This is a genomic window from Salinisphaera orenii subsp. halophila YIM 95161 (assembly GCF_003732545.1).
GTDB lineage: Bacteria > Pseudomonadota > Gammaproteobacteria > Nevskiales > Salinisphaeraceae > Salinisphaera > Salinisphaera orenii_A.
In genome coordinates, this window is record NZ_AYKF01000070.1 from 1 (window position 1) to 54,786 (window position 54,786).

General features: G+C 68.8%; 49 protein-coding genes, 1 pseudogene and 2 riboswitches. Of the genes and pseudogenes, 29 read left to right on the forward strand and 21 right to left on the reverse strand.

Annotation, left to right across the window (positions count from 1 at the left end; translation table 11 throughout):
- From SAHL_RS06460 to SAHL_RS06490, 7 genes are all read right to left on the reverse strand, one after another.
- Window positions 1-1,492: GAF domain-containing protein (locus SAHL_RS06460; RefSeq protein WP_123590589.1), on the reverse strand; the 1,492-nt coding region annotated here is incomplete at its 3' end.
- A 701-nt stretch (window positions 1,493-2,193) separates the two neighbouring features.
- Window positions 2,194-3,708 carry a VWA domain-containing protein gene (locus tag SAHL_RS06465; RefSeq protein ID WP_123590590.1) on the reverse strand — a complete coding sequence of 505 codons (1,515 nt, stop codon included), beginning with the start codon at window positions 3,706-3,708 and terminating at the stop codon, window positions 2,194-2,196.
- Between the two features lie 6 nt (window positions 3,709-3,714).
- Window positions 3,715-4,674 carry an AAA family ATPase gene (locus SAHL_RS06470; protein ID WP_245968417.1) on the reverse strand — a complete coding sequence of 320 codons (960 nt, stop codon included), beginning with the start codon at window positions 4,672-4,674 and terminating at the stop codon, window positions 3,715-3,717.
- A 124-nt stretch (window positions 4,675-4,798) separates the two neighbouring features.
- Window positions 4,799-5,785 carry an aldo/keto reductase gene (locus SAHL_RS06475; RefSeq protein WP_123590591.1) on the reverse strand — a complete coding sequence of 329 codons (987 nt, stop codon included), beginning with the start codon at window positions 5,783-5,785 and terminating at the stop codon, window positions 4,799-4,801.
- Between the two features lie 173 nt (window positions 5,786-5,958).
- Window positions 5,959-7,434: a PepSY domain-containing protein gene (locus SAHL_RS06480; RefSeq protein WP_123590592.1), complete on the reverse strand. Its 1,476-nt coding sequence runs from the start codon at window positions 7,432-7,434 to the stop codon at window positions 5,959-5,961.
- Complete coding sequence (locus SAHL_RS06485; RefSeq protein WP_123590593.1) at window positions 7,434-9,401, reverse strand: TonB-dependent receptor plug domain-containing protein; 1,968 nt, start codon at window positions 9,399-9,401, stop codon at window positions 7,434-7,436. The genes SAHL_RS06480 and SAHL_RS06485 overlap by 1 nt, the downstream gene beginning before the upstream one ends.
- Window positions 9,402-9,534: 133 nt before the next feature.
- Window positions 9,535-9,733, reverse strand: a riboswitch (cobalamin riboswitch).
- Window positions 9,734-9,975: 242 nt separating this feature from the next.
- Window positions 9,976-10,422 carry a carboxymuconolactone decarboxylase family protein gene (locus SAHL_RS06490; RefSeq protein WP_123590594.1) on the reverse strand — a complete coding sequence of 149 codons (447 nt, stop codon included), beginning with the start codon at window positions 10,420-10,422 and terminating at the stop codon, window positions 9,976-9,978.
- Between the two features lie 89 nt (window positions 10,423-10,511).
- Here SAHL_RS06490 and SAHL_RS18510 point away from each other — a divergent pair.
- From SAHL_RS18510 to SAHL_RS06520, 6 genes and pseudogenes are all read left to right on the forward strand, one after another.
- A pseudogene (locus SAHL_RS18510) lies at window positions 10,512-10,700 on the forward strand (LysR family transcriptional regulator); the annotation flags it as partial.
- A 119-nt stretch (window positions 10,701-10,819) separates the two neighbouring features.
- Window positions 10,820-11,260: a LysR family substrate-binding domain-containing protein gene (locus SAHL_RS06500; protein WP_184947432.1), complete on the forward strand. Its 441-nt coding sequence runs from the start codon at window positions 10,820-10,822 to the stop codon at window positions 11,258-11,260.
- Window positions 11,261-11,379: 119 nt separating this feature from the next.
- The gene (locus SAHL_RS06505) at window positions 11,380-12,102 is read left to right on the forward strand and encodes an MBL fold metallo-hydrolase (protein WP_123590596.1); all 723 of its coding nucleotides are present in this window, start codon (window positions 11,380-11,382) and stop codon (window positions 12,100-12,102) included.
- On the forward strand, window positions 12,099-12,722 hold the full coding sequence (locus SAHL_RS06510) for a hypothetical protein (RefSeq protein ID WP_123590597.1): 624 nt from the start codon (window positions 12,099-12,101) through the stop codon (window positions 12,720-12,722). The genes SAHL_RS06505 and SAHL_RS06510 overlap by 4 nt, the downstream gene beginning before the upstream one ends.
- A 377-nt stretch (window positions 12,723-13,099) precedes the next feature.
- Window positions 13,100-13,894 (forward strand): class I SAM-dependent methyltransferase, encoded by a 795-nt coding sequence (locus SAHL_RS06515; RefSeq protein WP_184947434.1) that lies wholly within the window; start codon window positions 13,100-13,102, stop codon window positions 13,892-13,894.
- Window positions 13,895-14,458: 564 nt separating this feature from the next.
- Window positions 14,459-15,187 (forward strand): PEP-CTERM sorting domain-containing protein, encoded by a 729-nt coding sequence (locus tag SAHL_RS06520; RefSeq protein WP_123590599.1) that lies wholly within the window; start codon window positions 14,459-14,461, stop codon window positions 15,185-15,187.
- Window positions 15,188-16,109: 922 nt separating this feature from the next.
- On the opposite strand, the gene SAHL_RS06525 is transcribed toward SAHL_RS06520, so the two are convergent.
- Window positions 16,110-18,569, reverse strand: a complete 2,460-nt coding sequence (locus tag SAHL_RS06525) for a hypothetical protein (protein ID WP_148045505.1) — start codon at window positions 18,567-18,569, stop codon at window positions 16,110-16,112.
- A 94-nt stretch (window positions 18,570-18,663) separates the two neighbouring features.
- A riboswitch (cyclic di-GMP riboswitch) is annotated at window positions 18,664-18,755 on the reverse strand.
- Between the two features lie 234 nt (window positions 18,756-18,989).
- Here SAHL_RS06525 and SAHL_RS06530 point away from each other — a divergent pair.
- Window positions 18,990-19,799, forward strand: a complete 810-nt coding sequence (locus tag SAHL_RS06530; protein WP_148045506.1) for a PEP-CTERM sorting domain-containing protein — start codon at window positions 18,990-18,992, stop codon at window positions 19,797-19,799.
- Window positions 19,800-19,877: 78 nt separating this feature from the next.
- Here SAHL_RS06530 and SAHL_RS06535 read toward each other — a convergent pair whose 3' ends face one another.
- The 4 genes from SAHL_RS06535 to SAHL_RS06550 form a co-directional block, all read right to left on the reverse strand.
- Entirely contained in the window at window positions 19,878-21,077 is a 1,200-nt protein-coding gene (locus SAHL_RS06535; RefSeq protein WP_123590602.1) for a CynX/NimT family MFS transporter, read from the reverse strand.
- A gap of 131 nt (window positions 21,078-21,208) precedes the next feature.
- Window positions 21,209-22,108: a ketopantoate reductase family protein gene (locus tag SAHL_RS06540; protein WP_123590603.1), complete on the reverse strand. Its 900-nt coding sequence runs from the start codon at window positions 22,106-22,108 to the stop codon at window positions 21,209-21,211.
- 109 nt (window positions 22,109-22,217) lie between these two features.
- Complete coding sequence (locus SAHL_RS06545) at window positions 22,218-23,324, reverse strand: hypothetical protein (protein ID WP_148045507.1); 1,107 nt, start codon at window positions 23,322-23,324, stop codon at window positions 22,218-22,220.
- A 248-nt stretch (window positions 23,325-23,572) separates the two neighbouring features.
- Window positions 23,573-24,793 carry a saccharopine dehydrogenase family protein gene (locus SAHL_RS06550; protein ID WP_123590605.1) on the reverse strand — a complete coding sequence of 407 codons (1,221 nt, stop codon included), beginning with the start codon at window positions 24,791-24,793 and terminating at the stop codon, window positions 23,573-23,575.
- A gap of 121 nt (window positions 24,794-24,914) precedes the next feature.
- Between SAHL_RS06550 and ubiE the strand changes: the two genes are divergently transcribed.
- The 4 genes from ubiE to SAHL_RS17770 are packed head-to-tail and all read left to right on the forward strand — an operon-like array spanning window position 24,915 to window position 28,430.
- The gene (gene ubiE, locus SAHL_RS06555; RefSeq protein ID WP_123590606.1) at window positions 24,915-25,709 is read left to right on the forward strand and encodes a bifunctional demethylmenaquinone methyltransferase/2-methoxy-6-polyprenyl-1,4-benzoquinol methylase UbiE; all 795 of its coding nucleotides are present in this window, start codon (window positions 24,915-24,917) and stop codon (window positions 25,707-25,709) included.
- Window positions 25,706-26,323 carry a ubiquinone biosynthesis accessory factor UbiJ gene (locus tag SAHL_RS06560; RefSeq protein WP_184947436.1) on the forward strand — a complete coding sequence of 206 codons (618 nt, stop codon included), beginning with the start codon at window positions 25,706-25,708 and terminating at the stop codon, window positions 26,321-26,323. Before ubiE ends, SAHL_RS06560 begins: the two co-directional genes overlap by 4 nt.
- On the forward strand, window positions 26,320-27,942 hold the full coding sequence (ubiB, locus tag SAHL_RS06565; protein ID WP_416235845.1) for a ubiquinone biosynthesis regulatory protein kinase UbiB: 1,623 nt from the start codon (window positions 26,320-26,322) through the stop codon (window positions 27,940-27,942). The genes SAHL_RS06560 and ubiB overlap by 4 nt, the downstream gene beginning before the upstream one ends.
- Window positions 27,939-28,430 carry a GNAT family N-acetyltransferase gene (locus SAHL_RS17770; protein WP_184947438.1) on the forward strand — a complete coding sequence of 164 codons (492 nt, stop codon included), beginning with the start codon at window positions 27,939-27,941 and terminating at the stop codon, window positions 28,428-28,430. Before ubiB ends, SAHL_RS17770 begins: the two co-directional genes overlap by 4 nt.
- 11 nt (window positions 28,431-28,441) lie before the next feature.
- On the opposite strand, the gene SAHL_RS06575 is transcribed toward SAHL_RS17770, so the two are convergent.
- Entirely contained in the window at window positions 28,442-29,782 is a 1,341-nt protein-coding gene (locus SAHL_RS06575) for a S41 family peptidase (protein ID WP_123590610.1), read from the reverse strand.
- 108 nt (window positions 29,783-29,890) lie between these two features.
- A complete protein-coding gene (locus SAHL_RS06580) occupies window positions 29,891-31,045 on the reverse strand; it encodes a murein hydrolase activator EnvC family protein (protein WP_184947440.1) in 1,155 nt (384 codons plus the stop codon).
- Window positions 31,046-31,163: 118 nt separating this feature from the next.
- On the opposite strand from SAHL_RS06580, the gene SAHL_RS17775 reads away from it, so the two are divergent.
- The 5 genes from SAHL_RS17775 to SAHL_RS06605 all read left to right on the forward strand — a co-directional run bounded on the left by SAHL_RS17775 (window position 31,164) and on the right by SAHL_RS06605 (window position 34,528).
- Window positions 31,164-31,592 (forward strand): rhodanese-like domain-containing protein, encoded by a 429-nt coding sequence (locus SAHL_RS17775; protein WP_184947442.1) that lies wholly within the window; start codon window positions 31,164-31,166, stop codon window positions 31,590-31,592.
- Between the two features lie 30 nt (window positions 31,593-31,622).
- A complete protein-coding gene (secB, locus tag SAHL_RS06590) occupies window positions 31,623-32,117 on the forward strand; it encodes a protein-export chaperone SecB (RefSeq protein WP_123590613.1) in 495 nt (164 codons plus the stop codon).
- Window positions 32,118-32,161: 44 nt separating this feature from the next.
- Entirely contained in the window at window positions 32,162-33,151 is a 990-nt protein-coding gene (locus SAHL_RS06595; protein WP_123590614.1) for an NAD(P)H-dependent glycerol-3-phosphate dehydrogenase, read from the forward strand.
- Between the two features lie 98 nt (window positions 33,152-33,249).
- Window positions 33,250-33,864, forward strand: a complete 615-nt coding sequence (locus SAHL_RS06600) for a CDP-alcohol phosphatidyltransferase family protein (RefSeq protein ID WP_123590615.1) — start codon at window positions 33,250-33,252, stop codon at window positions 33,862-33,864.
- A 4-nt stretch (window positions 33,865-33,868) separates the two neighbouring features.
- The gene (locus SAHL_RS06605) at window positions 33,869-34,528 is read left to right on the forward strand and encodes an HAD family hydrolase (RefSeq protein ID WP_123590616.1); all 660 of its coding nucleotides are present in this window, start codon (window positions 33,869-33,871) and stop codon (window positions 34,526-34,528) included.
- Window positions 34,529-34,541: 13 nt separating this feature from the next.
- Here SAHL_RS06605 and SAHL_RS06610 read toward each other — a convergent pair whose 3' ends face one another.
- Together SAHL_RS06610 and SAHL_RS06615 are read right to left on the reverse strand one after the other, a co-directional pair.
- On the reverse strand, window positions 34,542-34,988 hold the full coding sequence (locus SAHL_RS06610; RefSeq protein ID WP_123590617.1) for a tRNA (cytidine(34)-2'-O)-methyltransferase: 447 nt from the start codon (window positions 34,986-34,988) through the stop codon (window positions 34,542-34,544).
- An 8-nt stretch (window positions 34,989-34,996) separates the two neighbouring features.
- Entirely contained in the window at window positions 34,997-35,317 is a 321-nt protein-coding gene (locus tag SAHL_RS06615; RefSeq protein ID WP_184947444.1) for a putative signal transducing protein, read from the reverse strand.
- 66 nt (window positions 35,318-35,383) lie between these two features.
- Here SAHL_RS06615 and SAHL_RS06620 point away from each other — a divergent pair, with 66 nt between their 5' ends.
- Entirely contained in the window at window positions 35,384-35,728 is a 345-nt protein-coding gene (locus tag SAHL_RS06620; RefSeq protein ID WP_221177867.1) for a hypothetical protein, read from the forward strand.
- 202 nt (window positions 35,729-35,930) lie between these two features.
- Here the strand turns inward: SAHL_RS06620 and SAHL_RS06625 are convergent, their stop codons facing one another.
- Together SAHL_RS06625 and SAHL_RS06630 are read right to left on the reverse strand one after the other, a co-directional pair.
- Entirely contained in the window at window positions 35,931-36,242 is a 312-nt protein-coding gene (locus tag SAHL_RS06625) for a hypothetical protein (protein ID WP_123590620.1), read from the reverse strand.
- Between the two features lie 171 nt (window positions 36,243-36,413).
- Window positions 36,414-39,425 carry a M16 family metallopeptidase gene (locus tag SAHL_RS06630; RefSeq protein ID WP_245968421.1) on the reverse strand — a complete coding sequence of 1,004 codons (3,012 nt, stop codon included), beginning with the start codon at window positions 39,423-39,425 and terminating at the stop codon, window positions 36,414-36,416.
- Window positions 39,426-39,485: 60 nt separating this feature from the next.
- On the opposite strand from SAHL_RS06630, the gene SAHL_RS06635 reads away from it, so the two are divergent.
- The 7 genes from SAHL_RS06635 (at window position 39,486) to SAHL_RS06665 (ending at window position 48,206) form a co-directional block, all read left to right on the forward strand.
- Window positions 39,486-41,354, forward strand: a complete 1,869-nt coding sequence (locus SAHL_RS06635; protein ID WP_123590621.1) for an OPT family oligopeptide transporter — start codon at window positions 39,486-39,488, stop codon at window positions 41,352-41,354.
- 188 nt (window positions 41,355-41,542) lie between these two features.
- Window positions 41,543-42,025, forward strand: a complete 483-nt coding sequence (locus SAHL_RS06640) for a DUF3015 domain-containing protein (protein WP_123590622.1) — start codon at window positions 41,543-41,545, stop codon at window positions 42,023-42,025.
- A gap of 65 nt (window positions 42,026-42,090) precedes the next feature.
- A complete protein-coding gene (locus SAHL_RS06645) occupies window positions 42,091-43,935 on the forward strand; it encodes an Lnb N-terminal periplasmic domain-containing protein (protein ID WP_148045508.1) in 1,845 nt (614 codons plus the stop codon).
- A 116-nt stretch (window positions 43,936-44,051) separates the two neighbouring features.
- Window positions 44,052-45,896, forward strand: coding sequence for an Lnb N-terminal periplasmic domain-containing protein (locus SAHL_RS06650; RefSeq protein WP_184947446.1), 1,845 nt, complete (start codon window positions 44,052-44,054; stop codon window positions 45,894-45,896).
- Window positions 45,897-45,900: 4 nt separating this feature from the next.
- On the forward strand, window positions 45,901-46,467 hold the full coding sequence (ampD, locus tag SAHL_RS06655; protein ID WP_245968423.1) for a 1,6-anhydro-N-acetylmuramyl-L-alanine amidase AmpD: 567 nt from the start codon (window positions 45,901-45,903) through the stop codon (window positions 46,465-46,467).
- Window positions 46,458-47,354, forward strand: coding sequence for a regulatory signaling modulator protein AmpE (gene ampE / locus SAHL_RS06660; protein ID WP_123590626.1), 897 nt, complete (start codon window positions 46,458-46,460; stop codon window positions 47,352-47,354). The genes ampD and ampE overlap by 10 nt, the downstream gene beginning before the upstream one ends.
- Before the next feature lie 45 nt (window positions 47,355-47,399).
- Window positions 47,400-48,206: an inositol monophosphatase family protein gene (locus tag SAHL_RS06665; RefSeq protein WP_123590627.1), complete on the forward strand. Its 807-nt coding sequence runs from the start codon at window positions 47,400-47,402 to the stop codon at window positions 48,204-48,206.
- A gap of 229 nt (window positions 48,207-48,435) precedes the next feature.
- On the opposite strand, the gene SAHL_RS06670 is transcribed toward SAHL_RS06665, so the two are convergent.
- Window positions 48,436-49,107, reverse strand: coding sequence for a histidinol-phosphatase (locus SAHL_RS06670; protein WP_123590628.1), 672 nt, complete (start codon window positions 49,105-49,107; stop codon window positions 48,436-48,438).
- Window positions 49,108-49,180: 73 nt separating this feature from the next.
- Between SAHL_RS06670 and SAHL_RS06675 the strand changes: the two genes are divergently transcribed.
- From SAHL_RS06675 to bfr, 3 genes are all read left to right on the forward strand, one after another.
- Window positions 49,181-49,657: an RNA pyrophosphohydrolase gene (locus tag SAHL_RS06675; protein ID WP_123590636.1), complete on the forward strand. Its 477-nt coding sequence runs from the start codon at window positions 49,181-49,183 to the stop codon at window positions 49,655-49,657.
- Between the two features lie 82 nt (window positions 49,658-49,739).
- Window positions 49,740-50,039 carry a bacterioferritin-associated ferredoxin gene (locus SAHL_RS06680; RefSeq protein WP_221177868.1) on the forward strand — a complete coding sequence of 100 codons (300 nt, stop codon included), beginning with the start codon at window positions 49,740-49,742 and terminating at the stop codon, window positions 50,037-50,039.
- A 141-nt stretch (window positions 50,040-50,180) separates the two neighbouring features.
- Window positions 50,181-50,681 carry a bacterioferritin gene (gene bfr / locus SAHL_RS06685; protein ID WP_123590630.1) on the forward strand — a complete coding sequence of 167 codons (501 nt, stop codon included), beginning with the start codon at window positions 50,181-50,183 and terminating at the stop codon, window positions 50,679-50,681.
- A gap of 96 nt (window positions 50,682-50,777) precedes the next feature.
- Here the strand turns inward: bfr and SAHL_RS06690 are convergent, their stop codons facing one another.
- Window positions 50,778-51,203 carry a CopD family protein gene (locus tag SAHL_RS06690; RefSeq protein WP_184947450.1) on the reverse strand — a complete coding sequence of 142 codons (426 nt, stop codon included), beginning with the start codon at window positions 51,201-51,203 and terminating at the stop codon, window positions 50,778-50,780.
- 193 nt (window positions 51,204-51,396) lie between these two features.
- Complete coding sequence (locus SAHL_RS06695; protein ID WP_184947452.1) at window positions 51,397-53,166, reverse strand: chloride channel protein; 1,770 nt, start codon at window positions 53,164-53,166, stop codon at window positions 51,397-51,399.
- A gap of 133 nt (window positions 53,167-53,299) precedes the next feature.
- On the opposite strand from SAHL_RS06695, the gene argC reads away from it, so the two are divergent.
- A complete protein-coding gene (gene argC / locus SAHL_RS06700) occupies window positions 53,300-54,337 on the forward strand; it encodes an N-acetyl-gamma-glutamyl-phosphate reductase (protein ID WP_123590638.1) in 1,038 nt (345 codons plus the stop codon).
- Window positions 54,338-54,421: 84 nt separating this feature from the next.
- On the forward strand, window positions 54,422-54,784 hold the full coding sequence (erpA, locus tag SAHL_RS06705; protein WP_123590632.1) for an iron-sulfur cluster insertion protein ErpA: 363 nt from the start codon (window positions 54,422-54,424) through the stop codon (window positions 54,782-54,784).
- The last annotated feature ends 2 nt before the right edge of the window (window positions 54,785-54,786 follow it).

Below are 54,786 nucleotides of genomic sequence, written 5' to 3' on the forward strand. Positions count from 1 at the left end.
CCTGCTGGAGCAGACAATCGCCGGCTTCATGGCCCAGCGAGTCGTTGATGGTCTTGAAGCGATCGAGGTCGATGAACATGAGCGCGAACCGCCGCTCGTGGCGCCGCGCGGTCTTGATGGCCCGTACCAGCGACCGGTTGAACAGCGTGCGGTTGGGGAGCCGGGTGAGTGCGTCGTGGGTGGCCAGGTATTCGATATCCTTCTCGCCCTGCTTGCGTTGGGCGTCGTGTTCGAAGTGCTCCAGCGCGAAGACCAGATTCGCGGCCATGCGCTGCATGAGCGCGACGCTGTCATCATCGAAGTTCTGTTTGCGCGCTGCGGCGATGAACAGAATCCCGATCGACTCCCCGTTCTTGATCAACGGCACTGCAGCCGCCGATCTGATGTCGCGCGCGCTCGCGGTCTCTCGCCAGGCCACGGTGCGGTGGTCTCTCGCGTAGTCGTGGGTGACCTGGGGTTCGCCCGCCCGAAAACAGCGTCCGACCAGACCCAGTCCCTCCGGGCGCCGGGGGTCGATCGAGATGGTGACCCGTTCGATGCGCACGGTCGGCCCGCTGGCACTGGCCGTCACCGCGAGTCGGTCGGAATGGCTCTGCGGCGTAAGCACGCACGCCAGCTTGATGCCGCCGACCGATGTCGCCGCCTCGCAGACCCGCTGGTAAAGATCGGCGGGCGTGGTCGCCCGTAGAATGGCCTCGTTCGTCGCACTCAACGTGGCATACATCCGGCTCATGCGATTGCGCGCCCGCTGCGCCTGCCTTCGCGCGCTGATGTCCTGCACAATGCTCACGATCAGCCAGCGCCCGTCGGCGAACAGCGCACGCCGGCGTACCTCGACGATCGACCGGACGCCGTCGCGTGAACGGCTGCGCATCTCCTTGGCCACATGGCCGCGGCGCACGACCTCGTCGTATTCCCGTTCGAGTTCCTCTCGGCTGAGCATCACCAGCTCGTTGGGCGGGACGTCGAGCAGCACGTCGCGCGCATAGCCGGTGAGTTCACAGGCCATGTCATTGACATAGACGAAGCGCATGGGGGCGCGATCCATGACGAAGATCATGTCCGGCGAGGCATCGATCGCCGCCTGGAACTGACGCAACTCGCGCTGCTGACGGCGCTGGGCGGTCACGTCGCGAGCGAGGCCGCGCCAGCCGTGAAATACGCCGTCGCTACCGAACAGAGGCTCCGCATGGATGCTCAGACAGCGGCGCTCATCGTCGGCCGCGCCGGAGGACCACGACACGATGCGGTCGCAGACGCTGTCGCGTGTCACGGGCTGCGCGACGGGCCAGCCGTCATCGTCGGTCGCTTCCATACCGACCTCGGCGGCGGTGCGCCCGATCCAGGCGGCGGCATCGATTGTCGCCTCGTCCACGGCACGCCCTTCGACGGATACGAAGCGCCCAGCGGCATCCTGGCGCCAGTAGAAATCCGCGATCAGCGACACCAGGCTGCTGATATCCGACAGCGCGCTATCGTCTTGTGCGGACATTGAGCATGCACCCTCTACGATCGCGTGCCGCGATTCTTGTTATAGAGCACGCGGGGATCGCGTATTGCGTGCGCTTTGCACATTATCGGCCGGCCGGTGACCTGCTTTAGTCCGAAGCATCGGCCCGTGGATTCGCCGTCGGTGTCGGACCGCTCGCCTGTGTGGTCATCGGGCGATCCCGTACCCAAGCCGTTGGGCACCGATCGTGGATGCCTTCGACACCGGGGAATCCTGCGGGACGACCGCGTTTCGATACTGCTGTCCTCGATATCGAGTCTCGCGTTCCGCAGCATGATCAGCCCGGCCTTATCCGTGGGCGCCGACAGGTTCCGTTGCATGAGCAAGCCGAGGGCGACACTCGGCGCCGGGGAAGCGCCTCCGCCGGGTTTCCGCGGGCGAGCTCGGCCTTTGACCGGCCGGCGTCGGGGCTGCGACGAAACCGCGCAGCGAAGCGCGGCCCTTCGGCTCGGGCCCTGCATGAGCAATCGACCATGGCTGTGCTGCGGCGTTGCCAGTCTTGCCGCCCACGGTGGGCGGTCTCCAACGCGGCGTTCGCATGAAGTGTTGACAGACCCTGGAGACGCGAATAGCCACAAGCCGCAGCCCGGTGCAGGCGTCGGCGGTCGAGGGGGCGACGGGGCTGTCCCCGGCTTCGCGCGGACGCGGTAGCGGCCGGCGCCTCGTGATCGCGGCGAACGGCCTCAGCCGACCCGCCGGAGCAGATCGGAGACGATGCGCTCGAGCTGGGCGAGCGAGCCGCATTCGCTGACCTGGTGGCAATGCGCGCGATAGCGGCCGATGACCGAGTCGCCGCTGTCCCAGGCCGCGCGCGGTTCCGGATTGAGCCAGATCACACGCCCGCTGCGCGCGCGGATGCGGCGCAGCCGGTCGGTGCGCGGGTCGGCGTCGTTGTTGCGGGCATCGCCGAGGATGAGAACGGTCGAGCGGCGGTCGAGATCGTCCAGGGCCAGCGTTTCGAAGTCGGCCAGGGCCCGGCCGTAGTCCGTCGCACCGTGGCCGTGTTCGGCCAGGGCATGCTGCATCGCCGTATCCGGGTCGTGCTGGCGGAACACGTCGGTGACTTCGCCGAGCCGGGCGCAGAAGACGAAGGCGCGCACTCGCGGCAGGACCGCGCCGAGGCCGTGCAGCAGCGTGAGCATGAAGCGCGCGTGGCGCGCCACCGAGCCGGAGACGTCGCAGACGACGAACAGCCGCGGGCGGTCGATGCGGCGGGATTGCCAGGCGAGCTCGATCAGGGTGCCGTCGTGGCGCATGTTGCGGCGCAGAGTGCGGGGCACGTCCAGCCGACCGCGGCGGGTGACGCGGCGCCGGCGCGAGTGTGCGGCGACGAGCCGGCGCGCCATCCGCGCGATGATCCGCCGCATGTGCGCCTCGTCGCGGCGGGGCACGCTGTCGATGCGGGTGCGGCGCAGCATCCGTTCGCGCAGTTGGCTGCCGTCGGCGTCGGCATGCAGGTTGAATCGGTCCTCGACGTGGTCGCGGACCTGGCGGCGCAGGCGATCGTAGCGGGTCCGCAGTGCCGCGCCCAGGCGGCGCTCGGGCGCGGCGATCGCGGCTTCGCGGGCGGCGATCTCGTCCAGGAGATCGGTCCGGCCCATGTGCTCCAGGATCCGGCGCGTGTACAGCCCCTGTTGGGTGAACACGCGAATGTCCTCGAGCCGCTGGGCGCGTGCCGCGCGCGTGATCGCCAGCGCCAGGGCCGGGCGGTCGTCGGCCATGAGCAGGCGACCGAGCGGCGAGACCGGCGGGGCCATCGTCGTGTTCGGGGCGCGTGCCGCGGCCGGATCGATGGTGCCCTCGCCGCCGGCACTACGCTCGCGATCCGCTTCGGCGCCGCCGGAGCCGCCACCCCCGCCTGCGCCGTTGCCCGCGCTGTCGCCGCGCCCGGCTTCACGGCCATCGCCGTCGTCCGGCGCCGGGATGGCGTCGGGCTGCCGGTCTGCATCGTCGTTGGACCTGGCACGGTCATCGGTGCTGAAGTCCTCGACCCTGAAGAAGCGGTCGAAGCAGTCGTCGAAGGCGTCGCGCTCCGCCCGGCTCTTGGCGAGCACCGCGCCGAGGGCGTCCTTGAAACGCTGCCGGTCGCGCCAGCCCACGAGTTCGGTGGCACGGAAGGCCTCGAGCGTCTCGGCGGTGGATACCCGGACCTCCGCCATGCGCAGGGCGCGCACGAAGCGGATGAGCGTGCCCTCCACCGGGCGTCAGCGGCCGCCGGCCGCTCGCCGCAGCAGGGCCGGCAGCTGCGGCTCGACGCGTTCGATGTCGTCCTGGAACTTGAGGATGACGTTGAGCGTCTCCCGGACCCAGTCGGCGTCGAGCGCGTCGACGTGCAACAGCAACAGCGTGCGCGCCCAGTCGATGGTCTCGCTGATCGCGGGCAGCTTGCGCAGGTCCATCTCGCGCAGGGCCTGGACGAAGGCGACCAGCTCGCCGCGCAGGGCGGCGGGGATCTCCGGCACCCGAGCGCGGATGATCTGCGCCTCCAGCGCGGCGTCGGGGAAGGGAATGTAGAGATGCAGGCAGCGTCGCTTGAGCGCGTCCGAGACCTCGCGCGTGTTGTTGGAGGTCAGAAACACCAGCGGCGGCGGGCCGGCGGCGGCGATGGTGCCGATCTCGGGGAGGGTGACCTGATAGTCGGCGAGCAGCTCCAGCAGAAGCGATTCGAACGCCTCGTCGGCCTTGTCGATCTCGTCGATCAGCAGCACGCTGCCGTCGGGCTCGCGCAGCGCCTGCAGCAGCGGCCGCGGTTCGACGAACGCCTCCGAGAAGAAGATGTCGTCGTGGCGGTGCAGACGCTCAACCGACTCGGCAAGGCCGCGGGCGCCGTCGAGGACGTCGTCGAGCTGTTCCCGGAGCATCTGGATGTATAGCAGCTGCTTGCCGTACTTCCACTCGTACAGCGCCTTGGCCTCGTCCAGGCCCTCGTGGCACTGCAGGCGGATCAGCGGCAGGTCGAGCATGGCCGCGGTGGTCCGGGCCAGCTCGGTCTTGCCGACCCCAGGCGGGCCCTCCACCAGGACGGGTTTTTGCAGCCGCATCGCGAGATGGACCACGGTCGCGATACGGCTGGAGCCGATGTAGGCGTGGCGCTCCAGCGCGGCGCGGACGTGCTCGACCGAGGTCGTGGGATCGGACAGCTTCGGGGCGGGGTTTTCGGTCACGTGGGCTCCGGTGAACACGGGTCGTCCTCGGCGAACCCGTGATCATAGAGGCTCCGGGCGGTCGCGAGCACGGCCGCGGGGGAACGGGCCCGGCCGCCTCGGCCGGGCCCGGGCTCGCGGGCGACTACGCCGGCGTGTGCGCGGACTCGGACAGCAGGCCCTCGCGCTTGAACTCGGCCCAGAGCTCGGCCGGGATCTCGGCGTCGAACAGGGCCCGGTTCTGCGGGATGCGTTCGGGCTTGCTGGCGCCGGGGATGATCGAGCTCACGGCCGGATGGGCGGCGGAGAACTGCATCGCGGCCGCCTTGAGATCGACCCCGTGGCGCTCGCAGATGGCGGCCATGCGATCGCGCGTGCGGGTGATCTCGTCGTCGGCCTTTTCGTACATGTAGTGGTCGCCGCCGGCCAGCAGGCCGGAGCCGAACGGGGCGCCCACGACGACGCCGACGTTGCGCTCGAGACAGCGCGGAAACAGCTCGTCGGCGCCCGCGGTGTTGAGCAGGTGGTACTGCGTCGCGAGCAGGAAGACGTCCGGATCGGCCTCGTCCAGCGCACGCAGGCAGGGCTCGACCGTGTTCACGCCCAGCCCCCAGCCGCGGATGAGGCCTTCCTCGCGCATCTCGGTGAGCGCGACCGCCGCGCCGGACATGGCGGTGTCGAAATGCTCGGTCCATTCGTCGCCCAGCGCGTCCGGCGACAGATCATGGATGTAGACGATGTCCAGATGGCCCACGCCCATGCGCTGCAGGCTGTCGTGCACGCTCTGCTTCGCGCCCTCGTAGGAATAGTCCATGCGGCGCTTGAAGTAGAGCCCGCCCACGAACGGACCGGTGGCCTCGGGTTCGCGTGCCGGTTCGAGCACGCGCCCGACCTTGGTCGAAAGGATGTACTCCGAGCGCGGCTTGCGCGCCAGGAACGAGCCGAAGCGCTGCTCCGACAGGCCGGCGCCGTAGTGCGGCGCGGTGTCGAAATAGCGGATGCCGCTATCCCAGGCGGCGGCCAGTGTCTCGCGGGCGTGGTCGTCGTCGCTGTGGGCGAACATGTCACCCAGCGGCGCGCCGCCGAAGCCCATGCGGTCGAGCGCGGGGCCGGTGTTCTTGAAGTCGCTCATCGTGGCGTTCCTTGGTGTCGATACATAACCAGAGACATGGTGGCCTGGATGCTGTCCATTCAAGAGCCGCGACCGCGCGCCGGACGGCGCCCTCGTCGCGGCCGGGCTGCCCGGCGTCGCGCTGGAGCGCGCGGCTCCCGTCCTTCGGCACCCGGCGTATCGGCATACAGGCGTCAGCCGCGGCGTCGACGTCGTCGTCGCAGCCAGGCCACGGTCAGCCATACGCCGCTGGCGCTGAGTGCGCCGCCGCCGGCCAGCGCGGCCAGCACGATCACGTACCAGCGCGTGCTGCCGGGCGCCAGGGGCGGCAGCGCGAGGCTGTGCAGCCCCTGATACAGCCAGCGCTCCAGTCGCCGGCGGCCGTCGAGGGCGTGCACGACTTCGGCCCGAGCGGGGTCGAAATAGACCCGTACGCCGTCCGCATAGTCCGCCCGATAGACCGGCAGCGGCGGGTCGCGGTCGGCGAGTCGATCACGACGCCGTGGATAGTGATAGGCGTCGTAGGCGGTCAGCCGGTCCAGTTCGGTCAGGGCATGGCCGCCGCGCCGGGCGAGCAGCGCCCGGACCCGGGGTTCGCCCAGGCGCTCGCTCAGCCCGGTGCCGTCCTCGGCCACCCAGGCCGTGGCGCCGTCGGCCGCGGACAGCCGGTAGCCGCTCTCGCCGGCGATGGGTTGCCAGGCGATCTCGCGCAGACGGGCCGGCCGCTCGTGCGCCGCCGCCAGGGCCGCGATCGGCCGCGTCGGCGGTTGCGGGCGCTCGCCGCCGGCGATCCAGCTGCGTGCGCCGTCGTCGAACAACGGCTTCGAGGCCCAGTGAAACGGGTCGAGCGACAGCAGGCCGCTGAACACCCAGGTGAAGGCGAACAGCCCGAAGACCAGGCCGAGGGCGTGGTGCCAGCCGCGCCAGCCCCGCGGACGACGACGATGCAGGCGCCGCCACTGCAGCGCGCCGAGGGCCAGGCCGGTCAGGCACAGCACCGCGCCGACGCCGGCCAGCCCCATGACGAGCTGCCGCCAGAGGCCGTCGAGATGACGCAGCCGGGTCGGGTAGAGCCAGTGAACGACCGGCCCGGCGTAGCCCCACAGCCGCGCCGCGCGGTCGGCCCGGTGCACGAGTTCGCCGGTGCGCTCGGACAGATAGACCACGCTGCCGGCCTCATCCGCGAGCGCGACGCGCCAGAGCGGTCGGAACGGCGACAGCCGGCCGGCGAAGGTCCACTGGTCCGGCCGCGTCAGCCGCGTGGCCTCGGTCGCCGCCGCGCCGGTGAGCCGCCGGGCGCGCTGTCGGGCGGAGGCCCGCTCGAGCGCGGGCACGGGCGCGCCGGTGTCGGCGTAGACGCTGCGCCACGGGCCGCCCTCGGTGCGCAGATGCAGGCGCGGGCGGTCGCCGGTCCGGGTGACGCGAATGGCGCTCGGCGGCCCGGGCAGATCCAGTGTTCGCGCCGCGCTCGCGGGCGCGGCCCGGAGTGTCTCGATCCGCAGGTCGGCCAGCGCGGCGCGACGCGGGCCGTCGCCGTAGTGCGGATAGCCGTGGAAGACCATCACCACGCCGGAGGCGAACCAGGCCAGCATCATCAGACTGAGGCCGATGCCCAGCCAGCGATGCAGGACGATCAGCACCGGCTGCCACCGGCGTGCCTGGGGCGCCATCAGAAGGTGTAGCTGTAGATCAGCTGGGCGTTTCGCGGCACGCCGAGCCAGTCGTAGCGGAACGTGTCGCCGTCGGGACGCGTGTCCTGCGCGACGCGGGTCGCGTAGCGCCGGTCGGTCAGATTCTCGAGGCGCAGCGTCACGCGGTGCGCGCCGTCATCGCCGAATCGCTGGTAGGTGCTGGCATCGAAGAGGGTGTAGTCGCCGAACGAGCGGTCGCCGTAATCGGCGAGCTGTTCGGTGTTCTCGCCGACGTGGCGCACGCTCAGGCGGGCGCCGCGCATTCGCCGGTCGCTGTCCCAGGCCAGGCTCGACTTGGCCACCCATTCGGGGATGCCGGGAATCTGGCCGTCACCGTCGAGGGTCTGCGAATCCGCATACGTGGCGCTGATGTCGAACTGCCAGCCGGTCGTGCCGCCGAGCTCGAGTGCGCCCTGGGCGCCGCGTACGCGCACGCCTTCGTCGGCGTTGCGGAAGGTGCCCTCCTCGACGGTGATGAGATGGTCGATCTCGCGGTGGAAGCCGCCGAGCTTCCAGTGCACGCCCGGCCGCGGGTCGCCGACGAGTGCCGCGCGCACGTTGCGGCTCTCCTCGGGCCCGAGATCCGGGTTGCCGGCGGGGAAGGCCGGGTCGATCACGAACAGCTGGTAGGCACTCGGCAGGATGAAGTTGGTGCCGGCGGAGGCCTTGAGGCGCAGGCCTTCGGCCAGCGGCTGGTCGAGGCTGGCGTTCCAGATCGTGTGTTCGCCGCCGAAATCCGAATGGTTGTAGCGGGCGCCGAGCGCGATCCGGGTCTCGGGCGAGAAGGCCAGGACCGGCCGGAACTGGGCGAAGCCGGCGTGCACGGTCTCCTCTTGCTCGTCGATTCGGAGGACATAGTCCCGGCCGGCGTATGACTGGAGGTCGTAGCCCAGCAGAAGCTCGCTGCCGCCCGGTGCGATGTAGCGTCCGGCCAGGTTGGCGCCGTAGTCGTCGTAGCCCCACTCCTCGCGGTCGTTGATGACGTTCCGCGAGCCGTCGTCGTCGAGGCCGATCTGGGTGTAGTCGGTCCACCACGAATGCCAGTAGCCCTTGGCGTAGTAGCTGAAGCGGTCCGAGAGGCGCTGATCCCACTTGATCGAGGCGATGACCTCGTCGCGGTCGTTGAGCGAGTGGTGGTTGTTCACCGGCTTGGCGTTGTCCGCCGCGGCGTCGTTGTAGAGCGCGAGTACGCGCAGCGAACTGTCGGCCATGGGCGAGGCGCTGTACTTGGCGCCGATGCTCTGGCGCTTGAAGCCGCGGTCCTGGCGCCGCGCATTGGCCTGATAGGCGTCCCGCTCGAACGGCTCGTAGCCGTCGGATTCGTCATAGGCGCCGAAGACCAGCCACTCGCCCAGCGGGCCCGGGCCGGTGACGTGACCCGCCGCGCGGCGGTCGCCCAGCGTGCCGGTGCCCAGGCGCAGCTCGCCGCCGCGTTCGGCCTTCGGCTTGCGCAGGACGATGTTGACGACGCCCGCCACGGCCTGCGTGCCGTAGAACAGCCCCTGACCGCCCCGCAGCACCTCGATGTGGTCGATCATCTGGGTGGTGATCGAGTCCAGCGGCGTGGTCGAGCCATACAGGCGGTTGTTGATACGCACGCCGTCGACCAGCCAGAGCACGTCCTGGGTGCGCGAACCGTCGAGCGAGGCGTCGACGTAGCTGCCCCGGCCGGCGCGCGGCGCCACGAAAAGCCCGGGGGCCAGGCGCTCCAGCGCCTGCGCCACGTCGCTCATGCCGGTGTCCTCGAGGGTCCGGCCTTTGATGACCTCGCGCTCGGCGCCGTAGGCCGCGAGCTCGGCGGGCAGCGTCTCCTCGATGGCGGAACCCTCGACCTCGATGCCGCCGAGGGCGTCGGGTGAGGGGGTGTCGACGCCTGCAGCGAGGACGGGTCCGCAGGCGGACAGCAGCAGCGCGCGGGACAGCGCGCGTTCGGGTCGATGAAACATCGGGTCTCCATGCACAAAAAATTCGTGATGGAGCCTCACGTCGTAAACGAGACCGGCACGACAGGGTCGCCCCGTTGGGCAGGTTGGCTGTCGAGTCCGATGACCTTGAACGCGAAGGCTCGGTGACAGGCGCCGTTGCGCCTGACTCCAACCGGGTATTCGGACTCGGGGGTACGCCGGTGCGTGACCGGCCTGGCCTTCGATCGCGGCTTCCCATCCGGTGCGGACAGTGCCGTGATGCGATCGTCGTGCCCCCATACCGCTGCGCGTCAGTCCCGGAATCTCACCGGGTTCCCCGTATCGCTCGAGCGAGTTGGATTGGAGCGGGAGGTAAGCTACGCCAGCCTCGGGCCCGGGTCAAAACCGTGCCCGTCCTGCAACGACGGGCCGCCGGCGACGCGACGACCGTGGCCGTCCGGCGGTCTGGCGCGTATTGCAGGGCACGATTCGCGGTCTCGGACGCGTTGTTCACATGAAGTGCCGTCCGGCGCCGGCCTCGCGGTGAGGCGTTCGGCGTGTCGGCCCCGCTTCGGCGGGCCCCGCCCCGGGGCCGGCGCCCGCCGGGGCGCTCGTGTCAGCTGCGATCGACGCCGGTCAGCGGCAGCAGGTCGCGTTCCGCAAAGACCTTGCGCGCGGCAGCGACGCCGTTCAGCGCCGCGGGAAAGCCCGCGTAGACGGCCATCTGGAGAATGATGTCGATGATCGCCTGGGGCGTGCAGCCGACGTTGAGCGCCCCGCCGATGTGGACCTCGAGCTGGGGCGCGGCGTGGCCGCTGGCGGTGAGGGCGGCGATCGTGGCGAGCTCGCGCGTGGCGTGGTCCAGCCCGGGCCGGGCGAAGACGTCGCCGTAGGCGAAATCCAGGATCCACTCGCCGAGCTCGGGCGCGATGTCGGCCAGCGAGTCGATGACGGCGGCGCCGGAGGCGCCGGTTATGGCCGCGAGTGCGGCGGTGCCGCGGGCGCGGCGTGTGGCCTCGGTCACGCCTGTGGCGGGGTCGTTGTCGGGATGTCGATTCGTCATGGGATGCTCGGTTGAACAGGGGACGAACGCGATACTGGCCGCGGACCCGTGTCTGATCCAATATCGAATAATCGCGCTACGATGCCTTCATGGAATCGTTCGGATTCGATCTTGCGCATCTGCGGGCATTCGTCGCCGTCTTCGAGGCGGGCCACTTCGGCCGTGCGGCCGGAACGCTGCATCTGGCCCAGCCCGCCTTGTCCAAGCGGATTGCGGTACTCGAGCGCCAGTTGGGCGTCGGCCTGTTCGAGCGCGGATCGCGCGGGGTCCGGCCGACCCCCGCTGCGCGGGTGCTGTATCCGAAGGCCACGGATCTGCTGACGCGCTTCGGCGACGCGATTGCGGTGACGCGAGCGGCCGGTGCGGGTCGGGCCGGCCGGCTGCGCATCTGGATGTGGTGTTCGTTCTGTTCGCCCCGCCCGACCCGGCGCTGCATGCGCTGGCACTGGATACGGAGCCCGTCCGGGTGCTGCTGCCCGACGACCACCCGCTGGCGGCGATCGAGCCCCTGGCGCTGAGTGCCCTCGCCGAGGCCGACTGGATCCTGTTTCCGCGCGACCTGAATCCGCATTTCCACGATCTGTTGATCGCAGCCTGCGACAGGGCGGGGTTTTCGCCCCGGGTCGTGGCCGAGGTCTCGCCGCGCCAGAACGCCGTCGCGCGAGTGGCCGCGGGTGAGGGCGTGACCTTTCTCTCAGCGGGGCTGGCGCATCTGGCGATGCCCGGGACCGTGCATCGCGCGCTGGCGCCGCCGGCCCCCGAAATCCCGTTCTACAGGGTGACGGCCGCGGGCCGGCGGGCCGTGCCGGAGGCGATCCTGGATGCGCTGGCGGGATGAGCCCGGGATCCGGGCGGTCGGGACGGCCCGCCGGCTCGAGCGCGCCCGGCGCCGTCCCGGCAAACCTTCTATCATCCTGATCGGCGGGCGGGGTGGCCCGCGCAATCCTCGGGGGGACGATGGAACTGTCCGTGTGCTGTCTGGGAACCGGGCGCGGGGCGACCGCGGTCTGGGAGGGCGAGCCCAGCAGCGCCGTCGCGCTGCTGTTCGACGGGCGCCCGGTGCTGCTCGTGGATGTCGGCTTCGGCGTGGTGCGGGCGTGCCGGCACTGGTTGGGCACGGTGCCGGACACGATCCTGGTCACCCACAATCACAGTGACCACGCCGCGGAGCTGCCGGTGGTGCTGCCGCTGGCCGCGGCGGCCGGCCGCCGGCCGCGCGTGATCGGCGCGCCGGCGGTGGTCGAGCGGCTGCAGCGGCATCGGCTGCACGAACTGCGCAGCACCGGCCGGCCGCTGGCGGATTTCTGCGAACTGGTCGCGGCCGACGGCCCGGTGACGCTCGCGGAGGGGCTGACGATCACCCTGCTGCGGGCGCGCCACAGCGAGCCGAGCTGCGGCTTCATGCTGTGGGACGGGGACCGGCCGCTGCTCGCCTACGGCGGGGATTCGGCCTTCTCGACGGCCTACTACGCGCGCCTGTTCGAGGCGCCCACGGTGATTCTCGATGCCCGTGCCACGGGCAACGCCGAGCACGCCGGCTTCGGCGCGGTGGCCGCCTACATCGCGGCCTATCCCGACACGGTGGTCCGGATCACCGGTTACGGCACGCGCGCCCAGGCCCCGGCGGGGCTGGCGGCTTTCGCCCCCGGCGACCGGTTGTCGCTGGGCACTGGGCCGTGAGCAGCGTCGCGCTCGTCGAGCGTTTCATCGTGCTCTGCTTCTGGCTGTCGCCCTATCGCTGGGTGGACGCGCTGCTGGAGGCCGGCGAGAGCGCGAACCAGCGCCGCGGCCGCGACACCGCGGGTCTGCGGGCCGCGCGGTACGCGCTTTCCGAGCTCTACATCGTGGCCTGGCTGGTACTCGGCGTCGGCCTGTGGCTGGCGCAGGCGAGTCTGCCGGCGTGGCTGATCTGGCCGGCGCTGCTGCGGGTCTTCGGCATTCTGGACAAGGAGCTGGGCGTGATCCTGTTCGGCCGCTGCAAGATCACCGCGGGCCGGCAGGTCGCCGCAACCGGCCGGACGATCGTGCTGGCGCTGGAGAACTACGCCGCGGCGGCGTTTCTGATGGCGTTCGTGCATACCAAGGCCGGCCGCTTCGGCGAGGCGGCGACCGGGCTGGCGCCGGGCGATGCGCTGATCCAGTCGCTGTCGATCCAGTTTTCGTTGACGCCCGCGTTCACGCCGGCCGACGGGATCGGCTGGGCGCTGGTCCTGTATCAGAGCGGATTCGCCTTTCTATTCAGCCTGATCGTGATCTCGTTGTTCGTCTCGCTGCTGGAGTTCGGTGCGAGCCGGCACTGACGACCACGCGCAGGCGTTCGGGCCCGGCTGTGCAATCCCGGGCCGGTTGCGTACCCTTGAGGCATGCTGACTCCGCCATAGCACCCGATCACTCCGCCGGCGCCCGTGCCTAAAGCCACGGCGCGCGGGCGATGCGTGGCGGCGGCCGGTCCCCTGTCAGCGTCTCGTCATCCGGTCCTGTTTGCGCCGCGGCCTTGCTTATGCCGCCGGCGACCGGAATTCCGGGTAACGACTGCATTCGGCGCTCGTCGCCTCCGACGGATGCCCCGCCACTTTCTCTGTTCAGCGCCTGCCGCGCCGCGTGTACCGGCGATGGCCGTGCAGCGGTCGCCCGGCACGACGTGCCCGGTGCTTCCAGCCTTCGAGTGGATGAGACGATGCCCGAGACCGACCGACGCCGAGACGCCACGCTGGCCCCCGTGAAGGCCACCTACGAGACCTGGGGGCGCGAGGATCCGTTCTATGCGGTGCTCACCTCCAAGCGGCGTCGCGGCAATCAGTGGGACCCCGAGGTCTTCTTCGATCGCGGTCGCCGGGAAGTCGACGACGTTATCGACTACGTCGACGGCCTGTCGCTGCGCCCGGGGACGGCGCGGGCTCTGGATTTCGGCTGCGGCGTCGGGCGGCTCACGTTCGCGCTGGCCGACCGTTTCGACGAAGTCGTCGGCGTGGACATCGCCGAATCCATGGTCGACTGCGCGCGCCGGTGGAACGATCGGGGCGAGCGCGTTCGGTTCGTGGCCAACGCGCGGGCGGATTTATCCCTGTTCGCGGACGACAGTTTCGACTTCGTCTACAGCAGCATCACTCTGCAACATGTTCCGCCGGAGGCGGCGGCGAACTATGTGCGCGAATTCTTCCGGGTACTCCGGCCGGACGGCGTGGCCGTGTTCCAGATGCCGAACGGCCCGCGGATCGAGCCGGGTAGTCTGCGCTGGCGGGCCTACAACCTGCGCCGCCGCGTATTCCGCCGCTGGTGGAAACGTCTGCGCGGAATCCCCGCCTACGAGATGCACTGGATCGCGCGCTCGCGCATGACCGAAGTCGTCGATGACGGGGGTGGCGAACTCGTCGACGTGCAGGACCTGAGCGGTGGCCGATCGAGCAATCTGCGCTACTGCGCGGTCGTGCGGATGGGCGTCAAGACCTGCCTGGTCGTGATTCTTCTCTGATCGCCCGGCCCGCCGGCCGCGATCCGCTCCGGTTTCGGTGCTCTGGGGGGCGGGCGCAGTCACCGTATGGCGCGCCAAGGCGGCGGCGCTTGCCTCCGGCGATGCCGCCGTTCCGGCGCGTTCTGCAGTTGCCATCGACAGATCGACGCCGTGCTGCGGCCCGTGGGCCATGCCGTGACGCGTATCGCCGCGGCACGCGATCGGGTGTAAGAGAAACCGACACCAAATAGAGATTCGCCGGGAGGCGCGGCCGCGATGTCCGAGTTGCGGCAACCCCTTGCGGCTCAAGATGTTTCCGAAAGTGCGGAATGCTCGGTTTCGCGTCCGCCGGCTCGCGGGGCGGTCGCGGCGAGGCCCTGGGCCGGGAAAGTGTCGGAAAAGAATGCACTGGCGTGGCGTTTAGGCCCAAGCCTTTTGAAAATACATTATGAAATCATGGGACTTCGCTCATGGCACACAAGTTGCTGTGATGCAGGCGTGAACCGAGATGTGCAGGTCGCATCTCACACACACAACGGAAGAAGGACCTGACTGTTTCTATGCCTTGATAACCGGGTGAAAGCCATGAAAGTCAAAAATATTCTGCTTGGAAGCGCGCTCGTCGCGCTGGCGACTGCCGGGGGTACGGCCCTGGCTGCTCCGACGATCAACTTCGACAATGCCGGCGCCAACGGCGGCACCGTAAGCTACGACGGTGACGGCGGTGTGCTCACCGGCTCGGACATCGTTTTCACCAGTATCAGCTTCAGCGGCGGCACCGCGCCGGCCGAGAGTTCGCTGACATGCGGCGGCTGTATGCTGAACTTCACCACCGGCAACAACATTATCGAGGGCGACGAGACGAGCGACTACCAGTTCGGCGCCGGCGGCACATTCGTGCTTACGGGCGACGCGCTGGATTCCTCGAACACGGTAATCGCCGACGGTATCCTGCTCACCGGCGAATTCACCGGTCGGCCGACGGCCGCGCCGCAGAACGTCGATCCGAGCACGCCCCCGGGTTCGGTCAACGTCACGGGTTTCGGTCTCGACACCAAGCATGAGGAACTGCTGGCGTACTTCGGCATCGATCCGGATACGTCTTTCATCTTCTCGTCCACCAACATCGCGCTTGGCACGACGAGCTTCGACATGGACACCGGCGCCTTCGAGGGCACGGTGAACAACGCCGATATCGTCAACAGCGGCACGCCGCCGGTGGCCGTGCCGGAGCCGGGTGAAATCGGCCTTCTGGGCTTCGGTCTCGCCCTGCTGCTGACGGGCATCGGCCTGCGCCGCAGTCGCTCGGTCTGAGCGCCGACAGCAACGTGGCGTTCTAGGCGGGTACGGCGTACAAGCCGGACTCTGCTGCCACGGCTCTTCACGGCACCGTTCGGGATTCCGGACGGTGCCGTTTTTCGTTCGGGCTTCCGACGCGCTGGACGGCGCAGACCGTTGCGTGTTGGACAGCGGCCACGCCGCCACGACCCTGCGAACGCGTCGAAACGCGCCCCTCGTACGGCGACGGCGCCTGCGAGATCCTTGCTACGGGTGACCCGCGGCCGACACGGCCCACTCCTGCAATCCGGTGCCTTGAACCATTCGCGCGGGGCGTCTGCAACGACCGTCCCGCTTAGTAGATGATAGCGGCCGGATCTCTCGATGATTTCCGCCCGCCGACTGCTTGGCAGTGCGCGGTCCGAAGCGGTCGGTCGGAATCGCGGCTTCTGGATCCCGGGCCGGCGAGTCGTCCTCGGCGGGGAGTAGCCTTACGGCATGTCGTGTGGGTCTGGGCAGGCCGGCACCCGCTGCGGCTTGGTGGCCTGCGCCGGACAGCCGGCGGCGGTGTGGGCGCGGTTTCGAAGCTGAAACGGCGGCAGTCGGAACGCTAGGGCGGGCGACACATGCCCCGTGGGGAACTGCCGAGTGCATCGATGGCGTTTACTGCGGCGCGCGGCCTCGATGGCTCGCGTTGCGATGGCATGAGGCGTTCGAATTCGCGAAACGCTTCACGATACGTCGAGACCGGGTGCCCGGGTGCTTGAAGAGGGGGCCGCGCCGCGGCCGATACGGCAATCGACAGTCGCGATGGTTGACGGGAGATACGGTGATGCTTCCGCACCGGGCGCTCATCCATGGCAGCCGGATGTGGCCGGCAGGCCGCCGTCATCGGCAGTCAATCACCGGTACGTAGGAGGCCCTCCGCGCACTCGCAGAGGGCCTTGTCCTTATCAACTCAGCGTGAGCGGGGTACGACCGCGAAGTTCGGCTGGTTGTCGTAGTTCGGCTTGACCTCGCGGTCCTCGAAGATCCGCCACGCGGCAGCGGCGTCGGGGTGGTCGCTGTCGACGGCCATGGCCAGACCGGGCTGCATGTTGGCGGGGAAGCCGGTCGTGGAGTTGGCATAACCGACCATCTCGCCCGTCTGGTAACTCGTACCTTCCATGTTGCCCATGCGCAGACGCATTCGGGCACTGTTGCAGCGCGTGCCGACCAGCTCGGGAAAGTTGGCGGCGTAGGCTTCCTCGAGGCTGTCGTAGTCGTCCGCGCCGCGATTTGGACGGATCTGCAACGAGTAGGTGGAAGCCTCGAGCCAGCAATATCCCTCGGTCGGGTCGTCCTGCCAACCCGTCATGCGTTCGATCTGGAAATCGGCGAGCCAGCCGACCAGTTTGTCGGCCCCGGGCATGCGCTGTTCGGCGGCGTGCCCGGCCGCCCAGGTGAAGAAATCCGCCTGCCAGGGGGCGATACCGACACGCTCCCGACCATCGCTCGGATAGATTACGGCGCCATAGTTGTTGATCACGTGCAGGGGGCTGCGGTCGCTGTCCACGAACGTGTCGTTGTAGTCGTCCAGGACGTGGTCGACGATTTGGGTGAAGTAGGACTTCATCGGATCGTCGTCCGGGGTCGCGAACGCCGCGTCCGAGAAACTGCGCAGCGACCAGGCCTGCCCGCGGACCTGACTCTGAGCACCGCGCAGGGTGCCCTTCTTGTAGTCCCGGTATTCCGGATTCGCCCAGAGCTGCACGTAGGAGGCGATGAACTGCATTTCCTCGAGATAATAGAAATCGCCCGTGACGAGATAGGGCACATAGCCCGTCGACGGATGGTGCGAGATGTCGAATTCATAGGGATTGTTGCAATCGCCCTGGCAGCCGGGCAGCAGATCGCGTTGATAATCGGAGCCGGCGCGCTGCGCGTAGCTACGATTGGCGATCGTGACGTAGGGGTGACGCGTGATCTCCAGCGGGCGTCCCGTTTCGCGGTCGCGGTAGTGGACGCCGTAGCTGCCTATGGCATCGTCGTTGGCCAGCATCCAGCGGAACGCACGTCGGTCGCCGGAGACGGCATAGGCCGAGGTCCAGCGAGGGAGCGGGCCGATCGCCGCCTGTGCCCCGGTGGTGGGCATGTAATCGGTCTGGTCACCGTTGTTCATCGGCGCCACCGACTGGCGCACGGAGTTGAGCAGTCCGCTGGTCGGCTCGACATCGGCGTACTGCGAGATCGCGCCCGTGGATTGCAGGTAGTCGGTGTCGATGCGGGCGTACAGGCCCGGATCGTCGTTCCACCACAGCACCCGATGCCAGCGTGCTTGCCGGTAGTGCTTGAGGCCGTTGTTGCGATACTCCTCGTCGCCGACTTCGAGGGTGACGTTGTACTGGGCGTTGCGTGTCTCGTCCGGATAGGCCCAGTTGTTCTCGACCACGGTATCGACACGGGCCCGCTCGATCTCGCCGTTGTCGTCGGCGTAGGCGCGGATGTGGAAATAGGCCGCGAGCCTGGACGACTCGCCGCCGGCGCCTTCCAGCGGACCGCCGACGATCCATTCCGAAACCTGCGGCCCGGACAGCCATTGCTTGCACTGCCGGCCCCAGTCCGAGCAGCCGCCCGACGATGCAGTGATATCGTTGAGCAGATCGCGCGCGTCGACGGTGTAGCGCGTGCCGCGGGCCTTGATCTCGATCCGGGCGTTGAAATCGCTCGCGAGCAGGGCGTCGATGCGCAGCGGCGAGCCGGCGCCGTCCTCGTCGCCCTCGACCCGCGCCAGATCAATGCGCGTGTCATTGCCCGACGGCGCCACTCGAGTGGAGATTACGGCGTGACGCAGCGAACCGTCGTCCCAGCGCGCCTTGGCGTCGACCTGTGTCGGCAGCAGACGATCGTCCACCCGGGCGTGGATCGAGTCGTTCTCGGGCACGGCGCCCCGGGCGAAGACCTGCCCGAAGGTCAGCGGTGCGGCGCCGCCGTTCGACTGGCCGCTGCGGATGGCCCGTACGGAGACCACCGTGTCGCCGACGTCGCCGGGGTCGGTGTCGCTCGTTGGCGGGGTCTGTTCGTTGTCATCGTCCGGGTCGCTGTTTTCGCCGTCGCTCCCGTCCGTATCCTGATCGGAATCGCCCTGATCCGAGTCGTCCTGATCGCCTGTATCGCCGTCATCCCCGGCGTTGGTACCGTACTCGCCGGAGGTGCCATAACCGGTGATTTCGGGGGTCCCGGCGTCCGGTGAGGCACCGTCGGAGCCGGAGGAATAGCCGTCCGAACTGGCCGCATAACCGTCGGAGCTCGCCGATGAGGCGTTCGATCCGCCGGTTCCGGCGGCGGAATAAGAGGGGGCGGCCGAAGCCGGGGCGAGCGCCGAACCGGCGGCCACAAGGCCGCCGATAAGCCACCACCGAAACATTGCTCCACGCATGGGCTGTCCGTCCGTTTGTTGCAGAAAGAGTGATGTGCAGTACGCCGCTGTCTTCGCCGGTCGGAAAGGCGGACAGCGGGCACCGAAATGCGGATGAGGCAACCCGGCCGTCATGACGCTGGGTTACAGCGTGTTAGACCCGTGGTTTTGCGCGGCCGTCTTTCGACGGCGATGCCCTTGGTCTGCTGTGCGAAACTAAGAACTACTTTCGACCCTGTCAAATACGTCTGCACAGCCCAGTCGATGGTGGACGATAGGTTGGCGATCGTCCATGTGCATGTCGCCTGTCGGGAAATATTACGCAAGTCGTCGCCCGCCAGACTGTTGCTTGAATATAGTATATTTAAAACAGGTAGTTGCGATCTTGGTCCCGATCTTGCTCTCGCTCGCGTTACAACATCCTACTAGTAGAGTTAGTCAATGATTCCCAATGCGCTCCCCGCTCTGGCTTCGCATCGACGTGGTTGGCTTCGGTGTGGCGCATCGCTGCTGCTGGCAGTCGTCGCGATCTCCGCCCAAGCGGCGGTGATCCCGGCCGGTGCGGACACCTTCGGCGCCGATGCCTCGCGTATCGATTTCGACGAAGTGCCTCTGGGTACCGCCAATCCGATCTACACTCCGGCCGATGGGGCGGCGAACCGCGGCAGCGTGAGCTTCGGGGGCTACTTCAGCGGTCAATCGCTCGGCAACGTGGCCGAATGCGGCGCCAGCACCGCCTGCGTCAGCGGCACACCGAATGCCGGCCTGAGCTTGGACCTGCAGTCGTCGTCCACGGTGACCGTCACCGACAGTGCGAGCAGCAACAACCCGGTGCTCACCGGCCTGCCCCTGTTCAACGGTCCGATCTCCATACTCTTCGGGGCCGACCAGGCCGGCATCGGCCTGTCCGTTGGCTTCATCAACGCCATCGGCGCCGAGCGCCTCACTGCTTTCGACCGCGAGGGCAACGTGCTGGGCTCGATCACCAACGATGCTCTCGGCTACTCCGTGCTGGCACTGGTGACCGATGACGGCAGCAACGATATCGCCGGTGTGCAGCTGACCGCCACCCTCGCGGCCGAGGGCTTCGCGCTCGAGAACATGCTGTTCGGTCAGCGGGATCAGCTGCTGAATCTGCCGTCGCCGGGTGATGGTGACGGCGTGGACGTGGCCGAGCCGTATTCACTCGGCCTGTTCGTGCTGATGGGGGGCCTGGTGGCGCTGATCGCCCTGCGCCGCCGCCGGGTCTAGGCTGCGCCGGCGGACGTCCTGCGCGAGAACCCCCGGCCGGCAGCTGATGCCGGCCGGGGGTTCGACTTCTGGCACCGCCTAGGCCGCGTCCCTATGGCCCACCCAGGCGCGGCGGCCCGCGCCGAGCCCCAGGATCATCGAAGCCGCGGCGATCAGGCACAGGGCCACGCCCACCGCCCCCCAGCCGCCGAAGGCCTCGTGTAGCAGCCCGACCAGCAGCGGGCCGGCGGCTGCAAGCACATAACCCACCCCCTGCGCCATGGCCGACAGGTCCGCGGCGGTGTCGGCATCGCGTGCGCGCACGGCGATCAGCGTCAGGCCCATGGCGAAGCTGCCACCCTGGCCGAGCCCGAGGATGGCGATCCACAGCCAGATGCTTGCCAGCGGCGCGAAAATGCAGCCGGCCACGCCGATCATCACCAGCGCCATCACGCCCGCGCTGACCGCGCGCTGATCGCGCATGCGGGCGCCGAGCGCCGGCGCGGCGAGTGCCGATATCAGCTGAACCAGGATGGAACAGGACAGCGCCAGTCCGGCGGTGACCGGCGCCAGCCCCCGGTCGGCCAGAATCGTGGGCAGCCAGCCGAACACGCTGTAGGCCAGCGCGGACTGGCTGCCCATGAACAGCGTGACCTGCCAGGCCAGCGGATCCCGCATCAGACGGGTGCGCGGTCCGGCGTCGCGGGTGGCTGCTGCCGGCGCCCGGGGCTGCAGCCCCCAGATCACCGCGGCGGCGAGCGCCGGTGTCAGCCAGAGCGCCAGCGCGCCGCGCCAGGCCTCGCCGAGGATCAGCCGGAGCGGTTCGGTCGCGCCCGCGGCGGTCGCTGCGCCCAGGCAAAGCGTCATCGTGTAAAGCCCGGTCATGGCGCTGACGCGCTCTGGAAAATCCCGCTTGACCAGCCCGGGCAGCAGCACCCCGAGCACGCCGATGCAGCCGCCGGCCAGCGCGGTGCCCGCGAACAGGCCCGGCGTGCCGGTATAGGGACGCACCAGCAGCGCCAGCGCCAGCACGAGCAGGGCGGCGAGCACCGCGCGTTCCGAACCGAGGCGGCGCGCGGCCCGTGGCGCAACGGGTGCGGCGAGGCCGAGACAGAGCACCGGCAGCGTGGTCAGCAGCCCCAGCATCACCGGTGACAGCGCCAGACTGTCGCCGATGCGCTGCAGCACCGGCGATACACTCGTAAGCGCCGGCCGCAGATTGAGTGCGACCAGCAACAGCGCGACCAGCGTCAGGCCGAGCCGTCGGCGATCGCGGTCCTCGGGTGATGCGGTGGCCATGCCGTGTCTCTCTCGTGGTGGCGGTACGGGCGCCGGTACCGCGTGCGGGCGCGCATTGTCGACAGTCGCCGAGTGGCGGGCAAGCGTGCTGCAGGAGTGCCGGCCCGAACTGGGGCCTGCGTGGGCTGGGTCTACCTTTGGCGTATTCGACCACTCTGTCGACGCACGGCCTCGGCGATCGCCGCATGCGCGGGCAGGGCCAGCCCGCAGGTATCGGCCTGTCGCAGAAGCCAGCCGTTGATGGCCTCGATCTCGGTGGCGGCGCCGCGCGCCATGTCCGCCCGCATCGACGAGGTGTTGTCGGCAGTGGCGCGGGCGATGGCCTGCACGCCGGCCAGCGAGTCGCCCGGCCAGGTCGGATCGATGCGAGCGAGCAGGCGATCGGCCTCCGCGGCCAGTGCCGCCGCGTGTTCGGCGAGAGGCGTCTCGGTGAGCAGCGCGCCGTTGGGCACGTCGTGGAGCGCGGTCAGTGGATTGATGACGGCGTTGGCGACCAGCTTGCGCCATTGTCGATGCCGGATGTGCGCTGTCCACTGCAGTCCGGGCCAGTGTTCGGACAGCCCCGCGAACCAGCCCGGGCGTGCCGCCGGGCCGCCCATCCAGGTCTCGTTGTCGGCTACGATCTCGTGCCGGTCACGCTGGCCCTTCACCGCGGCCGTGGTCACGGCCTCGATCAGGCAGGCACCGGCGGGCAAGCGGCCGTCGAGCGTGCCGACGCCGTTCTGGAGGCGGATCACGGTCGCGTCGGCGGCCAGGAGACAGCGGGCCAACGCGGTCTCGGTGAACGGCGTCTTGCAGGCGACGACGACATGCGACAGCGGCGCGCTCAGCGCGGCGGGCGAGGCGACGGGCAGCCGCAGGCGCGTTTCGTCACCGCTGTCGGCGTCGATCAGGCGCGCGTTCACGATAGGCGCATCCGTCGCGCGCACCACGCTCACACGATGGCCGGCCGAGAGCAGATGGCCGGCCGCCCAGGTGCCGATATGGCCCGCGCCCAGAAGATGCCAGTGGGGTGGAGTGATTCCGTTCATGCCGAGGCGCAGCGTATACGAGAATCCGCGGGCCGGCCGATCGTGGCGACAACCGCGATTCGCCGGCCGAGGCCGCCGTCAAGGGCAGCGCCGGGTTGAGATCCGGCGCTCAGGTCATCGCCGCGAGCCGCCGGTCGGGGCTCGTGTGGGCGCTGCGGCGGGCCACCGCCTGCAGGGTCGCCAGCCAGACCAGCGGGATCATCTCGATGAACACGCGATGCTCCACGATCCGGCCCACCACCAGGGCGGATAGGGCCAGCGGCAGCGCGAAGCCCAGCAGGGCCAGCGCCAGATGCCGGTCGAGATAGTGCCGGCAGAGAAACAGCGGTATGCACAGCCCGGCCGCGAACCGGGCGATGAAGGTCATCAGGTACAGCGGGTTGCTCAGGGTGGCGAGATTGCCGAGCAGATGCAGCTCGTACTGGGAGTCGCCCACCTGAATCATGGCGATCGGGTTGATGTTGATCGCGAACAGCCATTGCAGCGGCATCTGGATCGCCGTGAACATCGCCGCCTGGGCCGCCATCAGCAGCAGCCAGTCGCGAATGCCGAGCACCCGCCAGAACAACAGGGCGGAGAACGGCAGCATGAACAGCGTGGTTTCGCGGTTGAGGGTGGCCACCGCGAACAGGGCCAGATAGCCGATGAAACCGCCGATGTCCGGCCGGCGCGCGAGCCGTATCAGCAGCATCGCCATGGCCAGCGTGAACACCGCGGCCGGGACGTCGTACACGTAATAATAGATGTCGCGCGTTTCCCATGTGCCGACATCGAGTACGCCGTCGTCGAGCGCAAATGTCCGGGTGAGCTCGATGTCCGGCATGATCAGATGCAGCAGCATCGGCACCACGACGGTCAGGGCGAGCAGGCGGCGGGCCGGCGGCGTACGGCCGATGTCGAACATCGCTAGCGCCCGGTCCGCGAGTTGGATCAGGGCGATCCAGAAGCCGAACTGGAGCAGACCGAAGAGCAGTTTTTCGCCCACGGGGGCCAGGCGCTGGATCTCGCCGACCAGCGACGGCAGCAGCACCCGATGCTGGAACGGCTCGATCGCCCAGAAATTCACCAGCTGATGAAAGCTGGCGAGGTCGAACGGCCGCGTGGCGGTCAGATGCAGACAGGTCATGAACAGCGCCACCAGCAGGGTGGCGACGCTCAGCGCGCGGCGCTCGCTCTGCGCGGGTGTGTCGCTTCGAAGAGAAGGAAGGCAAGACATGAATCCCCCTGGGCCCGCGGCGTCGTGGCCATCGGCTCGGCCGCCGGCATGTCGGTTGCCGCGAGCGCCGCCGATGCCCGTTTCGCCACGGCGGTCATGGCAGGCCTGCAGCCTGAGTCGATCCCGTTGGAAAACGCGCGCCGCGGAGAGTTCCGCAGGGCGCGGCTCGTCCCGGCGCGCTGCCGCGACCTCGCTACGGAAGCCTCAGGGCGCAGGCGGCCCCGGCCCGTGTTTGACGGGCGCCGGCGTCAGGTCAGTGCTTCGAAGTGCAGGCCCGCCTTGTTCTCGAGACGCTCGACCAGGGTGTCGCCGAAGATCGTGGCCGGCGTCCAGAAACCGCCGGCGGTGGCGGTGTCGATGTCGCGGGCCAGACACACGGCGGCTTCGCCGAGCATCTTCGAGGTGGAGCCGTAGCCGGGATCGCGATCGCCCACGACCTTGATCGCCAGTTTCTCGCCGGCCTCGGTCTCGCCGAAGAAACGGATGTCGTAGAAGCCGTTTTCCTGCGCCTGTGCCGAGGGGCCCTCGCCGGGCCCGGGCAGCACGAAGCGCTCCAGCAGACGGCGGGTGGGTGCGAGCGCGACGCCGGCCATGAAGCCGCCCAGGGCAGCGGTCAGGGCGTATGCACGCAGCCGGCCGCGGGCGCCGCGGCCCATCATCTGGGCCTCGTCGTAGCGAAAATCCGCGCCGTAGGCCTGCTTCGACAGGGCGTTGCTGCGCTGGACCACACGCGTGTTGATGGCGGCCATGACGAACGGCGCGACCCAGGCGCCGGCATCGGTATCGAACGTCGGGCCCTTGACGTCAGGCTGGCGTGTCGCCGGCCGGTATGTCGCCGGGCAGAGCGCGTAGGGATCGGCCAGCGCGCGGCGCAGGTCCGGGTCGGCGCGCATCTCGCGGGCAACGTTGACCAGGCTGGCGACGGTGCCGCCGGAAAAAGTGCCGCGCATGGCCTTGACCCGCATCTTCACCCGCGTGCAGGGCGCGCCGAAGCGCTGTTGCGCGGTGCGCTGAAGATAGTGCACGCCGAGGTCGGAGGGCAGCGAGTCGAAGCCGCAGCAGTGCACGATGCGGGCGCCGCTTTCCGCAGCGGCCGCCTCGTAGCGCTCGATCATGCGCCGGATCCACTGCACCTCGCCGGTGAGGTCGCAGTAGTCCGTGCCGGTCTCGGCACAGATCCGCACCAGCGTCTCGCCGTAGAGGGCGTAGGGGCCGACGGTGGACACAACCACCCGCGCGCGCTCGCACAGCGCTTCGAGCGCGGCCGGATCGGCGGCGTCGGCCACGATCAGCGGCACATCGTCGCCGGCACCGATCTCGTCGCGCACCGATTCCAGCCGGCTGCGCGAGCGGCCGGCCATGGCCCAGTCCAGGTCGTCGCCGTACCGATCCGCGAGATAGGCGCAGGTCAGGCGGCCGACGAAACTGGTCGCGCCGAAGACCACGACCTCGTGCTGCGTTGTCTCCATGAGAGCGTCCCCGAGTCGATTGAGGTGCCCAATCTACTAGACTCGGGGCACGCCGCGGCAGGCGCTTGGCCGCGAACAGCGCCTCGCGTAAGCTTCCCGCAGCCCCGCTTCCAGGTCCGATATGGCCCAGCACGACGAGACCGGCCGCCCGCGCCGGGACGCCTCCGGCGACGATCCGGACACCATCGACTTCGGCTACGAACGCGTCGCCCGCGGCGAGAAGCAGCGCCGTGTCGGCGCGGTGTTCGACTCGGTGGCCGACAACTACGATCTGATGAACGATCTGATGTCGATGGGCATCCACCGGGCGTGGAAGCACTTCACCCTGGAACTGGCGGCGGTGCGCCCGGGCGAGCGGGTGCTGGATCTGGCCGGCGGCACCGGCGACCTCGCCGCCGGGTTCGCGCGTCGCGCGGGTCCCGACGGCCGCGTGCTGCTCTCCGACATCAACCCCGCCATGCTTGCGCACGGGCGCGACCGGCTCATCGACGCGGGCATTGTCGACAACGTCGACTACTGTCTGGCCAACGCCGAACGGCTGCCGTTCGCCGACGACACCTTCGACTGCGTATCCATCGGCTTCGGGCTGCGCAACGTCACCGACAAGCCGGCCGCGCTGGCCGAGATGCGACGCGTGACCCGGCCCGGCGGCCGCGCGATCGTGCTTGAGTTCTCCAAGCCGGCGGTGCCGGGGCTGGACAAGCTCTACGATATCTACTCGTTTTCGGTACTGCCCTGGCTCGGCCGCAACGTCGCCGGCGACGAGGCCTCCTACCGCTATCTCGCCGAGTCGATCCGCATGCATCCGGACCAGGACACGCTGCGCGAGATGATGCGCACGGCCGGCCTGGTGCGCTGCGGCTATCACAACCTCACCGGCGGTATCGTCGCCGTCCATCGCGGTTACAGCCCGTGACCGAGTACCGCAGCCTGCCCACGCCGGCGCTCGGGGCGGTGGAGATCGCGCTGGCCCGCTATCTCGGCAGCGATGCCCGCGCGCTCGAGCGCTGCGCGGCGCTGGCCGGATGCGCGCTGGAACTGCGGCTGTCGGATCTGGGGCTGCGGCTGGTGTTCGTGGCCGAGGATCACGGCATGCAGGTGTGCGCGGCGCCGCCGGAAGCCGCGGACGTGACGCTGACCGGCGCGAGCACGGTCTTCGGACGGCTGCTGTTCTCCGGCGGCCGCGAGGGCCTGATGGGCGCGGGCCTGCGCATCGAGGGCGACGTCGGCGTCGCCCAGCGCTTCGCCGACCTGTTCTCGGCCGTGGATTTCGACATCACCGACATCGTGGATGCCCGCTTCGGCCCGGTGCCGGCCTATGTCCTCGGCCGCGGGCTGGCCTCGGCGCGGGCGCTGGTCGCGCGTGCGGCCCGGGAAGTGCCCGAACAGGCCGCGGAATATCTGCGGGAGGAATCGCGCGATGTCGTCGGCCGCTGGGAGCATGACGTCTTCGCCGGCGAGGTCGAGACGCTGCGCGACGACGTCGACCGGCTGGGCGCGCGGCTGCGGCGACTGCGGGGCACCCGCTGATGCTGTCCCGCAGCCGCCGCATGCTCGAGATCCTGCGCACCGCCCGCCGCTACGGTCTGGGCGAGCTGATGGGCGACGCCGCGCCCACCTGGCTGCTCGGCAAGCCGCGCGATTTCGACGAACCGCTGAACGTGCGTCTGCGCCTGGCGCTGGAGGCGCTCGGCCCGGTCTTCGTCAAGTTCGGCCAGACGCTGTCGACCCGGCGCGACCTGCTGCCCGAAGGCATGGCCGAGGAGCTGTCGAAGCTTCAGGACGATGTGCCGCCGTTCGAGGGCGCCGAAGCGCGCCGGCTGATCGAGGCGGCCTACGGCCACTCGCTGGAGGTGTTCTTCGAATCCTTCGAGACCGAGCCGATGGCCGCGGCCTCGATCGCCCAGGTGCACGCCGCGCGTCTGCACCCCCGCGCCGGCGAGGTGGCCGGCCGCGAGGTCGTGGTCAAGGTGCTGCGCCCGGATGTGCACGAACGCATCGACCGCGACATCGCCGTGCTCTATCGCCTGGCCGGTCTGGCCGCGCGCTTTCACCCGGAAGCCCGGCGGCTGCGCCCGGTCGAGATCGTGGCCGAGTACGACCGCATCATCACCGATGAGCTGGATCTGATGCGCGAGGGCGCCAACGCCAGCCAGCTCGGGCGCAACTGGGCCGGCTCGGATCTGATCGTGCATCCGGAGATATTCTTCGACTACAGCACCGAGAGCGTGCTGGTCATGGAGCGCATGCACGGCATCCCCATCGACGACGTCGAGTCGCTCACCGCGGCGGGCGTGGATTTCAAGGTGCTGGCCGAGCGCGGCGTGGAGATCTTCTTCAAGCAGGTGTTCCGCGACAATTTCTTCCACGCCGACATGCATCCGGGCAACATCTTCGTGGACGTCACCCATCCGCATCGGCCGCGCTACATCGGCCTGGATTTCGGCATCGTCGGCTCGCTGACGAGCGCGGATCAGCGCTATCTGGCCGAGAACTTCCTGGCGTTTTTCAACCAGGACTACAAGCGCATTGCCGAGCTGCACATCGAATCCGGCTGGATGCCGGCCGACATCCGGGTCGAGGAATTCGAGGGCGCGATCCGCACGGTCTCCGAGCCGATCATGAACAAGCCGTTGGCCGAGATTTCCTTCGGTCTGTTCCTGGTACGGCTGTTCCGGATCGCGCGCCGCTATCGCTATCAGGTCCAGCCGCAGCTGGTCCTGCTGCAGAAGACCGTGCTCAACGTCGAGGGTCTCGGGCGCGATCTCTATCCGCAGCTGGATCTCTGGTCCACGGCCAAGCCGGTGCTCGAGGAATGGATGCACCACCGCGCCAGCCCGCGGGTCGCCGCCGAGCGGCTGCGTCGCCAGGCGCCGCAGATCATGGACAGCCTGCCCGGTCTGGTCGCGACCGTGGTCAAGCGGCTGGACGAGGGCAGCACCCCCGCCGCCCGCGAGCTCGAGCGCGCGCTCGGCGACATCACCCACGAGCTGCGTACGGCGCGGCGCGCCATGCGCTGGACCGTCGTCGGTACCGGGCTCGTGGTCTCGGCGGCGGTCCTGGCGATCTACGCACCCGCCCCGGACTGGCTGACGGGCCTCGGCGCGGTCGCGGGGCTGGCCTGCTGGGTGCGCGCCTGGCGGGGGTGACCCGGCTGCGGCCCGCGCTCGGCCCGGGCCAGGTGGATGCGGGCCTGTCCCTGCGGCGGGCCCGCCGTGACGAATGCCCGCGTCTGTTCGTCTGGTACGCGGCGGCCTATCGGGATCACATCGACGCGACCTGGGGCTGGAACGACGCCTGGCAACGGCGCGATTTCGGCCGTCTGTTCGAGCGTGTGCGGCCGCTGGTCGTCGTCGATGGCGCCCGCGAGGTGGGCTATCTGCAGGTGCTGTGGCGGGCGGGTGCGCTGCATCTGGCGAACATCGTGCTCGTGGCCGAGGCGCGCGGGGCGGGGCGCGGCGTTCGGCTGCTGGGTCATCTCCAGGCCCGGGCCGGGCGTCTGGACAGGGCGGTGACGCTGCGCGTGTTCCGCACCAATGCCCGCGCCGAGGCGTTCTACGTCCGTCACGGCTTCCGGCGCAGCGGACAGAGCGACACGCATGTCGAGATGCGCTGGCGTGCCGTCGGACGCGGGTAGCGCGGGCGCGCTCAGCGCGTGCGCAGGATGTAGAGCCCCTTGAGCAGGTTCAGCGCCTCGTACAGGGCGTAGTCGGACTCGGCCAGCGGCTTGCCGTCAGGTCCTTTCACGCCGTCGCGCGCGGCGGCGCTCTCATCGTCGTTGTCGTTGGCCAGCGCGCCGGCGAGATCAGCCTCCGAGAAGGGCAGAACCTCGCTGCCCTGGGCGGCGGTGACGTTGACGTTCTGAATGCCCACGTCCGGGTCGATGCCCTCGGCCTGGATCGAGCGCCCGCTCGGCGTGTAGTAGCGCGCGGTGGTGAGCTTGAGTGCGGCGCCGTTGGCCAGCGGCAGGATGGTCTGGACCGAGCCCTTGCCGAAGGTCCGGGTGCCCATGATCACGGCGCGGCTGTCGTCCTGGAGGGCGCCGGCCACGATCTCCGAGGCCGAGGCCGACCCCTCGTTGACCAGCACCACGATCGGCGCGCCGTCGAGCATGTCCCCGGGTTCGGCGTCGAACTGCTGGTCGGTGTTCTCCGCCCGCCCCTTGATCGAGACGATGCCGCCGGCGTCCAGGAAGGTGTCGGCGACGTCCACCGCGGAACTCAGCACGCCGCCGGGATTGTTGCGCAGGTCGAGCACGATGCCGCGAAGCCCTTCGTCGGCGCGGTCCTTCAGGCGCTCGAGCTCGCGTTCGAGGCTTTCGCCGGTCTGGCTGGAGAACTGGGTGATGCGGACATAGCCGTAGCCGTCGTCGAGCATCCGCGCCTTGACGCTCTCCACGCGGATCACCGAACGCTCGAGCGTGACCGTGAAAGGCTCGTCGCGGCCGTCGCGCAGGATCGTGAGCGTGACTTCGCTGCCCGGATCGCCGCGCATCGTCTTGACCGCGTCCATCAGCGACATGCCTTTGACCGCCTTGCCGTCGATGCGCACGATCAGGTCGCCGGCCTGGAGCCCGGCCTCGCTCGCCGGGGTGTCGTCGATCGGCGCGACCACGCGCACGAAGCCGTTCTCGATCTGCACCTCGACGCCGAGCCCGCCGAAGCGACCGGAGGTCGAGATCGAGATCTCCTTGAACTCCGCCTTGTTGAGATAGGCCGAGTGCGGGTCGAGGCCGTCGAGCATGCCGCGGATGGCGTTTTCCAGCAGCGCCTGGTCGGAGACGTCCTCGACGTAGCCCTGCTTCACGCGGTTGAGGATCTCGACGAAGGTGCGCAGTTCCTCGAGCGGCAGGCCGTGCGCCGAGGCATCGGCGGCTTCGTCTCGCGAATCGTCGCCGGGCTGCGCGAGCGCGCCGGGCGGCAGGGCGAGGACGGTGCCGATGATGACGCCGAAGGCGATCAGCAGCGTGCTGCGGATTGTGGCTCGCATGACGCTAGGACTCCCCCTGGCCGCAGCTGCGGCGCGAACGATCGGAGCGTGAACCGCGTTCCGGAACGACGCTAGAAGATAGCACACCGTCGGCCGGCGCCGGGCGCGTCAACCGGACAGCCACTGCGACGGATTGACGGGGGTGCTGCCGCGCCGGATCTCGAAATAGGCGCCGCTGCGCCGATGGCCGCCGCTGCGCCCGGCCTTGGCCACCGCCTGGCCGCGCTGGACGTTGTCGCCGACTTCGACGTAGGTGCTCTCGGCGTGGCCGTAGAGCGTGTAGTAGTTGTTGCCGTGATCGAGGATCACGATCAGTCCGTAGCGGTGCATGTAGCCGACATAGACCACGCGACCGCCCGCCACCGCCCGGACCGCGGTGCCTTCGGACGCGGCCCGCCACTGGCCCTGCCATTTCAGCGGGCCGCCGGCCTTGGTGGCGCCGAAGCGGGCCAGCACCCGGCCGTCGACCGGCGGCCTCATGCGGCCCTTGAGTTCGGCGAACGGCGTGCCTTCGTCGACCGGCGGCAGGTTCGCGAGCTCGCTCTGCAGCGAGCCGAGCAGATCCTCCAGCCGCTGGGCGTCGATACGCAGGTTCTCCAGGTTGGCCTGGCGCGAGGACAGCTGCGAGTCGAGTGCCGCGATGGCCTCGCGGCGTTCGGCCTGATTGGCCTCCAGACGCGACAGCGTCTCGGCGCGGTCGGCCCGGCGTTCGGCCAGCGAGGCCTGTTCCTGCTCCAGGGCGCGCTGGCGCACCGCGAGATCGGCGAGGGTGTCCTGGAGCGCGTGGACCTGCTCGGTCTGGGCGCCGGCGAAGTACTCGAAATACACGAGCATGCGGCCGAGCTTCTCGGGCGACTCGCCGGACAGCAGCAGACGCATGCGGTTCATGCGGCCGCTGGAATAGGCGGCGCGGACCTGATCCCGAAGCACGTCCAGCTTGTCGCCGAGGTCGTTGCGCTCGGCGTCGCGCCGCGCGGTGAGGCTGTCGATGCGCTCGCGATGCGCGGCGATCGCATCGTCGAGCGTGCGCAGGCGCTTATCGGCGGCGCTGATGTCGGCTTCGGCCTGATTGAGGGCGTCCGCCAGGTCGCCGCGCTGGCTCTTGTCGGCGGCGATGTGCTGGCGGACGGCGTCGATGCGATCGCGCAGGGCGTCGAGCTCGGCCCGGGCCTGCTCGGAGCGGCCGGACTGGGCCGAGCCGGTCGCGGACACGGCCAGGGTGGCGGCGAGCAGGGCGACGCCGAACGATCGAAACACGCGCATGGGCGGGATTGTAAGCCACGCGGCCAGCGTCCGGTATGCAATAATCGCCGCCGGCGCCCGGCCCGGCCGGGCGTCATTTCGTGAAACAACCGGCCCGTCACCAGCCCGACCGGACACCATGCTGCAGCAGATTCAGGAATTCATCGTCAATCATCCGTTCCTCTGGAGCGCCCTGGTGATCGTGCTGATCGCCCTGGCGGTCAACGAGGTCTATCGGCTGATGAAGGGGCACCGGCCGATCCCGGCGACCGAAGCCGTGCGGCTGATGAACACCGACGACGCCGTCGTGGTGGACACGCGCTCGGCGGCCGACTACAAGAAGAACCACATCCTCAATGCCGTGCACGTGCCCATGGCCGGCATCGAGGAACGCGCCGGCGAGATCACGAAGAAGACCGATCGCACCATCATCTGCTACTGCGGCATCGGCAACGTGGCACCGCAGGCCGCCAACAAGCTGCGGCGCAAGGGCTACACCCGCGTGTACGCCCTCAAGGGCGGCATCAACGCCTGGCAGGCGGACGGCCTGCCGGTGACCCGCAAGTAGCCGCGAGCTCAGATCAACGAGGAGAGACCCATGGCGGACGAGGCCGGCAACGGCGGTGACAACGGGCAGGCGCAGAAGCAGGTCGCGCTGCAGAAGATCTATATCCGGGACGCCTCGATCGAGGTGCCCGACGGGCCGCGCGTGTTCACCGAGGAGTACAAGCCCGACGTCAACGTCGATCTGAACACCCGCATCCACAACCTCAGCGACGAGACCCATCAGGTCGTGGTCACGGTGACGGTCACGGCCAAGCAGGCCGATCGCACGGCCTATATCGTCGAGGTCCAGCAGGCCGGCGTGTTCCGCATCGAGGGCTTCACCGAGGAGCGCGAGCGCAATCACGTGCTCGGGGCCTACTGCCCGTCGGTGTTGTTTCCCTACGTGCGCGAAAGCATCGGCGACATGGTCCAGCGGGCGGGCTTTCCGCACTTTCTGCTGCAGCCGGTGAACTTCGACCGGCTCTACGCCCAGCATCAGCAGAACCCGGAGTCGCCGGCCACCGACGCCGGCGACGCGACCCACTGAACGCGCCCGTGGCTACGACCGATACCGCCCGTGGCGGCCGCTGCATGGCCGTGGTCGGCGCGGGGTCCTGGGGCACGGCGTTGGCGATCCAGCTGGCGCGCAACGACAACGACGTGCGTCTGTGGGCGCGCGACGAGGCCGCCATCGCTGCGATGGCCCGTGATCGCGAGAACAGCCGCTACCTGCCGGGCTGTCCCTTTCCCGAGCGTCTGACGCCGGAGCCCGACCTGGCACGCGCGGTGGCCGCGGCCGACGATGTGTTGGTGGTCGTGCCGAGTCACGCCCTGCGCGCCTGTCTGCGCAGCCTGCGCGATCTGTTGGCCGACAGCCAGCGCGTGATCTGGGCGACCAAGGGCCTGGAGCCCGAATCCGCCCTGCTGCCCGACCGGGTCGCAGCCGAGGAGCTGGGTGCGGCGCGTGCGACCGCAGTGCTCAGCGGCCCGAGCTTCGCCGGCGAGGTCGGCCGAGGCATGCCGACGGCGGTCACGATCGCCTCCGCGGATGCGGATTTCGCCCGCGACATGGCCGGCGCCTTCCACGACGGCGTGTTCCGGGTCTACACCGCCAGCGATGTCGTCGGCGTCGGTGTCGGCGGCGCGGTGAAGAACGTGCTGGCGATCGCGGTCGGCATCTCCGACGGTCTCGGCTACGGCGCCAACGCCCGCGCGCTGCTGATCACCCGCGGGCTGTCGGAGATGATGCGGCTGGGCGAGAAGCTCGGCGGCGAGCGTGGAACGCTCGTGGGCATGGCCGGCCTCGGCGATCTGCTGCTCACCTGCACCGACGATCAGTCGCGCAACCGGCGCATGGGGCTGGCCCTTGCCGCCGGTCACGACGTGGAGTCGGCCGAGCGCGAGATCCGCCAGGTGGTCGAGGGCGTGCGCGTGGCCCGCGAGGTGCATCGCATCGCAGAGCAGCTGGGCGTCGAGATGCCGATCGCCTCCCAGGCCTATCGCGTGCTGCACGAGGGCGTCTCGCCGCCCGAGGCCGTGCGTAGATTGACGGATCGCCCGTTCCGGTCCGAAAAAGATTAAAATGTGACATCAGGTCATGATGTTCGCCGTGGCGGCGGATATCGCGGCGGCCCGGTTCGGCCGCCCGAGCGGCACACCGACTCAGGACACTCCGGGGTATGGCGAACTGGGTAACTTTCGGGCGCTTCCTGCTGCTTTTCGTGCTTCTGGGAATCGTCTATTCCGGGAATCCGGCGCTCCAGCTCGTGAACGCGCCGCTGACGCTGCTGATCATCGCGCTCGACGGCGTCGACGGTTGGGTGGCACGGCGCTTCAACGAGGAGACGCTGTTCGGCGCCACCTTCGACATCGCCATCGACCGCATCGTCGAGACGGTGCTGTGGGTGGTGCTCGCGCATCTGGGCTTCATCGGCGTCTGGATTCCGCTGCTGTTCATCATCCGCGGCAATCTGGTCGACGCGATCCGCAGCAAGGGCGCCGCCTCGGGTACTACCGCCTTCGACATGATGCAGTCGCCGGTGGGGCGGTTCCTGGTGGCCGGACGCTTCATGCGCGGCTTCTATGCCGTGCTCAAGGCGGTGACGTTCGCCTGGATCCTGCTGTGGCAGCCGTTCGATGCGCTCGCGCCCGCGTTCTGGGCCGACTGGGGCGGCGTCATGAGCGGTATCGGTCTGGCGCTGGCTTGGGCCTCGGCGGCGATCTGCGTGGTCCGCGGCCTGCCGGTGATCGTGGAATTCTGCATGAACGCACGGCCGTCGCTGCAGGAGGACTAGTCGCATGCGCCTGGTTCTGTTCGACATCGACGGCACCCTGGTGCCCGGCGCCAGCTCGGAGTCCCGTTTCGCGCGTTATCTCTGGCGGCGCGGTGCCCTGGGGCTGCGGGGCGTGGGCGCCTATCTGTGGTTCTGCATCCGCTACCTGCCGCGTTTCGGCCGCCATGTGCTGCAGAAGAACAAGGCGTATCTGAGCGGCCACCGGCGCCGGGACATCGAAACGCTCGCCCGCGACTTCGTCGCCGATGTCGTCGCGCCGGCGCTGTATGCGCCCGCGGTCGAACGGCTGCGCGCCCATCAGGCCGCCGGGGATCATGTGGTGCTGCTCTCTGGTACCCCGCAGTTCCTGGCCGATGCTCTCGCGCAGTGGCTGGAGGCCGATGCCGCGCTCGGTGCACTGTGCGAGGCCCGTGCCGATCGCTTCACCGCCGGCCCGCCGGTGCGCCATCCCTACGGCGCCACCAAGATCGACGCCGCGCGCACGCTCGCCGCCGCCGCGAATCTGCCGTTGTCACAGGCGATCGCCTTCGGCGACTCGATCAACGATACCTACCTGTTCCACGAAGTCGGTGAGGCCGTGGCCGTGCAGCCGGACAGGCGCCTGTCGGAGGCCGCCTACGGCGCGGGCTGGGAGGTGCTGTTCGACCGCGCGGATCGCGCCTAGGCGCGGTTCGGCGCTAGCGGAACCCGGCCTGGCGCCAGGCCTCGTAGGCGATCACCGCCACGCTGTTGGACAGGTTCAGACTGCGGTTGGCCGGCCGCATGGGCAGCACGATGGCGGCATCCGCGGCGGCGATCAAGTGTTGTGGCAGGCCCTCGGTCTCGCTGCCGAACAGCAGGGCGTCGTCGGCGCGATAGGTGACGGTGTCGTATCGGGTGTCCCCGTGTTTCGTGGCCGCGAACACGCGGATGCCCGGATGGGCGTCGCGCCAGGCGGCGTAATCCGGCCACTCGTGAATGACCGCCCGTTCCCGGTAGTCGAGCCCGGCGCGCCGGAGATGACGGTCCGACAGCGAGAAGCCCAGCGGGTGGATGAGGTCGAGCGTGGCGCCGATGTTCACGCACAGCCGGATGGCGTTGCCGGTGTTGGGCGGGATGCGCGGCTGGTGCAGGACGATCCGCATCGACGCGCTCAGTCGCCCGGGCGTTCGGTCTGGCAGTTCCAGCACTGATCGAACTGGGCGTCGAGCTGTTCGCCGCAGTTCGGACAGCGCCAGGTGCTGCCGCTTTCGACCGGGCCCCGCTCGAACGCGCGTATGAGCGCGCGTGCGGCGGCGTAGTCGGCCGGATCCTCGACCCAGACGCTGGGATAGACGTTGGCCGGGAGATCGCCCATGCCGCCCCACAGATACTGGTTGCGAACCTGAGCGGCGATGCCGTGGCTGGCCAGCATGTCCTTGGCGATCTCGGCGTTGACCGGATCCGAGGCGAGATAGACTTCCTGATCGCTCATGCCCGGCCGCCCGCGGGGCCGCATCGCCGGATTGACTTGCCGCGGCGCTTTGCTAGTGTGGCTTGCATGCAATCATCCGGGGCTTGGGTCATGTCGGTGTTCTCCGCGCGTCGTGCGCTGATCGTTGTCGTGGCCGCACTCGGGCTCGGCTTGGCGAATCCGGCCGCGGCGATCGACGATTATGCCGATCCCGGCCGCCCCTCTGCAGCCGCCATGGGCGTGGATGCGGTGCTCGTGCGGCCGGTGAGCCTCGCCGCCACCGCCGTGGGCACGGGGCTGTTCGTGGTCTCGTTGCCGTTTTCGCTGCTGGGCATGAACGTGGACGACGCCGGCCGGCGGCTGATCCTCGAGCCCGGCAAGTACACCTTCGTGCGGCCGCTGGGCGACTTCCAGCAGAGTTCGCCCGACTAGCATCGCACGGGCGCGGCGCCGGCCCAGCGTAGGCGATGGGCCCGGCCGGAGCCGACTGACGATATCGCACTCGCGATGCGGTACGCCCCATTCCGGGGTGCGCTGGACACGCTGTGGCGGCCGGTTGTTCCGAGGCAGTCGACCCGCTGCGTTGCCGTTTCGGTCGCCCGCTGCAGCCGTGGCCGACGCCGGATGCGCCCGCTCAGCGCCCGGGATCGACACCCATCAGGACGGCGCTGGGATCGGCGGTCACGCGTACCATACGCGTGCCGCGTGTGCTCTCGGTGGCGCCCGCACGGCGGTCGACCGTGCTGGACTCAAGCCCGTGATGGGCGAGGTAGTCGGCCTCCCGCGCGGTCTGTGCGGCCGAGCGGCCCATCTCGCGCGTGTTCTCGATCGCAGAGCCGGTCACCGTTCCCCGTCGGGCGTCGCCTTCGGCGAGCCGGCGGGCGAGCCGATCGAGCACGACATGACCCCGCGCGCTGATCGTCGACCGCGCGCCGGCCAGCACCACGACGCTTTCGAGATCGATGCCGTTCGTGGCCGCGGACGCTGCCGTAGCACCGCTGTCCCACGGCGCATCCGGGCGTTCAGGTGCGCCCGCGTCGGGCGACGGCGGTGCCGATGCGTCGGCCGTCGTATCGGTGCTCGGCGCGGGCGCCAGCGCGGCGGCGGGCCAGTCCGATCAACGGCCCGTGTCTCGCGAGTCGTCTCCGTCCTCCTGCGAGGCGTCGGTGGCGGGATCGAGCGTAGCCGGATCGATCACTTCCACGTCACCCCAGCCGAGTTCGCGCACGGGTTTCTCGATGCTGTCGAGGTCGCCGACGACGACCCAGGTCAGGCCGTTGGCGTTGATCATCGTGCGCGCGGCCGTGGTGAGCGCTTCGCCGTCGAGCCCGCGGATGCGCTCGACGTAGTGCTCGTAGTAGTCGTCCGGCAGATCGAAGATCACCGACTGGGCCAGCGTCGAGGCCAGCTCCGACGTGGTCTCGTTGTCTCCGGGCAGGCTGCGCGTGAGATTGGCCTCGGCTGCGGACAGTTCACTTTCGGTCGCCGGCTCATCGCCACGGATGGCGTTGAGTTCCTTGCGCATCTCGCGCATGGACGGCGCGGTCTTGTCGGTCTGCACCGAGGCGTAGGCCACGAACGGTTGCTGGGCGCGCGCGTCCATGAGCATGCTGCGCGCGCCGTAGGACCAGTGCTTGTCCTCGCGCAGATTCAGGTTGAGGCGCGAGTTGAACATGCCGCCGAGCACGGCATTCGCGGTTTCCATGGCGATGTCGTCGTCGCTGGACTTCGGCGGTGCGACATTGCCGGCGATCACGGTGGCCTGATTGCTGCCCGGGCGATCGAGCAGATAGATCCGCGGTTTCTCGGGCGCGCTGATCTCGGGCAGCGGCTTGTTTGGCGGCGTCTTCTCGCTCTGCGGCGGCTGCCAGTCGCCGAACTGTTTTTCCAGCACCGGTTTGAGCTCGGAGAGCGTCGTGTCGCCGACGACCACCAGCGTGGCGTTGTCGGGGCGCAGCCAGGTGTGGGCGTAGTCGCGCACGTCCTCGACCGTCATCTCGCGGATGGCGGCGGTGGTACCGCTGCCGGTCAGTGGTGTGCCGTAGGCATGGTCCTCGCCGTAGAGCAACGGTCCGAGCGTGCGCAGGGCCAGGCTGGTCGGGTCGCGCTTTTCCTGGGCGATGGCGGCCAGCCGCTGTTTCTTGAGGCGCTGGAACTCCTTTTCCGGAAAATTCGCGTTGCGGATCACGTCCGCGAATATACTCGTGGCCGGCTCGAGGGTCGTGGCCAGCGTGGACAGTGTGACGCTGGCCGAGTCCAGCGATGCGCTCGTGCCCAGGCCGGCGCCGAGGGCGTCGACGTCGGCACTGATCTCGAGCGCGTCGCGCTGCGTCGTGCCCTCGTCGAGCATGTTCATGGCAAGGCTGGCAGTGCCGGGGGCCTCCGGCGGGTCGGCAGCATAGCCGGCGTCGAAGATCATGCGCATCTGTACGACGGGCGTGTCATGGCGCTCGGCGAAGCGGACCTTCAGGCCGTTGGACAGTGCGGTGTGCTGCACATCCGGCAAGTCGAGGGCGGCGCCGTCGCCGATATCCGGCAGCTGATCGCGGTCGACGTCCTCGCCGCTGGCGCGACGCTCGCCGAAGGGCTTGACCGAGAGCACGTAGACCCCGTCCGACAGCCATTGGGAGGCCGTCTTGCGGATCGTCTCGGGCGTTGCCTCGCGCAGCGTCTCGAGTTCGTCCTTGTAGGCGCCCGGGTCGTTTTCGTAGATCTCGCCCTGGGCGAGTATGTCGGCCTTGCCGCCCAGGCCGCCCACGCTTTCGGTGCCGCGCACGAACGAGGCGCCGAAGCGGGTGCGGACGCGTTCCAGTGCCTCCGGCGCCGGGCCTTTGTCCAGAAAGCGCTGCAGCTGCTCGTCGAGGGCGGCCTCGACCGCGGCCAGGTCCTGACCCGGACGGGCCGTGGCGCTGACGATGAATTGCGAGCCGATCTCCTTGTCCCAGACGAAGGCAGAGACATCGGTGGCGATCTGCCGGTCGTAGACGAGGGTCTTGTAGAGGGGGCTCGTCTTCGAGCCGGCGAGCAGGTCGGCGGCGATCTGCAGCCGGGTCACATCGGGCGAGCCCGTCGGCGGCACGTTCCAGACCTTGTAGACGCGCGCCTGCGGCACGCGATCGAACATCATCTGCCGGTGCTCGCCGTTCATCCGGGCGATCCAGCGCTTCTGCTGGGTGATCGGCGGCCCGGGTTCGATGCTGCCGAAGTACCGTTCGACCTTGTCGCGGGCGGCCTCCGGCTCGATGTCGCCGGCCAGCACCAGCACCGCGTTGGAGGGGCCGTAGTACTGTTTGAACCACGATTTGACGTCGTCCAGCGAGGCCGCGTTCAGATCGGATTCGGAGCCGATGGTCGGCCAGGAATAGGGGTGCCCGGCCGGATAGGTGTTGGCCGGCAGCGTGTTGAAGACCTCACCGTAGGGCTGGTTCTCGCCCTGACGCTTCTCGTTGAGGACCACGCCGCGCTGTTCGTCCAGCAGATCTTGGTCGATGGCGCCGAGGAAGTGCCCCATGCGGTCGGACTCCATCCACAGGGCCATATCCAGGGCGTTGGTGGGCACGCTCGCGAAATAGTTGGTGCGGTCCACGTTGGTGGTCCCGTTCATGTCGGTCGCGCCCGCGCGCTCGAACGGTTCGAAGTACTCGCCGTCCCAGTGTTCGCTGCCCTGGAACATCAGATGCTCGAACAGATGCGCGAAGCCCTGCTGGTTCGGGCCCTCGTTCTTGGAGCCGACGTGATACCAGATGTTGACGGCGACGATCGGCGTCTTGTGGTCGGTGTGCACGATCAGCGTCAGGCCGTTGTCGAGCACGTACTTCTTGTACGGGATGTCGATGTCGGGGATGTCGACATGCGGCGCCGCTCCGCTCGAGTTGCGCTCGTCCGCCTTTCTCGCGTCGTCGCCGGCCGACACCGAGTCCTCGTCGCGATCGGACGACGTGTCGTCAGCGGCCGCGCTAGGTTCGTTTTGGTGTTCGGCGGCGTCGGGGGAGGCCGTTTTCGCGTTGCCGGACTGCGGATCGGCCAGACTCGCGGCCGGTGCGCCGGCGATCAGCAGCGACAGGCATAGAAGGAGTGTCGAGCGCATGAAGTATCGATCCTTGGTCAATGCGATGGGGACGTTGCGCATCAGAACGAGCTTATCAGGGTGGTCGGAAGCGATCATCCGCCGCAGCGCGGTGGCCACGTCGTGAGCACAGAAGCTTCGACACCGGTGCGTCAACTTTCGTTTCGTGCGGCGCTACTGGGGACGGTGCTGGCCGTGGTCCTGTCGGCGGCCAACGCCTATCTTGGACTCTTCGCCGGGCTGACGGTTTCCGCCTCGATTCCGGCGGCGGTGCTGTCGCTGGGCATCCTGCGCCTGTTCGCCGATGCCAACGTGCTCGAGAACAACATCGTCCAGACCGCGGCCAGCGCGGGTGAGGCGATCGCCGCGGGCGTGATCTTCACCCTGCCGGCGCTGGTGATGCTCGACTACTGGTCCGATTTTGCCTACTTCCAGACCGTGCTGATCGCCGGGGTCGGCGGGCTGCTCGGCGTGATCATGACCGTGCCGCTGCGGCGTGCCCTGGTCGACGACAACCGGCTGGCATTTCCCGAGGGTCAGGCGACCGCGGCGGTGCTCAAGGCCGGCTACGGAGGTACGGCGGCGGCCGGTATCGGCACGCTGCTGGCCGGCGCCGGTATCGGCGCGGTGGCCAAGCTGGCCGACAGCGGTCTGAAGATCTGGGAGGGCGTGGCCGAGACCGCGTTGTCGTTCGGGCAGCAGAGCAGTTTCTATGTCGGCAGCTATCTGTCGCCGGCGTTGCTGGCGGTGGGCTATATCGTCGGCATCAATGTCGCCCTGCCGGTGCTGCTGGGCGGGGTGTTCGCCTGGTGGATCGCGATACCGCTGGTGATGGCGTTCGGCGGCGGTGATATCGCCGCCGGCGTGGCCGGCGCCGAACAGGTCTGGAGCGAGCAGATTCGTTATCTCGGGGTCGGCGCGATGCTGGTCGGCGGGCTGGTGGCGCTATGGACGCTGCGCGGCCAGCTGTTCGGCGCGCTCAAACAGACCGGCGAAACAGTATTGCCCAATCAGCGCGATCTGCCACGGTCGCTGCTGATCACGCTGCTGGTGCTTCTGGCACTGCCCATGATCGCGCTCTACGCGGTGCTGCTGGATTCGATCGTGGCCGGTGCGTCGGTCGCGCTGTTGATGCTCGCTACGGCCTTTCTGTTTTCGGCCGTGGCGGCTTACATGGCGGGTCTCGTGGGGTCGAGCAACAATCCCGTGTCGGGGGTGACGATCGCCACCATCCTGATCACCGCGCTCGGGCTGTATCTGTTCTTCGGGGCCGAGCAGGCCGGGCCGGCGAGCGCGATCATCGTCGGCGCGGTGGTCTGCTGTGCGGCTGCGATCGGTGGCGACAACATGCAGGACCTCAAGGCCGGCGCCATCCTCGGCGCCTCGCCGGCGGCCCAGCAGCTGGCGCAGATGCTGGGCGTAATCGCCGCGGTCTGTGTGCTCTCGCCGGTGTTGTCGCTGCTGCTGCATGCCTATGGCATCGGGGTCTCGGACGCGGCCCACCCCAACGCGCTGCCGGCGCCGCAGGCCAGCCTCATGGTGGCGGTCGTGCGCGGCGTGTTCGGCGGCGATCTGCCGTGGGCGTGGGTGATCGGTGGCGGCGTGATCGGGCTGGCCACGATCGCGCTCGACAGCCTGCTCGGTCGCCGCGGCAGCGGCTTCCGCCTGCCGGTGCTGGCGGTCGCGCTCGGTCTCTACCCGCCGTTGTCGCTGTCGATGGCGATCGCCTTCGGCGGTTTCGTCGCCTGGCTCGGCGGCAGCGGCGCCGCGCGCGAGGGCCGCGGCCTGCTGGCGGCGGCGGGCATCATCACCGGCGAGGCGCTGATGGGTATATTCATCGCGTTGCCGGTGGCGTTTTCCGGTAGCAGCGACGTGCTCGCGCTCGACGTCGGTGGCTTGCCGGCCGCCTGGCCCGGACTCCTGCTGATGCTCGGTCTGGGGCTGTGGTTAGGACGGCTGGCGCGCTCGACCGACGCCGGGCCGCGGGCTTAGTTTTCATGAATCGGCCGCCGTGAACGCCGGCCGGTGACGTCGCCGCGCCGGCCGCGAAATGCAGCCGTGCCCGGCGGTTCGCGCAACCGCTTTACAGGCGCGACAGGCGCGCTATAGTAAATTGAGCCCGCCGCGCGACGGCGAGGCGAAAAAATGCATAACAACCTGTCTTTATTCAGGGGAAAACAATGAAAAAGATCATCATCGGTGCGGTCCTGCTCGGATCGAGCATGAGCGCGAGCGCCGTGGCGCCGGGTGGACCGGGCTGCGGCTGGGGCAATCTGCTGTTCGAAGGCTCGAGCGGACTGCCGGCCCATCTGCTGGCCACCATCGTCAACGGCACCTCCGGTAATGCCACCTTCGGCATGACCAGTGGCACCAACGGCTGCGACGTCAGCGGTACCCTGACCTATAGCGGCGACAGCCTGCTGGCGATGAACGGCGTGCTCGAAGAGGTCGCCCAGGACATGGCCGTGGGCCACGGCGAGGCGCTCACCGCGCTGACGGTGGCGATGCAGATCGAACCGGCCGATCGCGACCACTTCAATAGCCTCATGCACGAGAATTTCACGCAGATCTTTCCGCGTGACGATATCTCCTCTGGCGAAGTGATGGACAACATCACCACGGTCATGAAACGCGACGACCGCCTGTCGCACTACGTGTCCTGATCGAACGTCTGCCGGCTCGCCCCGTCTCGGTGGAGGCGGGGCATTTTTTTGTCCTGCGCCCGTCGATGCGGCGTGCGGTGCGTGTCGCACTCGGGCTGTGCGCACTCGTCTGCGCTGCGGTCGCTCAGGCCGCGCCGGCGCCGGATTTCGCGGCCCTGGCGGCGACCCCGCGCTGGCAGGCGCTGATGCACGTCAACCCGGGCGCCACCCTGCGCGGCGTCGGCACCAGCTATGTCGACGACGACGATTTTTTTCTCGCCGCCGACGGCAAGGCCGACCCGGCGGCCGAACTGTGGGCCACATGGCAGGCGCTCGCGCCGGCAGGCAGCCCGGCGCGCTGTCGCTTTCCGGCGCGCTATCGTTTTCTGGCCGAAAAACTCGGCTGGCAAGAGCCCGAGCCGCTGGCGCACTGCGAGGATTATCACGCCTGGCGCGCGCAGATGCCCATCGGCCGGCTGGTGCTGGTCTTTCCCGCCGCCTATCTGAACAGCCCGTCGTCGATGTTCGGCCATACGCTGCTGCGCCTGGACGCCAGCGCCGAGCCGGACGCCGTCTGGCTGTCGCGGGCGATCAACTTCGGCGCCCAGGCCGGCGGGGCGGACAACTCGCTGTTCTATATCTGGCAGGGCCTGGCCGGCGGCTATCCGGGCCAGTTCTCGGTGACCTCGTATGTCGAGAAGATCCGCGACTACGCCTTCGTCGAAAACCGCGACATGTGGGAGTACACGCTCAATCTCGATGCTGATGAGATCGACTGGGTCGTGCGCCATCTCTGGGAGCTGCGCGGGATCAATTTCGATTACTACTTCTTCGACGAGAACTGTTCGTTCCGTCTGCTCGAACTGATCAAGGTGGGCCGCCCGACGGCGCCGCTGATGACGGAACTGCGCTTTGCCGAGCTGCCGGTGAATACCGTGCGCGCGCTGTACGGCGCGGATCTGGTGGCGCAGCGCCGTTACCGACCGTCGAAGGCCCGCGAGCTGGAAGCGCTCGCCGCGCGTCTGGACAGTGACGAACGCGCGCTGGCGGCAGCCCTGCGCGAGGACACGTCGCTGGCCGCGGCGCCGCGATTCAAGGCCTATCCGCCGCCGCGGCGGCATCTTATCGCGCAGGTGGCCTACCAGGCGCTGCGGCTGCGCAACCGGGAAGGCGCGCGCGATCCCGATGTCGCCCGCAAGAGTCTGGCGCTGCTGCGCGTGGTGCAGCGCAATCCCGCGCCGCCCGATGCGCCGGCGGCGCCGTCGGCCCCGCCGGAAAGCGGGCACGGCACCCAGATGGCGAATATCGGCGTCGGCCGTCAGGACGGCCGTGATTTTCTGTCGTTCGGCTATCGGCTGACCTACCATGATCTGTTCGACCCGATGACCGGCTTTCTGCCGGGGGCGGCGATCGAAGGGCTGGACGTACAGCTGCGTATCGACGAGGCCGACGGCCTCGCGCTCGAGCGTCTCGATCTGGTCAATATCCGGTCGCTGGCGCCGCGCAGCGATTTCGTCAAGCCGATCTCCTGGTTCGTGCACGCGGGCCTGGAACAAGCGCCGGTGGCGCATGAACGGCGCGCGCTCGGGGGCTTTGTCCAGGGCGGGCCGGGGGCGAGCTGGCGGGTCGGCGATCTGTTTCCGTACGTGTTCGCGGTCGCGCGCCTGGAGAGCGTGAGCGGCGAGGAGCCGGGCGCGGCACTCGGCGCTGGCGCCGAGGCCGGCGTCGCCTTTCAGGCGGAATCCGTACAATGGGGTCTACACGCGCGATGGCTGGAATACACCGCGCATTTCTCGCGCCTGCGGACCGGGATCACCGCCAATCTGCCGCTATCGTCCGAGAATGCGCTGCGCGGTGAATGCAGCCACGAGACCTGGCAGCGCGATGCCGTCACCGGTTGCAGCGTGTCGTTCCGGCATTTCTTCGATTAGGTCGTTTGATGGTGAGACGGGCAGGTGTGGCGGCTGTATCGGTGCTCGGCACGGCTCTGCTGTGCGGGCTGGCGTGTGGTTCGACGGCGGACGCTGCCGAAGCGTCCGCGTTGGACGTGGCGACGCTGCAGGCGCGCGCCGCCGAGCGGGATCTGGCCGCCAGCCCGCAGTGGCGCGCGCTCGGACACTACGAAAAGAACTGGCTGGGCGCGGGCGTGCACAGCACGGTGGCCAGCGAGAGCTTCTTTCTGGCGGCCGACGGGCGCCGCGATCCGGCGGCCGAGCTCGATGCCACGCTTGCCGCGTTGGTGGCGAATCGCCGCATCGAAGGCCGGGACAAGCCGGCGGCCTGTGTGTTCGTCGCCCGGCGCAAGTTTCTCGAACGCCGGCTGGGACTGGCGCCGCAGACGCTCGGCGGCGCGGACTGCTACGAATACCGGCAATGGCGGGCCGCGCTCAGCCCGAAGCGCATCAGCCTGATCTTTCCGACCGCCTTTCCCAACAGCCCGTCGTCGATGTTCGGACACACGCTGCTGCGCATCGATTCGTCGCGCGCCGCGCGTCGCACCGAACTGCTGGCCTATGCGGTGAATTTCGCCGCGGCCGCGGGCGACGATGCGCAGGGGCTGGGTTTCGCCTGGAACGGGCTCACCGGCGGTTATCCGGGCGTGTTCGGCCTGTTCCCCTACTACGAGAAGGTCAAGCAGTACGCCTGGATCGAGCACCGCGACGTGTGGTCGTACCCGCTACAGCTCGGCGACGACGAGCGTGACCGGCTGGTCGACCATCTCTGGGAGATGGACGGCGTGCGCTTCGACTACTACTTTCTCACCAAGAACTGCTCCTACCAGCTGCTGAGTCTGCTGGAGGTCGCGCGGCCGTCGCTGGATCTGACCGAGGAGTTCGACTGGTATGCGATCCCGGCGGATACCATCCGCGCGCTGGCCGATGTGCCGGAACTGATGGCCGCACCCGACTACCGGCCGTCGCTGGAAACCACGATCCGCTGGGAGGCGGGCCAGCTCAATCCGCCCGATCGCGAGCTGGCGCTCGACGTGGCCGCCGCCCGCGTGCCCCTCGAGGGCGAACCGCTGTCCGAGCTCGCGCCCGAGGTGCGTGCCGGGGTGCTGGAGGTCGCCCACGACTATCTCTACTACCGGCTGCAGAGCGACGCCGAGGCCGCCGAGGCCGACAGCGATCATGCGGAGGCCATTCTGCTGGCGCGCAGCCAGATTCGACAGCCGTCGCCGTTCACGCCCGTGCCGGCGCCGCGGACGCCGCCGGACCGCGGCCACGAGTCGCTGCGGATGGCCGCCGCTGCGGTCTACGAGGGCGAGGATCTGTCGTTCGGGCTACGCATCCGGCCCGCCTACCACGATCTGCTGGACGACCCCGGCGGCTACACCGCCGGGGCCGAGATCAACTTCCTCGATCTCGGGCTGCGCGCGGACCCGGCCGACAGCGAGCTGCGCATCGACGATCTGCAGATCCTCAACATCATCTCGCTGTCGCCGCGCGACGATCTGTTCAAGCCGGTCTCCTTCCAGATCGACACCGGCCTGCGGCGGCGGCCGTCGTCGGTGGTCTTCGATGATGTGCCCAACAATCTCGGCTACTACCTGCAGGGCGGGCCCGGCCTGGCCTGGGGCGGCGACGACCTGCTGGGCTATGTGTTCGGCCTGGCCTCCGTCGATGCCAACAGCGCGCTGTCGCCCGGCTATGCGCTCGGCGCCGGCGGCAGTGCCGGCGTGCTCGCCCGCCAGGCGCCGGGTTATCAGCTTAAGCTGGAGGTCGGCGCGCTCGAATACGTCGCCGGCGACGACGGCCATTATCGGTGGGCACGCGGGATTCAGCAGATGCCGTTGGTCGGCGATCTGGCCCTGCGCGCCGAGCTGGGCTGGGAGGGTACGGCGGTCGATGCCGGTCTGCGCGGCGTGCTCGGTCTTCAGGCCTATTTCTGACGTCGTGGTCGCGCCGCTGCACATCGAAGCCGGCTGGCTGACGGGCGTGCGCCGTCTGCCTTCGCCGAACTGGGACGCCCGGCCGGCCGGCACGGCGGTGGACACGCTGGTGGTGCACGGGATCACGCTGCCGCCCGGATGCTTCGGTCACGGTCAGGTCGATGCGCTGTTCAGCAATCGCCTCGTCCCGGCGGCGCATCCGTTCTACCGGCGTATCGCCGATCTGCGGGTCTCCGCGCATGCGCTGATCGAGCGTACCGGCCGCATCACGCAGTACGTGGCCTTCGACGCGCGTGCCTGGCACGCCGGGCGATCGCGCTTCGACGGCCGGGATGCGGTCAACGACTTCGGCGTCGGGGTGGAGCTGGAAGGTACCGACGACTGTCCCTACAGCCCGGCGCAGTACCGCGCGCTCGGCGCCGTCGCCGGCTCGCTGCTGCGGGCCTATCCGGAGCTCACGTCGGCGCGTATCGTCGGCCACAGCGACATCGCGCCGGGCCGCAAGACCGACCCGGGCCCGGCCTTCGACTGGGCGCTCTTCCGTCGCCTGCTGGAGTCGTCATGCATCTGATCGTCATCGTCGTGGCGTTGTTCGTCGAACGGGCGCTGGGCCAGCTCAGGCGCTGGCGCGATGTCGACGGCTTCGCACGCTACGTGGCGCTGATCGAGCGCAGCCGCGCCGGCGCGCGCTGGCTGTCGCATCCGAGCGGTGTGCTGGTGATCGCGCCGCCGGTGCTCGCGGTCGCGCTGTTGCAGTGGGCGATCGACCACTATCTCTGGCTCGGGGTGGATCTGATCTTCGGCGTGGTCGTGCTGGTGCTGACCTTCGGCCCGCGCGATTTGTGGGAGGACGTCTACGCTCTGGCGCATGCCCGCAGCGAGGCCGATCACGACCGCGCCGCGGCCTGCGCCGCAGCCCTGTGCCGGTCGCATAGCGGCCGCCCGCCGGCGGACCGCGACGGGCAGACCATCGTTGGCGCGGTGCTGGTGCAGGGCCACGAGCGCGTGCTGGCGGTGCTGCTGTGGTTCTTCGTGGCCGGCCCCGCCGGGGCGGTGTTCTATCGCAGCGTGCGGGAGCTGCCCGTGCTGGCCGCCCGCGGCACCGGTTCGCGGGCGCTGCGGCGCACCGCCACCTACATGCACGGGCTGGCGGCGTGGATACCCGCACGCCTGACTGCGCTGCTCTACGCGCTGGTCGGCCGGACTGGTCAGGCGCTGGCGGCCTGGCCCTCGGCGCGGGCGATCACCCATGCCAGCGGGGCGGCGAGCTGGCGGCTGCTGGCGGCCGTGGGCCGGGGCGCGCTCGGCCTGGGGCGCGGCGCCGATGCGCGCACGCGGCGGCGTACGGATGAAGAGCTCAACGACACGCTGCTCGAGGCGCTCGGCCTGGTGTCGCGGGCGTTGCTGGTCGCCCTCGCGGGACTCGCATTGCTCACCATTTTCGGCGTGCTGCGCTAGGATGGCGCGCTTTCGCTGGTTTACCGTCGATCGAGGATGCACGCTTTGAGCGATTACAGGGGTTATCTCGAGACCGCCGTCGAGGCCGCCCGGGCCGCCGAGACGGTCATCCGTCATTATTACCAGGGCACGTTCGACGTCGAGCGCAAGGCCGATGCGAGCCCGGTGACCGTCGCCGACATCGAGTCCGAGCGCGCGATCAAGGACGTGCTTTCGCGGGCCTATCCGGAGCACGGCTTCTACGGCGAGGAGCTGGGACACGAAAGCGCGGACGCCGAGTACGTCTGGCTGATCGATCCGGTCGACGGCACCAAGAGCTTCGTGCGCGGCTATCCGTTCTTCTCCACCCAGATCGCGCTGCGCCACCGCGGCGAGCTCGTGGTGGGCGTGTCCAACGCGCCGATGTTCAACGGCGGCGAGCTGGCCTGCGCGGCCCGCGGTCACGGGGCGACCCTCAACGGCGAGCCGATCCGCGTGTCCACGACCGATGCGCTGGCCGAGACCAGTCTCTCGCTGGGCAATATCGCCGCGCTCGGCGCATCGCCGGCCTGGCCGGACATCGGCGCGCTGGTCGGCCGGGTGCACCGCATCCGCGGCTACGGCGACTTCTATCACTATCATCTGCTGGCCTCGGGGCGCATCGACGCGATCCTGGAATCCGACCTCAACATCCTCGATATCGCCGCCCTCACCGTGATCCTGCGCGAGGCCGGGGGCGACATCAGCGCGCTCGGCGGCGGGGCTATCGATCTCGACACGCGCAGTGTGTTCGCCACCAACGGCCGCCTGCGCGAGGCGATCGCGCCGTTCGTTTCCGCCTGGGACGAGGCCCGCGACGCGCCGACGGGCTAGCGGTCGGCGCGGCGGGCCCGAGCGAACCGGTCGGTCGGCGGGTCACGGCTCGGCTGGCGCCGTTTCGATAACGCGCCCGCGCTCAGGCCGTCACCGCCGGCCGGTGGCCGCAGTTCGGTCATCGCCCTGATTCAGCCGTGCGTCTAAGCGCGGGGCCTGCCGGCGCCCCACCCGAGCGCGCTTCGCGAACTGCGCGCCAACCGCGATACCGGGCCGGACGTTGCCGGTCCTAGAACGGTCGTGTCTCGCCGCGCAGACTGATGATCGGCCAGCCCGCCGCGCGCGCGGCCTCCGCTAGCCGCTCGTCCGGGTCGACCGCGATCGCGGTGTCCGCCCAGCGCAGTAGGGGCAGGTCGTTATGTGAATCCGAATAGAAGGTGACGTGCTCGAAGGGCTGCGGCTGGGCGGCGGTCCAGGCCTGGGCGCGCACGATCTTGCCGTCCTGGAACGACGGCGTGCCGGCGATCTCGCCGCTGTAGAGGCCGTCCACCACCTCGGGCTCGGTCGCGATCAGCGTGTCGATGTCGAGCAGTGCCGCGATGGGCTCGGTGATAAACCGGTTGGTCGCGGTGATTATGGCGAGCGCGTCACCGCGGTCGCGGTGATGCGCGATCAGCGCATGCGCGTGGCGGGCCACGATCGGCGCGATGCGCGTGCGGACATAGCGTGCCCGCAGGTCGTGCATGCGCGGCAGGGGTTGTTCGCGCAGCGGCGCGAGCACGAAACGCTGATAGGCATGGATATCGAGGTTTCCCGCCTGGTACTGGGCGTGAAAGCGCTCGTTCTCGCGGGCATAGGTCTCGCCGTCGACCACGCCCTCGTCGACCAGGAAGCGTCCCCAGAGATAATCGCTGTCACCGGCCAGCAGCGTATGATCAAGATCGAATAGCGTTAGGTTCAAGATAAGGCAGCCTTTTTCGTTTGCGACCGATTTGTGAAAGAATCGAATCCGTAGTTATACCGAGGGCGTGATCGTGATTGATGCGCAGGGTTTCAGAGCCAACGTCGGCATCATCCTAAGCAATCCCAGAGGCGAGGTCTTCTGGGCCAAGCGAATCGGTCAGCAATCCTGGCAGTTCCCCCAGGGCGGAATCCGTGAAGGCGAGGACGCGCGGGACGCGTTGTTCCGTGAGCTCGAAGAGGAGGTCGGCCTGCGCCCAGAGCACGTGCGCATGATCGGCGCCACGCGGCGCTGGCTGCGTTATCGTCTGCCCAAGCGCTACGTGCGCCGAAACCGGCGGCCGCTGTGCATCGGCCAGAAACAGAAGTGGTTCATGCTCGAACTGATCGCGCCGGAGTCCTGCGTGCGCTTCGACGCCACCGAAAAGCCGGAGTTCGACGGCTGGCGCTGGGTCGACTACTGGCATCCGGTCGACGAGGTCGTCTTCTTCAAGCGTCAGGTCTATCGGCTCGCGCTGGACGAGCTCTCCGACTGTCTCAAGACGCAGTAGCGCGGGCCCCGACCGCCCCTGACCCGCGGGATCGCGCGGCGATCCCGTGCGCGACAGACGGGCTCACGCGCAACGTCAGCGCATGGCGAGTGTCATCGAATTGTGGTTGACACTCATTCTCATTCGCGTTTTACTGCGCGTCGGAGGTCATGCCATGTACGTTTGTGTCTGCAACGCCGTTACCGACTGTCAGATTCGCGAAGCCTACTGCGCCGGTGCGTGCAGCATGCGCGAGTTGCGCAAGCGGCTGGGCGTTGCCGGCTGCTGCGGGCGTTGTGCGCCCTGCGCTCGCGACGTGCTGACCGAATGCCGCCAGCGCCAGCAGCGTGCCACGCCGCTGCTGGCGGCAGCCGCAGAGTCGCCGCTGACCGCCGTCGGCTGAGCGTCGCCCCGGCGCTTGCTTCAGGCGCCTCTGATTCCCGTTTGCATTCCGCCGGCTCGATGCGGCGCCGTGTTTGTCTGGCGCCGGCGTCTGGGCTAGCCTTGGACGTCAATCCCGTTCCACAGACACGGAATCAGAGCCATGAAAGGCGACGCCAAGGTCATCGAATATCTCCAGAAGTCGCTCAAGCTGGAGCTTACCGCGATCAATCAGTACTTCCTGCATGCGCGGATGTACGACGACATGGGCTATTTCCAGCTCGGCAAGAAGGAATACCAGGAATCGATCGAGGAGATGCAGCACGCCGATCGGTTCATCAAGCGCATCCTGTTCCTCGGCGGACTGCCCAACCTGCAGGATCTGGGCAAGCTGCGTGTGGGCGAGAATCCCAAGGAGATGCTCGAGTGCGATCTGGCCGCGGAGTACGAGGGCCATGCGTACTACAAGGAGGCGATCGGCTACTGTGAAGAGGTCAACGACTACGTGACCCGCGAGCTGTTCGCCGAGATCCTGGCCGACGAGGAAGAGCACATCGATTTCATCGAGACCCAGCTCGGCCTGATCAAGACCATGGGCGAGCCGAATTTCCTGCAGTCGCAGACCGGTCCGGACATCAACCAGACGCCGGACGCCGGCGAATAGTTCCGGCCGCCGCTGCCGTCGTACTAACAGCCCGCCGGCGCCGTGGTGCGCCGGCGGGCTTTTTCATGTGCGCGGCTTTTTAGTGCGCAACGATCGTCAGAACGGCTTGACCACGGCCAGCACGACGATCAGCACGAGAAACACGCTCGGGATCTCGTTCATCAGCCGGAAATAGCCGGCACTGCCGCTGCTGCGCTGTTCGCGGAACTTCTTGACCTGCACCTGGCACCAGCCGTGGTAGCCGATCAGGCCCAGAACGAGGGCGAGCTTGGCGTGCATCCAGCCGTTCGCGGCCATCCATTCGCCGCCGTAGGCGGCGAGCAGCCACAGGCCGAGCCCGATGGTTGCGGCGGCGCCGATCGACATCAGCACGCTCAGGCGTTTCTCCATGGTGCAGAAACGGGTGTGGCCGAGTTCGTCGTGGGTGTCGGCGTGATAGACGAACAGGCGCGGCAGATAGAACAGACCGGCGAACCACGTCACCATGGCGATGACGTGAAAGGCCTTGACCCACAACAGCATGGCGATCTCCTAAGGCGGGCGCCGGCGTTCGGCGCGGGAACAGTGAGGCGGCATTGTAACGGTCGCGCCAGCTTCGGTCCGGTGCGCCCGCCGTGGGTGCCGCCCATGCGCCGGCGGAGGCAGTGGCCGGACGCCCCGTTGGCCGGCTGGGGGCCTCGCGGGTGCGCGAGATGGGCGCCTCATGCCGGGCCTGCTAGGGGCGATAGCTGCCGTCGATGGTCTCGCGTGTGAGTACACCGTAGGTGATCGTGCGGTTGCTGCCGCCGGTGCGCTCGACGATCAGGGCGTCGGCTTCGTTGCGCGCGATCTGATCGAAAGCCTCCTGCAGACTGGCGCGCACGTGGATCGGATAGGCATCAGCGCGCTGGCCGGGGATCTCCATGAGGTCCACTTCGGTCAGGTCCGCGTTCTCGGCGTTGCTGAGAAAGCGCGCGACGTCGCCCGGCCGCATCAGGCTGGCACGGCCGTCGCGCCGGCGGATGAGCAGCCAGTCGATATTGTTCTCCAAGATCTCGTCGAGCGCGCCGCGCGTGATCCGGCGTTCGACGATGCGAAAACGCCGGTTCATCGCCGAGATCACGCTGGCGCGGCGCAGATACTGCGATATCGGATCGTTGCGATAGTCCAGCCCGCGACGGCGCAGCAGCAGGCGGAACAGCGAATCCGACACCGCGATGCGGCGCGAGACCACGAGCGCGGCGATCACCACCAGCATGCCGGGCAGTACCAGACCGGTCTGCCCGGACAATTCCAGTATCACGACAAGGGCCGAAAGCGGCGCCTGCAGCACGGCGCCCATCATCGCGCCAATGCCCAGCAACGCATAGAGACCGGCGTCGTTGGCATGGCCGGGCAGCAGCATCGCTCCGAGCGCGCCGAGTGCGCTGCCCAGCGCCGAGCCGATCACGAAGGTGGGCAGGATCACGCCCCCGGGCATGGCGGCGGCGGTGGCGAAGCTCGTGGCCAGCAGTTTCGCCAGCCCGATACCGAGTGCCATGGTGATGGTGAAATCGCCGGCCAGCGAGGCGTTCACGGTGTCGAAGCCCAGACCCATGACCTGTGGATACACGATCGCGAGCAGCGCGGTGACCACACCGGCCAGCGCGATCCGCAGGCTGATGCGGACTCGCCCCATCCAGGGCACGAGCGCGCCGCACAGCCGCGTGAAGCCGGCGCCGGCGACGCCGAGTATCGCGCCGACGAAGGCGAGATAGGGCAGCTCCACCGTGGCGAAGCCCGAGTAGTCCGCCATCAGGCGTGGATGGACGTCGGTGAGCGTGAACGTCACCAGCGAGCCCGTGACTGCCGCCAGGATGATGGGCGCGAAGCCGGCGATGGTGTATTCCATCATCACCACTTCCATGGCGAAGATCACGGCCGCCAGCGGCGTGTTGAAGGAGGCGGCGATGCCTGCGGCCGCGCCGCAACCCACCAGCGTGCGCACGCTATTGTTAGGCAGGTCGAGGCGACGCCCGAGCCAGCTGCCGGTGGCCGCGCCGGTGTGCGCGGCCACGCCTTCGCGGCCGACCGACTGGCCGGTCGTCAGGGCCAGCACCGACATCGTGAACTCGGCGGCGGCGGCCTTGAGCGGCAGATAGCCCTGGTAATAGACCAGCCGCTCGATGATATGCACGATGCCATGTTCGGCCGACTTGAACAGCCGTTCGACGATGATCCCCAGCAGCACGGCGCCCAGGATCGGCACCGCGACGCGAAAGGCGATCGAGCTGTCGACGAAGGTGCGGCCGCCGAAGGTCTCGAACAGCGGGCCCTGCAGGGTGTGGATCGCCGTGTGAAGCGCCAGGATGACGAGGCCGCAAAGGCCGCCGGTGGCCGCGCCCAGCAGGCACAGCAGGCTCAGCCCGGGCGTGTTCTCGATGTCCGCGACCTGCGCGCGCAGGCTGTCCAGCCGCCCTTGCCAGGCCTCGCGAAGCGTGCGCCCGCGCGAGGGCCTAATAGCCATGGCACGTTCGATGGCGGCGGTGCAACAGATCCTGCCCGGGTGCGAAATGGAGACGGCGGCGCTCGCGTCTGCGCAGACCGCCAGCGTGCGCGTTATTATGCGCCGTTTAGCGGAACTTGGACAGTTGCACATCATGGCCGACACACAGCGCATTGCGATCGTGGGCGGGACCGGCTATGCGGGCGCCGAGCTGCTGCGCCTGCTCGCCGGGCATCCGGAGGCGGAAGTCGTGGCCGTGACCTCGCGCGGAGACGCGGGCACGCCGGTGGCCGAGGCCTATCCTCAGCTGCGCGGCCTGATTGATCTCGAGTTCAGCGTTCCCGAGGCGGCGACGTTCGCCGACTGCGATGTGGTCTTTTTCGCCACACCGCACGCGGCCGCCATGCACGATGTGCCCGCTCTGCTCGCGGCCGGCAAGCGCGTGATCGATCTGTCGGCCGATTTCCGGCTGCGCGACCCCGCGCTCTGGGCGCGCTGGTACGGCGTGGCGCATGCCTGTCCGGAACTCATCGAACGTGCCGTCTACGGCCTGCCGGAACTCAATCGGGAGGCGATCTCCGGCGCCGATCTGGTGGCCTGTCCGGGCTGCTATCCGACCGCCGTAGTGCTGGGCTTCAAACCCCTGATCGATGCCGGGCTGGTGGACATGTCGACGCTGGTGGCGGATGCCAAGACGGGGGTCTCGGGGGCCGGCAAGAGTCTCAAGCCGGGCTTTCTGTTCGCCGAGATGAACGAATCCTTCAAGGCCTACGGCGTGGACGGCCATCGCCACCTCCCCGAGATCCGTCAGGTGCTGGGCGATCTGGCCCGTGGCGACGTCGGGCTGACATTCGTGCCGCATCTGGTGCCCATGATCCGCGGCATCCATGCGACCCTGTACGCGCAGCTCACCGATCGGGTGGATCTGCAGGCCGTGTTCGAGCGGGCCTATGCCGACGAACCGTTCGTGGATGTGCTCGGCGCGGGCGCGACGCCGGAGACGCGGCATGTCCGGGCCAGCAATATGTGCCGGATCGCCGTCCACCGGCCCGGCGATGGCGAGACGGCGGTGGTGCTGTCGGTGATCGACAACCTGGTCAAGGGCGCCGCGGGGCAGGCCGTGCAGTGCTTCAACCTGATGATCGGTGCGCCGGAGAGCCGCGCGCTCGCCGCGCCCGGCCCGCTGCCGTAGTGCGATGTCGCCGGGGCTTGCAAATCGCCGGTATCGCACCGATAAAGTATGCTATGACTATCCTGCCAACGGGATGAAGCGTTTATGAGTACCGCCACGCAACCGACGTACGACGACCAGGCCGCGCTGGTGTTCACGGATGCCGCCGCGACCAAGGTCAAGGAATTACTCGACGACGAGGACAACGACGCGCTCAAACTGCGCGTGTTCGTCTCCGGCGGCGGCTGCTCGGGTTTCCAGTACGGCTTCACCTTCGACGAGAACATCGAGGACGGAGACACCCGCATCGAGAAACAGGGCGTGACCCTGCTCGTGGACCCGATGAGCGTGCTCTATCTCACCGGCGCCGAGATCGACTTCTCCGACGGGATCGAAGGCGCGCAGTTCGTGATCCGCAATCCCAACGCCACGACGACCTGCGGCTGCGGCAACTCGTTCGCCGTATAGCA

Excerpts from the sequence above, each read along its gene's own strand:
- SAHL_RS06615 (WP_184947444.1), bottom strand. The coding sequence starts at position 35,317 with ATGAGCGATCAGGAAGTCTATCTCGCCTCGGATCCGGTCAACGCCGAG.
- SAHL_RS06475 (WP_123590591.1), bottom strand. The coding sequence starts at position 5,785 with ATGAGCGACTTCAAGAACACCGGCCCCGCGCTCGACCGCATGGGCTTC.
- SAHL_RS06630 (WP_245968421.1), bottom strand. The coding sequence starts at position 39,425 with ATGCGCAACGTCCCCATCGCATTGACCAAGGATCGATACTTCATGCGC.
- SAHL_RS06505 (WP_123590596.1), top strand. The coding sequence starts at position 11,380 with ATGGAACTGTCCGTGTGCTGTCTGGGAACCGGGCGCGGGGCGACCGCG.
- SAHL_RS06605 (WP_123590616.1), top strand. The coding sequence starts at position 33,869 with ATGCGCCTGGTTCTGTTCGACATCGACGGCACCCTGGTGCCCGGCGCC.
- SAHL_RS06600 (WP_123590615.1), top strand. The coding sequence starts at position 33,250 with ATGGCGAACTGGGTAACTTTCGGGCGCTTCCTGCTGCTTTTCGTGCTT.
- SAHL_RS06540 (WP_123590603.1), bottom strand. The coding sequence starts at position 22,108 with ATGAACGGAATCACTCCACCCCACTGGCATCTTCTGGGCGCGGGCCAT.
- SAHL_RS06680 (WP_221177868.1), top strand. The coding sequence starts at position 49,740 with ATGGCGAGTGTCATCGAATTGTGGTTGACACTCATTCTCATTCGCGTT.
- SAHL_RS06520 (WP_123590599.1), top strand. The coding sequence starts at position 14,459 with ATGAAAGTCAAAAATATTCTGCTTGGAAGCGCGCTCGTCGCGCTGGCG.
- SAHL_RS06550 (WP_123590605.1), bottom strand. The coding sequence starts at position 24,793 with ATGGAGACAACGCAGCACGAGGTCGTGGTCTTCGGCGCGACCAGTTTC.
- SAHL_RS06530 (WP_148045506.1), top strand. The coding sequence starts at position 18,990 with ATGATTCCCAATGCGCTCCCCGCTCTGGCTTCGCATCGACGTGGTTGG.
- SAHL_RS06575 (WP_123590610.1), bottom strand. The coding sequence starts at position 29,782 with ATGCGAGCCACAATCCGCAGCACGCTGCTGATCGCCTTCGGCGTCATC.
- SAHL_RS06695 (WP_184947452.1), bottom strand. The coding sequence starts at position 53,166 with ATGGCTATTAGGCCCTCGCGCGGGCGCACGCTTCGCGAGGCCTGGCAA.
- argC (WP_123590638.1), top strand. The coding sequence starts at position 53,300 with ATGGCCGACACACAGCGCATTGCGATCGTGGGCGGGACCGGCTATGCG.
- SAHL_RS06545 (WP_148045507.1), bottom strand. The coding sequence starts at position 23,324 with ATGTCTTGCCTTCCTTCTCTTCGAAGCGACACACCCGCGCAGAGCGAG.
- SAHL_RS06620 (WP_221177867.1), top strand. The coding sequence starts at position 35,384 with ATGCAATCATCCGGGGCTTGGGTCATGTCGGTGTTCTCCGCGCGTCGT.
- ampE (WP_123590626.1), top strand. The coding sequence starts at position 46,458 with ATGCATCTGATCGTCATCGTCGTGGCGTTGTTCGTCGAACGGGCGCTG.
- SAHL_RS06690 (WP_184947450.1), bottom strand. The coding sequence starts at position 51,203 with ATGCTGTTGTGGGTCAAGGCCTTTCACGTCATCGCCATGGTGACGTGG.
- SAHL_RS06485 (WP_123590593.1), bottom strand. The coding sequence starts at position 9,401 with ATGTTTCATCGACCCGAACGCGCGCTGTCCCGCGCGCTGCTGCTGTCC.
- erpA (WP_123590632.1), top strand. The coding sequence starts at position 54,422 with ATGAGTACCGCCACGCAACCGACGTACGACGACCAGGCCGCGCTGGTG.
- SAHL_RS06515 (WP_184947434.1), top strand. The coding sequence starts at position 13,100 with ATGCCCGAGACCGACCGACGCCGAGACGCCACGCTGGCCCCCGTGAAG.
- SAHL_RS06595 (WP_123590614.1), top strand. The coding sequence starts at position 32,162 with ATGGCCGTGGTCGGCGCGGGGTCCTGGGGCACGGCGTTGGCGATCCAG.
- SAHL_RS06580 (WP_184947440.1), bottom strand. The coding sequence starts at position 31,045 with ATGCGCGTGTTTCGATCGTTCGGCGTCGCCCTGCTCGCCGCCACCCTG.
- SAHL_RS06645 (WP_148045508.1), top strand. The coding sequence starts at position 42,091 with ATGCGGCGTGCGGTGCGTGTCGCACTCGGGCTGTGCGCACTCGTCTGC.
- SAHL_RS17775 (WP_184947442.1), top strand. The coding sequence starts at position 31,164 with ATGCTGCAGCAGATTCAGGAATTCATCGTCAATCATCCGTTCCTCTGG.
- SAHL_RS06480 (WP_123590592.1), bottom strand. The coding sequence starts at position 7,434 with ATGGCGCCCCAGGCACGCCGGTGGCAGCCGGTGCTGATCGTCCTGCAT.
- SAHL_RS06640 (WP_123590622.1), top strand. The coding sequence starts at position 41,543 with ATGAAAAAGATCATCATCGGTGCGGTCCTGCTCGGATCGAGCATGAGC.
- SAHL_RS06490 (WP_123590594.1), bottom strand. The coding sequence starts at position 10,422 with ATGACGAATCGACATCCCGACAACGACCCCGCCACAGGCGTGACCGAG.
- secB (WP_123590613.1), top strand. The coding sequence starts at position 31,623 with ATGGCGGACGAGGCCGGCAACGGCGGTGACAACGGGCAGGCGCAGAAG.
- SAHL_RS06610 (WP_123590617.1), bottom strand. The coding sequence starts at position 34,988 with ATGCGGATCGTCCTGCACCAGCCGCGCATCCCGCCCAACACCGGCAAC.
- ubiE (WP_123590606.1), top strand. The coding sequence starts at position 24,915 with ATGGCCCAGCACGACGAGACCGGCCGCCCGCGCCGGGACGCCTCCGGC.
- SAHL_RS06535 (WP_123590602.1), bottom strand. The coding sequence starts at position 21,077 with ATGGCCACCGCATCACCCGAGGACCGCGATCGCCGACGGCTCGGCCTG.
- bfr (WP_123590630.1), top strand. The coding sequence starts at position 50,181 with ATGAAAGGCGACGCCAAGGTCATCGAATATCTCCAGAAGTCGCTCAAG.
- SAHL_RS06525 (WP_148045505.1), bottom strand. The coding sequence starts at position 18,569 with ATGCGTGGAGCAATGTTTCGGTGGTGGCTTATCGGCGGCCTTGTGGCC.